Below are 56,862 nucleotides of genomic sequence, written 5' to 3' on the forward strand. Positions count from 1 at the left end.
GCAAAATCTATATTTAGATGTATTTGAACTGTATTTGATTCTATATTGTGGAAAACTCTCGACAATATTGATTCAAATGTGATCGATTTTGCCGGGGCCTGCTTCGACAGGATCGATAAAACATATAGAATACAAAGGCTTGGAGTTCCTACACGTATCTGCTCCCAAACCGCCGATGGCTTGCCGTCCGAGGGATCTGCAGGTGAGAGCCGAAGCGAATTCTGCGGAATGTGCTCGGCCGGCTATCGGCCTATTCCGAAATGGGGCCTTCCATGGGCTGAATCTTTTTCTGGAATTTTGTCCCGCTCTGGCACGCATTTTTTTATGCGCCATAGAAAAAGGCGCCTCGTGATTGCCACGGGCGCCTGGATCCGGACTTGTGTGGTTGAGCTAGAGGAATTCCGTCAGGGCTTCGCGCGACTGCAGCGTCAGGAACTCGATGGCCACGCCTTCCAGGAAGTGGCGTACGACGCGCCCGCGCATATTGCCGAGGCGAACGGCCGAGCCGATCGGCGGGCGGATGTCGATGTCGACGGCGGCGCCCGAGAGCGAAAGGTCCATCAGGCGGCAGGGATAGGCCTTGCCGTCTTCCAGTGTCAGTTCGGTCCGGGTCTGGCGTGGCGTGAGACGGTCGTGGCGCCGATCTTCCGGCAGGCCCAGTTCGTGCTTGTTGGCGATCCAGGTCAACTGGGCTGCGAGTTTTTCACGCTTGCGGACCGTGGCGTTGATCGTGATGACAAAGCCATCCTCGGTCAGCTTCACCACCGTGCCTTCGATGCGGCCGAGGTGGTCGATATAGGCAACGATGCGCTCATTCGGGCGTGGCATGCCGGCACAGGCAAAGCGCACATCTCCCGGCGACATGTCGACGACCTTGCAGACATACTCTTCATAGCTTGCGAGCATGAGCCTGCCTTGCAGGCTGACGGCAACGCGCTGGAAGGCTCGTTGCTGTCCCGGCGAGGCGATCGTGGAGCTCTGGCTTGCCTGCGGCGAGTACATCATGAGAAATCTGTTCGTTCCTTTGTTCCTCGACAGTAGTGGGTGAGCCGTTAATATTGTGTTTGCTCTCTGCCTCGCCTTTTCACGACGGAACGCAATTCGCACCCGGGTTAAGGTTAAGAACTCGTTTCATTTGTTTCATTCGAGGAAAGCTGCCATCAAGAGTGCAGCACACGCGAAGGTAAGCCTTCGGCACCACCTCCAGTCGGCGCAACGATCTGTCTCGCGCCTGCAAGGCCACTCGGTTTCCCGGGCGGCCTTTTTTTTATCGGCCAGCTGCATTACCTCATGCAGGCAGACGAAACAGGAGTGGCCCATGCAGGACGAATCGGGATCGCGGCGCGACGAGCCCCCGCAAGGCGCAATGCCAGAACCCGCTCCAGAGCGGACCTCTTCCGACAATCCCCCGATCTTCAATCTGCCGCCCGGTATCCTCGCCGCCCTCGCGCTGGTGATCGGGATCTATGTCCTGCAGGATTTCGTTTTCTCGGATCGCACCAATCAATGGGTCGCCGTCGAGTTCGGCTTCTCTCCGGTCCGTTATCTCTACCCCCTCGGCGAACAGTCACTCGCGTGGCTCTGGACGCCGGTCTCCTATTCGCTGCTGCATGGCAGTTTTGAACATCTCGCATTCAACAGCCTGTGGCTTGCGGCGTTCGGGACGCCCGTCTGCCGCAGGATCGGCGAAATGCGCTTCTTGTTGTTCTGGATCGTTTCCTCGGTCGCAGCAGCGGCTCTCCACGCCTTGGTCAATTGGGGTGAGCCATCACTGATGGTCGGCGCATCGGGCGTGATATCGGCGCTGATGGGGGCCGCGTGCCGGTTCGCCTTCGGTGATCGCCAGCGGGTCCACGCGCGTCTTTCGGGGCGGGAGCCGCCGCTCCTGAGCGTAGGACAGGCGTTATCGGATCGCACCGTGCGCGTTTTCATCATCGTCTGGCTGCTTGGCAATGTCGCAATCGCCTTCGGTCTGCCGATGATGGGGGCCGGTTCGGCGGCAATTGCCTGGGATGCCCATATCGGTGGCTTCCTGCTTGGCTTCTTCTGCCTTGCCTTCTTCGATCCCTATAGCCGCAAGCCGGCATGAGAGCCGCTTATTGCATTCCTCTTGAATAAAGGGCACCCTTTTCATCGGTAGTCCGCGAGGATTGGACTGCCGCCCCAGTGTTCTATGCGAGGAGGAACGCATGAGTGCATCTGCAAGAAGCATACTCGAGCAAAAGGGCCGCAACGTCATCACCATCAATCCGACGGTGACCCTGGGCGAGGCAGCCCACGTGCTTGAAGAACACAAGATCGGTGCGGTTGTCGTCGTCGGCATGGAAAACCGGATCGTTGGTATTTTCACCGAACGTGACGTGGTGCGCGCGATCGGATCGGAAGGCAAGGATGCCTTGGACCAGCCGGTATCGGCCTTCATGACCGCCAATGTCTATCGTTGCAGCGAGGAGACCGGTGTCAACGAACTCATGGAAATGATGTCGGCCCGTCGCTTCCGCCACGTGCCCGTCGAGGACAATGGCAAGCTCTGCGGCATCATCTCGATCGGTGACGTAGTGAAGTCGCGCATCCGCGAAATCGAGCAGGAGGCCGAGGACATCAAGGCCTATATCGCAGGCTAAGGGCCTGGAAATCAGCCAGGGCGAGGACAGCGTCAGGGCGTGGTCAGCGGAGCACGGCTTCCTGCATCCGCCGAATTTCGCTAACGCGGGACTTGGTTTCTTCGTAGCCTCGCTCGATCGCTTCCCCTGCGCGGTGAAACTCCGACAATCCGATGTCGTTAAGCCGCGGATGAAGCGCGAGGTCCGGCGGGTCGCCTGCGAGCCTCGCCCGTGAAATCCGGTCCTGGATGATGTTGAAGGCCTGGACCATGACGCCGGTCAGGCCGACCTTGTTTGGCGCCCGCGCCGTTTCGACATTTGCCTGGTCCGGGCTCGTGGCCTTGTGCTTGACCACCGCAGATCGACCAAACACGTCGTAGTGAAGATTGACCGCCATGACGAGTGGCTGCTCGTAGGAGCGGCACACCGAGACTGGTACCGGATTGACCAGCGCGCCATCGATCAGGGTTCGATTGTTGCATCGAACCGGTTCGAAAATGCCGGGAAGGGCATAGGACGCCCGCAGGGCGGTGATCAGGCTGCCGCCGTCGATCCAGACTTCATGGCCGCTATTGAGTTCCGAAGCCACCGCCACGAAGGGTTTCGGCAACTGTTCGATCGTCAATCCCTCAAGATGCTCCTGCATGCGCTTGGTGAGCCGCATGCCGCCCAGCAGTCCGCCGCCACCAATCGTCAGGTCGAGCAGCGAGGCGATGCGACGCATGGTCAGGGACCGGGCGAAGGCTTCCAACTCATCGAGCTTTCCAGCGAGATAGCAACCGCCAACCAGGGCGCCGATCGAAGTGCCGGCAATCATGCCGACTTCGATGCCCTCCTCGTCGAGGGCGCGCAAGACGCCGATATGGGCCCATCCACGCGCGGCGCCGCCACCGAGCGCCAGGGCGACCTTGGCGCGCGTCTTCGTCTCAGGCCCGCTTGGATTGCCCGGCATGGATATGCCATCCTTCGCCGTTTGGGCAACGCTCGTTGCCGAATGTGACATCATACTCCAGTTCAGCATCTCCGAACCCCATTCGCTGAACACTCCGGACCACATTAGGACATTGTCTGCTTACGAATTCGTTATGCGTAAACCGTTTCCTCAACCGCCATAGATGTCGGACGGGTCGAAATGGCGGTGATCGTCGGCGATCGTGAGCGCCGGGCGTCCACCGTCGAGTGCGGCAGAGCGAAAGAAGCAGGAGCGGCGGCCGGTGTGACAGGTGGCATCGTGGCCGGCGACCTCGACCTTCAGCCAGATTGCATCCTGATCGCAATCCACCCGGATTTCCTTGACCGATTGCAGGTTCCCCGAACTTTCGCCCTTCTTCCAGATCTTGGCTCGCGATCGGCTGTAATAGTGACCGATCCCGGTTTCCAGCGTCAGCGCAATGGCTTCGGCATTCATATGCGCCACCATCAGCAGTTCGCCATCGCGTGCATCCGTCACCACGGCCGTGACGAGGCCGTGCTCATCGAATTTCGGCGTGAAGGCGAGCCCCTCTTCCAGCTGTGCCTTGTCGGGAGAGGGCGGGTCGAAGGAGATGGATGACATCTGTATGAACTCAGCGGTTGCGGACCATGGACATGAAGCGCGCCTGTTCGGCCGCATTGTCCTTGAAGGCGCCGGTAAAGGTTGTGGTGAGGGTCGTTGACCCCGTCTTCTGGATGCCGCGCATGGCCATGCACATATGCTCGGCCTCGATGAACACCGCGACACCGCGCGGCTGCAGGCCGCCGTCGATCGCCTGGGCGATTTGTGCGGTCATGTTCTCCTGGGTCTGCAGACGTCGGGCGAAGACATCGACGACCCGGGCAATCTTGGAGAGCCCGAGGACGCGACCCTTCGGCAGATAGGCGACATGCGCCTTGCCCATCACGGGCAACATGTGGTGTTCGCAATGCGAGAAGAAGGAAATATCGCGCACCAGAACCATGTCGTCATAGCCGCCGACCTCCTCGAAGGTCCGTCCGAGAACCTCATCAATATCGGTTTCATAGCCGGCAAAAAGTTCGGAATAGGCTTTGGCGACGCGGGCCGGTGTGTCGAGCAACCCCTCCCGCTCCGGATCGTCTCCGGCCCATAGCAGAAGCGTGCGAACGGCCTGCTCGGCTTCTTCGCGCGTCGGGCGCGGCGATTCCGCAGTCAGTTTCGTGACGATGGCGTCCATGGCCTTGGTCTCCCGGTCCCGTTCGATGCGGGTCGCTGGTTTGGCTTTGCCGGATTGTAAATGCGTAATGCGGCTCATAATGCAAGTCCGTTGTCGTGGTTTGCGGCGAGAAGATCAAAGCCTGACGGGCGGCTTGCGTTTGTCCTGAGCCCGTCCCTCCGATATAAGGAGCATTGAAATCGATATAAAGGCGGTGGCTGCGACATGATGCCGGCGGCATTGCTGTAGCCAGTCCCTATATACGGGAAAGACGCCGGAGCGGATTGACCATGGACGACATCTACAACACCAAGATTCTCGAATTTGCCGGAAACATCAGCCGCATTGGAACGCTCAGCGATGCGCAGGGGGTCTCAGAGAAGCATTCGAAGCTCTGTGGCTCTCGGGTGAAGGTCTATCTGAGGGTCGACGGCGGTATTGTCACCGATTTCGCCCACGAAGTGAAGGCGTGCGCGCTGGGCCAGGCATCGTCCGGCATTATGGCGCGCCACGTTGTGGGCGCGACTGCAGAGGAACTCCGCAAGGCAAGGCTCGACATGCTCGCCATGCTGAAAGAAGACGGCGAGGGGCCGGTCGGCCGTTTCGAAGACATGCGCTTCCTGAAGCCGGTTCGGGACTACAAGGCCCGTCACGCCTCCACCATGCTGACCTTCGATGCCGTGGTCGACTGTCTCGATCAGATCGAGCAACCGGCCATGCCCGCCGAGGCGAGCTGACCATGTGCGAAGGCCCCGATTGCGGCCATGATTCGCCCGGTCGGTCGCTTAAAAGCCGGAACTGGCAAGGGCCGTTCCGCAAGACCCCGGGCCGACTGCTAGGCATGGGGCTGATCCGTTTCTATCAGCTGACACTGTCCAGCATAGTCGGCAGTTCGTGTCGCCACATGCCGACCTGTTCGGAATACGGTTACGAGGCGATTGCCCGTCATGGCCTATGGTCGGGTGGGTGGCTGACACTGTTTCGCGTCGGCCGCTGCGGACCGGGCGGCACATGGGGCCCGGATCCGGTCCCCCCGGTGCTTGATAGCCGCTTCACCTGGTATGCGCCGTGGCGTCTCTGGAAGTTCGGCCGCAAACCAGGGGCCTGAGCCCCCTTGGCAAGGAGCAAGATCCTTTACTCAGCAGCGCTTTCGTCCTAAGGAGCGCCGGTAAATCGCGGGTTCGAACCCGCCCCTTTCACCACCCGCATTCGTTGGCGGGACTGGATCAGGAGACTTAGCATGTCCGCTTCCGTATCTCTCACTTTCCCCGATGGCTCCATTCGCGAATACGCTGCCGGCACGACCGGTGCGCAGGTTGCCGAATCAATTTCCAAGTCGCTTGCCAAGAAGGCTGTCGCGATTGCGCTCGACGGCACCGTGCGCGACCTGTCTGACCCTGTCATCGAGGGCAAGATCGAGATCGTCACCCGCACCGATCCGCGCGCATTGGAGCTCATCCGTCATGATGCGGCACATGTCATGGCCGAGGCCGTGCAGGAGCTTTGGCCCGGTACCCAGGTGACCATCGGTCCGGTGATCGAGAACGGTTTTTACTACGACTTCGCCAAGGACGAGCCCTTCACGCCCGACGATCTGCCGAAGATCGAAAAGCGGATGAAGGAGATCATCCAGCGCAACAAGCCCTTCACCAAGGAAGTCTGGTCGCGCGACAAGGCGAGGGAGGTTTTTGCGTCCAAGGGCGAAAAGTACAAGGTCGAGCTGGTCGACGCGATCCCGGAAGACCAGGACCTCAAGATCTACTATCAGGGCGATTGGTTCGACCTCTGCCGTGGGCCGCATATGGCGTCCACCGGGCAGATCGGCATGGCCTTCAAGCTGATGAAGGTCGCCGGTGCCTATTGGCGCGGTGACAGCAACAATCCGATGCTGACCCGCATCTACGGCACGGCCTTTGCAGACCAGGAAGACCTGGATCGTTACCTGCACATTCTGGCCGAAGCCGAAAAGCGCGACCACCGCAAGCTCGGTCGCGAGATGGATCTCTTCCATTTCCAGGAAGAAGGCCCCGGCGTCGTCTTCTGGCACGGCAAGGGCTGGCGCATGTTCCAGACGCTGACCTCCTACATGCGCCGTCGGCTCGAGGGCGTCTATGAGGAAGTCAACGCACCGCAGGTGCTCGACAAGTCGCTCTGGGAAACGTCCGGTCACTGGGGCTGGTATCAGGAGAACATGTTTGCCGTGAAATCGGCGCATGCCTTCACCCATCCCGACGACGAGGAAGCCGATCAGAAGGTCTTCGCGCTGAAGCCGATGAACTGCCCGGGTCACGTGCAGATCTTCAAGCATGGCCTGAAGTCCTATCGCGAGCTGCCCGTCCGTCTCGCCGAATTCGGCAATGTCCACCGCTACGAAGCGTCCGGTGCGCTGCACGGCCTGATGCGTGTGCGCGGCTTCACCCAGGACGACGCGCATGTCTTCTGCACGGATGAGCAGATGGCGGCCGAATGCTTGCGAATCAACGACCTGATCCTCTCGGTCTACGAGGACTTCGGCTTCGGTGAGATCGTCGTGAAGCTCTCGACCCGTCCGGATAAGCGAGTCGGTACCGACGACCTCTGGGATCGCGCCGAAAGCGTCATGATGGACGTGTTGAAGCAGATCGAGGAACAGTCCGGCGGCCGCATCAAGACCGGCATTCTGCCGGGCGAGGGTGCCTTCTACGGGCCGAAGTTCGAATACACTTTGCGCGACGCGATCGGCCGAGAATGGCAGTGCGGCACGACACAGGTGGACTTCAACCTGCCGGAACGCTTTGGTGCCTTCTACATCGACGACAAGTCGGAAAAGAAGCAGCCCGTCATGATCCACCGCGCCATTTGCGGCTCGATGGAGCGCTTCCTTGGCATCCTGATCGAGAACTTCGCCGGCCATATGCCGCTCTGGTTCGCACCGCTTCAGGTCGTGGTTGCCACGATCACCTCGGATGCCGACGACTATGGTCGGGAGGTCGCAGAGCAGCTCCGTGATGCGGGCCTGCTGGTCGAGACCGACTTCCGCAACGAGAAGATCAACTACAAGGTTCGCGAGCACTCCGTGACCAAGGTGCCGGTCATCATTGTCTGCGGCAAGCGCGAGGCGGAGGAAAACACCGTCAACATCCGTCGTCTCGGTTCCCAGGAACAGGTTTCGATGCCGCTCGTCGAAGCCGTCGCGGTACTGGCTGGTGAAGCAACGCCGCCAGACGTCAGGCGCAAGCTGGCAAAGCGCAAGGTCTGAATGGGTAGCTGTCTGGCAGTGTGTCGCAGCACTGTCAGACAGCTGTCATCGAAACGGCATATGACGGAATGATGATTCTCCGCGCGACTGGAGCCTTCTCGTGAAGTTCAAAGAACTGTCCTATGCCAATGAGCGCGACCCCAAGCTCAAGCGCTGGTTCATCCGGTCGATCGAAGGCCTCTCCGGCCGTGACCGATTTACTCGGCTTTATGAGATCTGGCGGAACGACATTGTCGGCAAGACAGACCGCGTCTTCGGCAAGATGCTGGATCTGATCGATGTTGAACTGAAGGTGACGGGCAGCTGGCCACCCGAGAACATTCCCGATGGGCCGATCGTGATCGTTGCCAATCATCCCTTCGGCATCGGCGACGGCATCGCGGTTCTCGCACTTGCCGAGCAGCTCGGACGACCCTTCCGGGTGCTGATCAACAATGAACTTCTGAAAGTGCCGGAAATGGCACCTTATTCGCTTCCCGTGTCCTTCGAGGAGACCAAGGAAGCGCTTGCGCTCAACATGCAGACCCGCCATGAGGCACTTCGCCTTCTGAAGGAAGGTGTGACCGTGGTCATATTCCCCGCCGGGGGCGTGGCCACCGCGAAGAAGGGGTTCGGTCGCGCCGAGGACCTGCCCTGGAAGATGTTTCCGGCCAAGCTCATCCAGGCCGCCAATGCCAATGTCGTGCCTGTCTATTTCGAGGGCCAGAACGGTCGCCTCTTCCATCTCGCCAGCAGAGTCTCGCTGACGCTGCGCGTCTCGCTGCTGATCAGAGAATTCCGGCGCCTGTCCGGCTCGACGATCCAGGCGCGTGTTGGTGAAATGATTTCCTGGGAAGAGCTGAGCAGCCATGCCAACCGGAAAGACTTGCTTGCGCGGCTCTTCGGTGCGGTCTTTGACATGGCTCCTGTGGAGCGCCGGTTGTTCCGCCGCGCAGCGTAAGGTGTCAGGATTTGTTGAGCATAAGCTCGACATCCATATTGGTGCCGGCCTTCACCTCGAAGTCCTTCTGGAAAATCTTGTCCTTGTTGCGGGCCACCGCGGTATACAGGCCTTCCGCCAGCACCATGACGGGGAAGGCGCTGACGCTTTCCGCAACGATGTCACCGCCGGAGGTCAGGATGGACCAGGCGGTGTCGGCAATGGCTTCGCCACCCTCTTCTGAGACGAGCTTGAGGCCCACCTGCGAAGCGCGGTGCTGCATCGTTGCCTCCGTCAGTTCCCCGGCATCCACGGTGATGTCCGCGCGCACCACGGCATTGATAGCTCCGTATTCTGACACGACGTGATAGGTCCCGGCATTCAGCCGGACAATCGTGTTCGGCTTGACATCGGCCAGCACGAGGCCGCGCTCGCCGTCTTCGCGGACGTCGGTGGAATAGATGTCGAAGCTCAGCTGCTTGTCGGGAATATGCGTATCGGCACCCGAAATTGCATTGAGGGACATGCCGCCGGCGTCGAGCACGAGTACCTGGTCGGCTACGTCGCCTTCGGATGGGATGTTGAGCTTCTTGGTTGCCCCGGCGCGTCCGAACGACACATTCACGAAATAATCGCCCGGAGCCAGCTGAAAGGCAGCACTTCCACCTTCCGCGCTTGCCAGAAGCGGGAGCTTGCCATCGACGTCAGGAATAGGACTGAAGACGCGCCAGGACAGGCCATGTTGCATTGGCTGGCCTTCATTGGTCAGCTTGGCATCCAGCTTCACGTTGCGGCCTTGGGCGGGTGTCGCGATGGTGTCCAGCCCCGGCGCCGAGAAGGCCTTCAACTTCGGCATCTTGGTCGAGCCGTTGAGTTGCTTGAACGTTTCGAAGGCTTCCTGTGCATGAAGTGTCGATGCGGCAGCCAGGGTCATGAAGAGCCCGAGCAGCAGCCGGATGAGGCCGGATTGAGGAGACATGCGATGCACTGTGTGTTGACTTCCTTCCCAATGCCGGCAACTTCAAACCGAACCGCATGGCAATTTCAAGACCTGCCGACCCTGCCAAGGCCTATGAAGGTATCAAGAAAATGAAAAAAGACTTCAAGCTGCTCGATTATCTCGCAGTCCGCCGTTCCGTGCCCGCTTTTCAGATGTGCGAGCCGGGTCCGGACAAGGCAGAAATCGAGTCGATCCTGTCGCTGGCGGTTCGTGTTCCCGATCACGGGAAACTCGCTCCCTGGCGTTTTGTCGTTTACCGCGGCGAGGAACGCGCACGCATCAGCGAGGAGCTGCTGAAACTGGCATTGGAGAAGAATCCGCAGCTTTCCGAGGAGATGATCCAGGTCGAGCGCACGCGATTTACCCGTGCGCCGGTTGTCATTGGTGTTGTCTCAACCGCCGCCCCGCATGCGAAGATCCCCGAATGGGAGCAGGTTATGTCTGCCGGTGCCGTATGCCTCAATCTTCTGATGGCCGCCAATGCCCATGGCTATGTCTCGAACTGGCTGAGCGAGTGGTTTGCCTTCGATGAACGCGCCCATCCGCTGCTGGGCGTGCAGCATGGCGAGAAGGTCGCTGGTTTCATTCATATAGGCTCGACCGAATTCCCGATCGTCGAGCGACCGCGTCCAGCGCTTGCGGATGTCGTGTCATGGCGGGGTGGTGAGGATTGATGTTTTACGATACCGGTTCGAATGCCCATGGTATGGCGCATGACCCCTTCAAGGCGATCGTCGCGCCTCGACCCATTGGCTGGATCGGCAGCAAGGGGAGCGACGGGAGCCGCAACTTGTCGCCCTATTCCTTCTTCAATGCCGTCGGCGACCGGCCGAAAATGGTGATGTTTTCGTCGAGCGGTCGCAAGGACAGTCTGCGCAATGTCGAGGAAACCGGCGTGTTTACGGCAAGCTTCGTCAGCCGCTCGCTTCTTGGCCAGATGAGTGCCTCCTCTGCCGCCGTTCCCTACGAGACGGATGAATTCGTCCTGGCGGGCCTGACCGCAACACAGGGCCAGCTGGTCGATGCGCCCTATGTCGGAGAAGCGGTCGCAGCTCTTGAATGCCGGGTGACCAAGATCTTGACCCTGCCGGATATGGAGGGCAACGAGACCGACAGTCATGCCGTCTTCGGGCAGGTGGTCGGGATCCACATTGCCGACGCCATGATCCGCGATGGACGTTTCGATCTGGCATTCGCCGAGCCGATCATGCGGCTTGGTTACATGGACTATGCCGGGATGGGCCCCGTCTTCGAACTGAGGCGTCCGGGCCAGCCGGGCTAGGGTAAACGGCAGGGATCGATCGTGACGGGAACGACTTCGTGCCACCTCTCCGGACTGGTTAATGAACGTGGTGAACGTTTCTTAAACACTTTGAACCTAGTGTTTCATGGAGTGAATGCTTCGGGTGTACACAGGTGGCGAGTGGGTTCGACTTTGATCGTTGCAGCTTTTTTCAGATGGGTCGAGACAGCGAAGACGCAGGACCGGGCCCGTGCGGCAAACGCTCTGGCGCGGGCCTATCTCAAGTCTGAGATGGTGCCGGAAGAGCGGCAGTCCGCGCAGATGGCGATGACCTATCTGCTCGATGATCCATCGCCGCAGGTGCGCCTTGCACTGGCAGAGGTTCTAGCTCGCGAGGCGCGGGCGCCCCGCGCCCTGATGGTTTCGCTGGCCGAAGATCAACCCGAGATCGCTTCGACGGTGATTCTTCACTCACCGGTTCTCTCCGATGCCGATCTCGTCGACATTGCCGGCCGTGGAACGGTCGAGACGCGCGCGCTGATTGCGGCACGCGCCGAGGTGAGCGTTGGCGTGGCGGCGGCCCTTGCCGAAATCGGCGAAGCAGCAGAGCTGGAGGTTCTCCTTGAAAATCCCGATGCGCGCTTCACGGCTTTCACGCTCCGGCGCATTGCCGAGCGTCATGGCCATTGTGAGCGCATCCGGGCGCTCCTCCTCGAGCGGGACGACCTTAGCAGTGGCGTGCGTCAGCTGCTCGTGCAGTTCGTGACGGACGCCCTGGCGGGCTCGGGCCTCGTCATCGGCGCCATCGGCAGCCGACGTATCGAGCGCATCGTACGTGAAGCTGGTCACTGCGCGACGATTGCGCTGCTGGCCGACGTCCATGGTGAGGAATTGTCGCGCCTGACCGATCAGCTGCGGATCGCGGGTCGCCTGAGCCCGGCCTTCCTGATGCATGCTCTGTGTGCAGGCCGGACGGATTTCTTTTCCGCGGCCATCGTCGCCATATCCGGCCTGGAGGAACGTCGCGTGCGTTCGATCCTCGCCACGGGCCGCTTCCACGCGGTCCGCGCACTTCTGGAATCGGCAGGTCTCGGGCGTGATGTCAGCCCGGTTTTCGTGGAAGCAGTGATGCTCTGGCGCAGCCTGATCCAATCGGCCGATTCGTTCGACCTGGAACATATCGCCCAACGGCTGGTCTTGCGGTATCGCGGCAACCACGAACTGAATGACGCTGCGCGTGCCCTGATCGACATGGTCGAACGGCTTGCCATTGCAGAAGAGCGGCGCCTGGCGCGCGACTATGCCAGTGGATTTGCGCTGGCGGCTGCCTGATCGCTTCAGGGGACGATCTTTTTGGCCACCCAGGAATAGCTGTCAGAGACCACGTGGATGGGTTTGTCGAAGATCATCTTGATCTCGGCTGTGCCCGGCAGCACCTGCCGTACCGCATCGATTGCCCTGTCTTTCAACGTTCTGTGCTGTTCTTCCGTCGGAATTTTGGTCTGCGCCTCAACGCCTGCATCCGGAAGCGTCTGATTGGATTCGGCGATCGCTTCGGCAATTTCGGGAGGTGGCGTCTGGCAGACGGCAACGGCCGTCGGATAACTGATATTCGTATAGCGCCCCAGAATTTCCTCAGATGCTGCGTCGCACAGCTCAATCGAAACGAAGCGCTCTGTCGGCGTTTCGACGAATTCGCATTGGCTGACGCTGTCGTCGCATCCGAGGATCGTCATCATGATCAGGGCTGTTTTCATTCGCGGGGCTCCGGTGACAGCTGTCGGCAGTTGAGACGAAACAAAAGGATTCGAGCCAAAGCAAGGCATGCAGGCGCATAGCGTGCCTTTGCAGTAAGCCTCGCCGAAGGCGAGCGCCGGGTCGTCGACGCGCCCGGCAGCCGCGGGACTGCTACCCTGCCGACGACACCCGGCGGACTTCATCCGAGGGGTCGGTTGCGAGGTCCAGCTCACCCTGTGCCTCCATCGGATACAGATCGTCGGACAATTCGACCTCGCGGATCCATTCGCGCCAGATCGACACCAGCAGCGCCATCAGGACGGGGCCGATGAACAGGCCGAGAAAGCCCAGGGTCTTCACGCCGCCGATAAGACCGAAAAAGGTCGGCAGGAAGGGCAGCTTGATCGGGCCGCCGACAAGCCGTGGGCGGACCGTCTTGTCGACGATGAACAGCTCGACCGCTCCCCAGATGAAGAGGGCTACCCCAGGGATCGTGGCGCCACTCGCAACGAGATAGATCGAGACGAGCGTGAAGGAGAGTGGCGCACCGCCTGGAATGAGTGCCATGACGCCGGTGATGACACCGAGCGTCACCGGGGAGGGCACACCCGCCAGCCAGTAGGCAATGCCGAGCACGATGCCTTCCCCGATCGCGATCAGGGTCATGCCGGTGACCGTGGAACTGATCGTGGCGGGTACGACGCGCGAGATCCGCTCCCACCGGTTTGGCAGGATGCGTTCGCCGAGCAGGTCGAGTTGCCGGGAAAAACTGGCTCCGTCGCGATAGACGAAGAACAGGGCGATCAGCATGAAGAGCAGGGTCAGCAACAGATGGAAGAGCCCGTCGCCGGCGGCGATCACGGCGCGGTAGATATTGCCGATATTGGCGCCGCTGACGATCTGGATGAGCTGTCCGATCGCGCCAGGCTGGCCGACATGTTCGTTCCATTTCCCCGCCAGCCATTCACCGACGCGGGGCAGGGCCGAGATCCAGGCCGGGGGCGGCGCGCCTGTCGTATTCGCCTCGACGGCCCAGGTGATCCATTGACGGATTTCCTCGACCGCATAGGAGATCGCAATGCCGATGGGCACGATCAGGAAGGTCAGGATGAAGAGAAGCGCCAGTGTGGCGCCGAGCGTCGTGTTGCCGCCGATCCGGTCCAGCAGTCGACGGTAGAGAGGCCAGCTGGCAAAGGCGATGACCAGCGATGCCAATACCGGCACCAGGAAACCATGAAAGAAGTAGATGGCTGCAAGGCCGATCAGCACCAGCAACCAGCGCGCCACCGAGATCGGAGTAATGAGCGCGATGCGATTGGCCGTTGCCTGACCGAGCCAGCGCGGCCCTTTCGACGGGGTCTGAGTATCAGCCTGATTCACAATCTGAAGTGTCCCGTTAGAACTGCCCTGCATATGGAGCATTCCCGGTCGGGAAACAAGCGGTGCGGCGCCGGATCATCGGCGCTCACCGTCAGATGTCGAGGTTCTCGGCGAAGGCCGCGCGGTCCTGAATGAAGCGGAAACGGGCCTCCGGCTTGGTGCCCATCAGCGCGTCCACCGCATCGCGCGTACCCTCGAAGTCGACATCGTCGATGCCGACCCGAAGCAAGGTACGCTTGGCGGGATCCATCGTCGTTTCCTTGAGCTGCGCCGGCATCATTTCGCCAAGGCCTTTGAAGCGCCCGATCTCGACCTTCTTGCCCTTGAACACCGTCTCCATGAGCTCCGCGCGGTGAAGATCGTCACGGGCATAGACGGTCTTTGCACCCTGACGAATGACATAGAGCGGCGGCACGGCGAGGTAGAGATGGTTGCCGCGGATGAGCTCCGGCATTTCCTGGTAGAAGAAGGTGATCAGCAGCGAGGCGATGTGCGCGCCATCGACGTCGGCATCGGTCATCACGATAATCCGCTCGTAGCGCAGATCTTCATCGCGATACTTCGTCCGTGTGCCGCAGCCGAGTGCCTGGATGAGATCGGCAATCTGCTGATTGGCCATCAGTTTTTCCCGGCTGGCCGAGCCGACATTGAGGATCTTGCCGCGCAGCGGAAGGATCGCCTGGTTCGCGCGGTTGCGGGCCTGCTTGGCCGAGCCACCGGCCGAGTCACCCTCGACGATGAACAGTTCGGCGCCTTCGGCCGTGTTCTGCGAGCAGTCGGCAAGCTTGCCCGGCAAGCGCAGCTTGCGCACGGCGGTCTTGCGGTTGACTTCCTTCTCCTTGCGACGACGCAGCCGTTCCTCGCAACGCTCGATGACCCAGTCGAGCAGCTTGGCGGCTTCGTTCGGATTGTCGGCGAGATAGTGGTCGAAGGGGTCGCGCAGAGCGTTCTCGACGATGCGCTGCGCCTCGACGGTTGCCAGTTTGTCCTTGGTCTGGCCGACAAATTCCGGCTCTCGGATGAAAACCGACAGCATGCCGACCGCAGAGATCATCACGTCGTCGGTCGTGATCTCGCGGGCCCGCTTGTTCTGCGTCAGTTCGGCGTAGTTCTTGAGACCCTTGGTCAGCGCGATGCGCAGGCCCGCCTCATGCGTACCGCCTTCGGGCGTCGGGATCGTGTTGCAATAGGAATGCAGCGCCGGATCGCCACCATACCAGGTCACGGCCCATTCCATCGCGCCATGCCCGCCGGTCTTTTCCGTCTTGCCGGCGAAGATTTCGCGGGTGACGGTGAATTCCTTGCCGAGCGTGGCCGCCAGATAGTCCTTCAGGCCGCCGGGGAAGTGGAAGACAGCCTTTTCTGGAATGTCGCCGCCCTCGGGAACCATGCCCGGATCGCACGACCAGCGGATCTCGACACCGCCGAAGAGGTAAGCCTTCGAGCGTGCCATGCGGAAGATCCGGCCCGGATCGAACTTCGCATGGTCGCCGAAGATCTGCGGATCGGGATGGAAGCGGACACGCGTCCCCCGGCGATTGTGGACTTCACCCAGCTCTTCGAGGCCGCCCTGCGGCACGCCGCGCGAAAAAGTCTGGCGATAGAGCTTGCGATTGCGCGCCACCTCGACTTCGAGCAAGTCCGAGAGTGCATTGACGACGGATACGCCGACGCCGTGCAGACCGCCCGATGTCTCATAGGCCTTGCCGTCGAACTTGCCGCCGGCATGCAGCTTGGTCATGATCACTTCGAGGGTCGACTTGCCCGGCACCTGCGGATGCAGTTCAACCGGGATGCCGCGCCCGTTGTCCGAGACCGTCAGGAAGCCTTGCATGTCGAGATGCACGTCGATGAAGTTGGCATGGCCCGCCACCGCTTCGTCCATCGAGTTGTCGATGACTTCGGCGAACAGGTGATGCAGTGCCTTCTCGTCCGTGCCGCCGATATACATGCCCGGCCGCATCCGCACCGGCTCAAGGCCTTCGAGAACGCGGATCGACGAGGCGCCGTATTCGTCGCCGGAAGAGGTCGTCGGGGAGGCAGGCGGCGGCGGCGCAGCTGCTGCGGGTCGAGCGGTCGGGGCCCGGGTTGTGGTGGACACGGGTTCTGCCTCGACCTTCTGGGCGAGCGGCATTCCGGAAAAGAGATCGTTGTCGTCCATGGCGTCGTTCGATACTCTGTTGCTGTTCGATGCCGGACCTGAGGCACCTTCCAAAAGCCGCTGCACCTGGCCAGTCGCATCTGCGAATCAGTCGGATTGTGCCAGAAAGGCAGGGCAGGCGCGAAGGGCCAGACAGCCGGCGCATGTTGAATTCGGGCCAGCTTTGCGTGGCGCATTTCGCGAAGGCAAGCGTGAGCCGAGAGGAAACCCATCTTCCATGCAGATGTCCACAGCTCATTTCCGCACCGCGGCGATTTCCTGCGTTCTCTTTCCGTTTCTGTTTCTGGCAAGTGCCCGTGCCGAAGCCGTCGGTCCATTCAAGGATGAGCTCTTCTCGGCCCAGACCGTGATCGAAGCCGGCGATGGCGGTGACTTTACCATCATCGATTATGATGAGATGCGCGACATCAATGGCCGCGACAGCATTCCCGAACGCCGGGTGAAGGATCGCTACGTCTCGCTCAAGGTTCGTCGCTTTCAGGAGAACCAGACCCTCGATCTGGCGACCGGACCCATGCAGGTCGGGAGAATTGGCCTCGATCAGGGCCAGGCTTTCACCGTGATCTTCATCCATGGCCGGGGCGGGGACCGGCGCCTGGGGCTCAATGACATCAGCTTCGGCGGCAACTTCAACCGGCTGAAGAACCTCGCCGCTGAAAACGGCGGGACCTATTACGCTCCTTCGGTGAGAAGCTTCGACGACAAGGGTGTCGCGGACGTGGCCGCCCTTGTGGCCTATGCTTCGGCCCGATCCGGCGGCAAGCCCGTGGTGCTCGCCTGCGCCTCGATGGGCAGCTTCATCTGCTGGGGTCTTTCGCGCGATCCGGCAACTGTGGCGAAACTCTCCGGAATGGCGATCCTCGGAGGGGCACCGGATCCGGCCTTGCCCCAGAGTGCCGCGGCGAAGGCCCAGTTGCCGATCTGGTTTACCCATGGCAGCCGCGACAGCGTCTATGCCGCAGACGACCAGTTGGCGATCTATCGCAAGCTGCGCGGCGCAGGTCAGCCGGTTCGTTTCACGCTCTTTGAAAGCGGCTCGCACGGCACGCCGGTGCGCATGACGGACTGGCGCGCCTTGCTCAACTGGCTGGTCCGCTAACCTCGGTCGTCAGGGCCGGGGCTTGATCACCCGCTGGCCGTTGTCGGTGATTTTGCCGCTTGTCTGGGCAATCTCCGTCCGGATTTTACCATGCTGCCTGATTAAGCAGCCAATCTCTCACCGCAATCTTTCCTTTACCGCTCAGATTTGCTACTTCGCGGGAGCGAAATAGGGGTTTTGACGATATGACACCGGATGTTCGTCCGCTGGTTGCGGGCAATTGGAAGATGAACGGCACGCGGGCTTCGCTCGACCAGATCAAGGCGATCGCCGAAGGCGTCCAGGGCCCCCTGTCTGAGAAGGTCGATTGCCTGATCTGCCCACCGGCGACCTTGCTCTATGTTGCGACGGCGCTGTGCACCGACAGCCCGCTCCAGATCGGCGCGCAGGACTGCCACCAGAACGTATCGGGCGCGCATACCGGCGACATCGCAGCCGAAATGATCGCAGATTGCTTCGGTACCCATGTGATTGTCGGCCATTCCGAACGCCGCACCGACCATGCCGAAACCGACCATCTGGTGCGCGCCAAGGCGGAGGCTGCCTATGCCGCTGACCTGACAGCCATCATCTGCATCGGCGAGACGGCGGAGGAGCGAAAATCCGGCCAGACCCTGGATATCCTCAAGCGCCAGCTCGCCGGCTCGGTTCCCGATGGCGCAAAGGCCGAGCGCACCGTGATCGCCTACGAACCGGTCTGGGCGATCGGCACGGGGCTGACCCCGACGACGGCCGATGTCGCCGAAGCCCATGCATTTCTGCGGACCGAACTCGTCGAGCGTTTCGGCGCCGAGGGCAAATTGATGCCAATCCTCTATGGCGGATCGGTGAAGCCATCGAATGCGAGAGAACTCATGGCCGTCGAGAACGTCGATGGTGCGCTGATCGGCGGTGCAAGCTTGAAGGCCGAAGATTTCCTCGCCATATACCGGGTCTACGAGGACCTCACCGCCTGAAGGGCAAAGCCTGGAAATGCGGAGTAGGGGGTTTCATTGCCCGTTCCTCTCATGTAAAGAGCCGCCAACCTCATTGATTTTGCCCCTGTCGGGCAGGATGGACATTCCATGCAGACCGTATTGCTCGTTATTTACCTCATGGTCGTCGTCGCTCTGATCGGCGTCGTCCTCATCCAGCGGTCGGAAGGCGGCGGTCTCGGTGTCGGTGGCGGATCGGGCTTCATGTCTGCGCGCGGCACGGCGAATGCCCTGACCCGCACGACGGCTATCCTCGCGACCCTGTTCTTCATCATCTCGTTGGCGCTTGGCATTCTCGCCCGCTACGAAACCCGTCCGACCGATATCCTCGACCGGATACCGGCCGGCAGCGGCACCACTCAGGGCGGCGGCAGCGTTCTCGACCAGCTCCCGGGCGCAGCGCCGGCACAGCCCTCGACGACGGCTCCGGCAGAATCCGCACCGGCGACGCCGGCTCCGGCTGCCGACCCCAACGCCGTTCCGAACAACTGATCGGAACGGGATCCATCACTCCGGCGGGCTCCAGGGTCCGCCGGTTTTCTTTTGTCTGAATTCCGCCATGCCACACGAAAAATGTGGGACAAGCCCGATTGGGGCTGGCGGAATCGAATCTGAAACGGTATCCGGTGAAGCCCATGGCGCGATATGTATTCATCACTGGCGGCGTGGTTTCCTCTCTCGGTAAAGGAATTGCGGCCGCAGCTCTCGGGGCATTGTTGCAGGCACGGGGTTACCGCGTGCGTCTGCGCAAGCTGGACCCCTATCTCAACGTTGACCCGGGCACCATGAGCCCGACTCAGCACGGCGAAGTTTTCGTCACCGACGATGGTGCCGAGACCGACCTCGACCTTGGCCACTACGAGCGGTTTACCGGGCGCTCGGCGACCAAGACCGACAACATCACCACCGGCCGCATCTACAAGAACATCATCGACAAGGAACGACGCGGCGACTATCTCGGCGCGACCGTCCAGGTCATTCCGCATGTGACGAACGAGATCAAGGATTTCGTCATTGAGGGCAATGACGACTACGACTTCGTCATCTGCGAGATCGGCGGCACCGTCGGCGACATCGAAGCCATGCCCTTCATGGAAGCGATCCGCCAGCTTGGAAACGACCTGCCGCGCGGCACTGCCGTCTATGTCCATCTGACCTTGATGCCCTTTATTCCGGCAGCCGGCGAGCTGAAGACCAAGCCGACGCAGCATTCGGTCAAGGAACTGCAGGCGCTGGGTATCCACCCCGACATCCTGCTGGTTCGTGCCGATCGCGAGATCCCCCAGGCCGAGCGCCGCAAGCTTTCGCTGTTCTGCAACGTTCGCGAAAGCGCCGTGATCCAGGCTCTCGACGTCGCCAACATCTACGACGTGCCGATGGCCTATCACAAGGAAGGCCTCGACAACGAGGTTCTGGCCGCCTTCGGGATCGAACCGGCACCGAAGCCGCGTCTGGACGCATGGGAAGAGGTCTGTAACCGCATCCGGACGCCGGAAGGTGAAGTCACGATTGCGATCGTCGGCAAATACACTGGCCTCAAGGATGCCTACAAGTCGCTGATCGAGGCACTTTATCACGGTGGCATCGCCAACCGGGTCAAGGTCAACCTCGAATGGATCGAATCCGAGATCTTCGAAAAAGAGGATCCGTCGCCATGGCTCGAAAAGGTCAACGGTATCCTCGTGCCAGGCGGATTCGGCGAACGCGGCTCCGAGGGCAAGATCCTGGCCGCCCAGTTTGCCCGCGAGCGGAAGGTCCCCTATTTCGGTATATGCTTCGGCATGCAGATGGCGGTCGTTGAAGCCGCCCGTAATCTCGCTGGCATTGAAAATGCGTCGTCTACCGAATTCGGCAAAACGGCAGAGCCTGTTGTGGGTCTGATGACCGAGTGGATGAAGGGCAACGAGCTCGAAAAGCGCTCGGCCGTGGGAGACCTCGGCGGCACCATGCGTCTCGGCGCCTACAAGGCCTCGCTCAAGAAGGGCACGAAGATCTCCGAAATCTATGGATCGGCCGATATTTCAGAGCGCCACCGCCATCGCTACGAGGTCAATGTCGACTACAAGGACCGGCTGGAATCCTGCGGTCTGGTCTTCTCGGGCATGTCGCCGGACGGCCTCTTGCCGGAAACGGTCGAATATCCGGACCATCCTTGGTTCATCGGCGTCCAGTACCATCCGGAGCTGAAGTCCCGTCCGCTGGATCCGCACCCGCTCTTTGCAAGCTTCGTCGGCGCAGCCCTTGAGCAGAGCCGCCTCGTCTGAGACGGATAGCACCATAGCGACCACAGACCCGGCCATGTGCCGGGTCTTTCGATTCTCGGACAAGGGTGGAAGGCGCAGACCGCCTGGCCGTTCAGGGACGCAGCAACAGGACCGGGACAGTGTCACCGGCGACGACGGCCGGTGCATAGGGTGGACGCACGATAAGGCAATCGGATTGCGCGAAGATCCGCATCATCGATGAATCCTGTTTCCCGAAGCTTTCGACGGCGGGCATGTCCCCCCCGCCATCCATCAGCCGCGCCCGGACATAGTCCTGCCGCTTGTCGTTGGCAGACAGCGCGGTGTGTGACCGGGCCATTGCCATGCGCTGTCGTGGCTGTCGATGCCCCAGATGGCAAAGCAGGGGCTCCAGGAAGAGAAGCCCGCAAACGAGGCTGGAAATCGGATTGCCGGGAAGCCCAAGGACGTGCATCTCGTCCAGCCGTCCGACCATCAGCGGCTTGCCCGGCCGCATGGCGATCCGCCAGAAATCGAGCTGCATGCCGGCTGAAACCAGCGTGGGTTGAACGAGGTCGTGATCGCCGACCGAGGCGCCACCGAGCGTGACGAGCACGTCGGCACGGCACTCACGCGCCCGTTTCACCGCATTCAATAGCAGGTCTCGATCGTCAGGCACGATGCCGAGGTCGAGGATCTCAGCACCATTGTCTCGCGCGAGTGCTGCTATGCCAAATGTATTGGATCCGATGATCTGGCTCGGACCGGGGGCGCTGCCGGGCGAAACAAGCTCGTCGCCGGTAGCAAGGATCGCGATCTTCGGACGTCGAAAGACGGGAAGCCGCGCATGGTTCATGGCCGCTGCCAGCGTCAGGTGACTGAAATCGAGCTGAATACCCGCAGCGAGAGCTACGTCGCCCTCGGCAAAATCCTGACCTCTCGGACGGATGTGGCGGCCCTTCGCAACGGCAAAGGCTGTGCGGATCCGCCCGTCATCGAGTTTTTCGGCATCTTCCTGAAGAAGAATGGTGTCGGCTCCATCCGGGACGGGTGCACCGGTGAAGATGCGCACGGTCTCGCCGGGACCGACCTTGCCCGAAAATCCATGGCCAGCTGCTGACTCGCCGATGACGGTGAGCACGGATCCCACCGCGGCTGCGTCTCCCGCGCGAAGCGCGTAACCGTCCATGGCGGATGCATCAAAGGGTGGTTGGGTGAGCCGGGCGCTGAGGTCGGCCGCGAGCACGCGACCATTGGCGTCATGGAGGGCAATCTCTTCAGTCGCGTCAATCGGACGGGCTGCGGCCAGAAGCCGCGCCAGCGCGTCCTCGACCGGGAGCAGTGACATCAGCTGCGCTCCGGATGGCGGAAATCGCCCGATTTGCCGCCACTTTTCTCCATCACGCGGATGCCGCCGATTTCCATCGTCTTGTCGACGGCTTTCGCCATGTCGTAGATCGTCAGGCAGGTCACCGAGACAGCCGTCAGCGCTTCCATCTCGACGCCGGTCTTGCCGGTCAGCTTGACGGTTGCCTCGATCCTCAGTCCGGGAAGGGCCGGATCTTCGGCGATGTCGACGGTGACTTTCGACAGCATCAGCGGATGGCAGAGCGGGATGAGATTGCTGGTCTGCTTGGCAGCCATGATGCCGGCGATCCGAGCGGTGCCGATCACGTCGCCCTTCTTGGCATTCCCGGCCATGATCGTTGCAAGAGTGCCGGGATTCATCCGCACAAATCCTTCGGCGACCGCGACACGAACCGTGTCATTCTTGGCAGAAACATCCACCATATGCGCCTCACCGGAGGCGCCGATATGCGTCAGTCCGCCGGGCGCGGCCGTCATTCGGCCGCCAGGGTGCCGGTCCTGCCGGTCAGCAGCAGGCGCGTTGCAGAAGCGACGTCGTCCTTGCGCATCAGGCTTTCGCCGACGAGGAAGGTCGAAATACCGGATTTCTCCAGCCGCTGGCAATCCTCATAGGTGAAGATACCGCTTTCGCCGACCAGCAGCCGATCGTCTGGGACCATGGGCGCCAGCTCTTCGCTGACAGTGAGGCTGACCTCGAAGGTGCGCAGATTGCGGTTGTTGATGCCGACCAGCGGCGACTTGAGCTTTAGTGCCCGTTCCATCTCTTCGGCATCATGCACTTCGACCAGCACGTCCATGCCGAGTTCGAAGGCGAGGCCCTCGAGCTCAGCCGCTTCGCCGTCCGACAGCGAGGCCATGATCAGCAGGATGCAGTCGCCGCCCCAGGCGCGCGCTTCATAGACCTGATAGGCGTCGAACATGAAGTCCTTACGCAGGGCCGGCAAGCTGCAGGCCTTGCGCGCCGCCGTCAGAAACTCCGGGGCGCCCTGAAAGCTCGGCGTATCCGTGAGCACCGAGAGGCAGGCTGCGCCGCCGGCCTCATAGGCCGCAGCGAGCAATGGCGGATCAAAATCCGGACGGATCAAGCCCTTGGATGGACTTGCCTTCTTTATCTCGGCGATCAGGCCGAAGCGGCCTTCGTTCCGAGCGTGCAGAAGCGCATCATGAAAACCGCGCGGCGCGTCCTGGGCCGCGACCCGGTCCTTGAGTTCGGCGAGCGAAACGGCTGCCTTTGCCGCTGCGATTTCTTCCCGCTTGTATGTCTCTATGCGCTTCAGGATATCGGTCATGGTCTGGAGCTTAGCCCTGAGTGGCGGAATTGGAAATGGTGACCAGCGTTTCGAGTGCGCGTGCCGCACTGCCGGTATCGAGTGACTGGCTGGCGAGATGCATGCCCTCGGTCACGTCCTGTGCCTTGCCGGCGACGATGAGTGACGCGGCCGCGTTGCACAGTGCCACGTCGCGATAGGCTGTCTTGGCCCCGCCGAGCACGTCCCGAAGGGCCGCCGCATTCACCGCGCCATCGCCACCGCGGATGGCATCGAGTGACACGGTTTCGACACCGAAATCGTCTGGGGAGAGCTCGAAGCTTCGGATGTCGCCATCCTTGAGTTCCGCCACATGGCTCGGACCGGTCGTGGTGATTTCGTCGAGGCCGCTGCCATGAACGACCCAGGCACTGGTCAGCCCGAGGTCCCGCAAGGCTTCAGCACCGGGGATCAGCCATTCCGGCGAATAGACGCCGAAAAGCTGCTTCTTGACCCGTGCCGGGCTCGAAAGCGGCCCGACAATATTGAAGATGGTGCGGGCGCCCAGTTCGACACGGGCGGGTCCGACATGGCGCATGGCCGGATGATGCAGCTGTGCAAACATGAAGCCGATCCCGGCCTCCCGAATGCAGCGCGAGATCAGGTCCGGCTCGATGTCGAGTTTCACTCCGAGCTGCGAGAGCGCATCGGCGGTGCCGGATTTCGAGCTGAGCGCACGGTTGCCGTGCTTGGCGACCGGAACTCCTGAACCGGCGACGATCAGCGCTGCCAGCGTGGAGATATTGTAGGTGTTGGTGCCGTCGCCGCCGGTTCCGACGATGTCGATTGCGTCTTCAGGCGCATCCACCGGAACCATCTTCTGCCGCATGATGGAGACAGCGCCGGCGATTTCGTCGACGGTCTCGCCGCGCACGCGCAAGCCCATCAGGAAGCCGCCGACCTGCGCCATGCTGGCTTCGCCCGACATCAGGATTTCGAATGCGTCGCTTGCTTCCTGTCGCGTCAGTGGCTGGCGCGCAGCGATCTTGGCGATGAAGGGTTTCAACCCGGACATGAAACAGCTCCCCCTTGATGGTCTGCGTTTATCGAACGATGGCCTGCTGGGCCAGCGCCTGATTGAAGACCACGCCGTATTCGGCTTGCAGCTGGCTCACCATCTGGTCGAGAATGTCGTCTCCGGCAGCATTGGCCAGCTGGCCGATCTGCTGGTCCTCGCTTAGCGGGACGCCGCCGGTCGGCTGATCGCGGACCGCCGTGACCGAAAGCAGGATCTGCGTCGAGGGATCGGCGCCAGACGCTGTCGCGACCGTGCCCTGCGGGCCCGAGAAGGCGGCTGTGACGGCTGCCGGCCCAAGAACGGCATCTTCACTGCGGCGGGTAATGCCGGCCTTGCTTTCGACAGCAAGGCCAAGTTCAGACGCGATATCCTCCAACTTGCCGCCGTCGGCGATCCGCTTGCGCAGGCTCTCGGCGAGGGCGCCGAGCGCAATGCGCTGCTGTTCGGCCGTCCAGTCAGCCACGGCCTTTTCGCGCACTTCGGCAAGTTCCCGGTCACGTTCCGGCTTGATATCGGTGACATCGAACCAGATGAAGCCATTGTTGCCGAGATTGACCGGAAGAGCTTCGATACCGATGTCGGTGCGGAAGACTTCCGTCAGCAGCTTGTCACGCTCCGGAATGCCCGCAATTTCCGTTTCGCGATTGTCGAGGCCGCGGCGGTCGATGTCGGTGATGGTCGCAGTCTTGAGCCTGAGCTGGTCTGCGGCTTCCTTCAGCGTCGAACCGCCGGCGCGCAGGTCTTCGAACTGGTCGTGCACGGTGGTGATATCGGCGATCGCAGCGGCTTCGGCAAGCGCAGTGCGGATCTCTTCCTTCACCTCGTCAAGGCTCTGGGTGCGTCCATCCTTGATGTTGCTGATGCGGAGGATGACCGGTCCGAGTGCGCCGTCGACTACGGGGGTGGTGCCACCTTCGGTCGTGACGGCGAAGGCCGCTTCCGCAAGGGCCGGATCGGGCAGGCGGTCGCGGGTGAATTCGCCCAGCAGCACGTCGCCCGCAGTCTTGCCCTGATCGCTAACCAGCTGGTCGAAGCTGGTGCCGTTCTGCAGTTCCGAAAGGGCGGCATCCGCAACTTCACGATTTTCGAAGGACAGCTGCTCGATGGTGCGCGTGCCCGCGATTTCGTAGGTCGCCTTCCGGCGTTCGTAATCTTCGCGGATCTGTTCGTCGGTGATCGCAGACGTGTCCGCGATATCGGCAGGCTCGAGCTTCACATAGTTGAAGCTGCGATATTCCGGAGCCCGATAGCCCGACTTTGTCGTGTCGAACCAGGCGGCGAGCGTCGCGTCGTCGGGTGCCTTGACCGGCTCTATATTGGCATTGGTCAGCAGCAGATAATTGATGTCACGGTTCTCGTAACGATAGGACTTGATCGCATCGATGAGCACCTTGGGAGCGACGAAGCCGTCCGCAGTTGCATCGACGATCTGGCTGCGGATCGCGACCTTGGAGCGTTCCTGGATGTAGTCGTCTTCACGCAGGCCCGCACTGCGCAGGCGAGAGGAGAACAGGCCACGGTCGAAGCTGCCGGCTGCATTCTTGAAGGCCGGATCATCGGCGATCAGCTGCGCCAGTCGATCCTGCGAAAGCCCGAGATTCATGTCTACGGCGAGCTGATCGAGGGCTGCGCCGGCTGCGAGTTGCGAAAACACCTGTGCCTCGATGCCGAAGGCTCGCGCCTGCTCGGTGGTGAGCTGCATGCCGAACCGGCTGCTCATGTCCGACACCTGCCGCTGATAGGCGAAGGCAAAGTCGCTCGACGAAACCGTCTGGTCTCCGACGGCGACGACGGTATCGGACGTGTTGCTGAACAGCGATGCCGATACGCCCCAGACGCCGAAGGAGGCGACGAGCAGGACAAGCAGGATCTTGGCGAACAGGGTTTGGGAAGCTTTTCTCAAGACGACGAGCATCGGGACGCATGAACCTCATTGTAATTCTTCGTGTGGGACGAAGCAGGTTGACTTCCTTAGAACAAAGCTCTCGGGAAATGAAGGCATCCGGGTGCGAAATGCGCAGCCATCACGCGGAGTTTGACCGCTTTGGGCCCGCCGGACAGACAATCAGCCAACCGAAACGAAAAAAGGCCGGACAGAGCCGGCCTTTTTGATCGCGATGATAACGGGCGCCTCAGCGTTCTGAAAGTGCCTTGTAGTCCCGCTGCGGCTCACCGGTATAGAGCTGGCGCGGGCGACCGATGCGCTGCTGCGGATCTTCTATCATCTCGTTCCACTGCGCGATCCAGCCGACGGTGCGGGCGAGCGCAAACAGAACGGTGAACATGGTCGTCGGGAATCCGAGCGCACGCAGCGTGATGCCCGAGTAGAAGTCGACGTTCGGGTAGAGCTTCTTCTCGATGAAATAGGGATCGTTGAGCGCGATCTTCTCGAGTTCGAGCGCGACCTTCATCAGCGGATCGTCGGCATGGCCGGTGGCTTCGAGGACCTCGTACATGGTCTTCTGCATGATCTTGGCGCGCGGATCGTAGTTCTTGTAGACCCGGTGGCCGAAGCCCATGAGCCGGAACGGATCATTCTTGTCTTTGGCCTTGGCGATGTATTCGGGAATGCGGTCGACCGAACCGATTTCCATCAGCATGTTGAGGGCCGCCTCGTTGGCGCCGCCATGGGCCGGGCCCCAGAGGCAGGCGATGCCGGCCGCGATGCAGGCGAACGGATTGGCGCCCGAGGATCCTGCCAGACGCACGGTCGAGGTCGAGGCATTCTGCTCATGATCGGCATGCAGGATGAAGATGCGGTCCATGGCACGCGCCAGAACCGGATTCGCCTGGTATTCTTCGCAGGGTACGGCAAAGCACATGCGCAGGAAGTTCGACGCATAATCGAGGTCGTTCTTCGGATACACGAAAGGCTGGCCGATGTGATATTTGTAGGCCATGGCCGCAATTGTCGGCATCTTGGCGATCATGCGCAGCGAGGCGACCATCCGCTGGTGCGGATCGGTGATGTCGGTCGAGTCGTGATAGAAGGCGGACAGCGCACCGACCGTGCCGACCATGACGGCCATCGGATGGGCGTCGCGGCGATAGCCGGAGAAGAACTTGCTCATCTGCTCGTGCACCATCGTGTGATGCGTGACGCGATAATCAAAGTCCTTCTTCTGCGCTGCCGTCGGCAGTTCGCCGTAGAGAAGCAGGTAGCAGACTTCCAGGAAGTCGCCCTTTTCGGCAAGCTGCTCGATGGGATAACCGCGATGCAGAAGCGTGCCTTCGTCGCCGTCGATATAGGTGATCTTGGATTCGCAGGATGCCGTGGACGTGAAGCCCGGATCGTAGGTGAACGTGCCCGTGTGCTTGTAAAGGGCGGCGATGTCGATGACGTCAGGGCCGATCGTGCCGGCCTTGACGCTCAGGTCGACCGTCTTGTCCCCAAGTTGCAAAGAAGCGCTTTTGTCCGTCATGCTGATCCTCCGGTATTGGCGGGAAGGCGTCTCGAAAAAGCCGCCATCGGTTAAGCGTGTTGATGTTAGCTATATGATACCGAAGTTAATGCCAAGCTATCCAAAGGGCAAATTGTGCATCGCGAAATCGGCAACAATCGAACCGATCGGTTCTTGTCGTTTGTGGCTCGGATAGGCGGCAGAATCACCAGGCTCTGCAAGCTTTGATTGTTTTTCGTTTTGCCTTATCTTGGCCTTGGATGGTGTGGATCCGGCCGAGCGAGCGCAATGGTCGAAGTGGCGGAAAAACAGGGGGAAACAGACATTCGGTCCGGTCTGCTGCCGGCTCGTCGCCCTGTGCTTCATCCGCCTTCCTGGTCCACCGCGCCTCGTCGGACAGCCTCCGGTTTCCACGTTTCGATTTCTGCCGTTTCGCGTCGCGTCCGCGCCTATGTTGGCGAGCGCCTCACGCAGGAGATCAGTTACGGGCATTTCTTCCACTTTGTCCCGGTGTGCCTCGGCGCCGGCGCTGCAATCTGGTTTTCTTGGTCGAGTCCACCCTTGGCGCCGGTCCTTGCTCCGCTTGTGCTTGCTCTCCTGTTTGCGCTGTCGCGGTCGACGCGGGACACGGCGTCAACTCTGATTCTCTGGAGCGTCTGCCTTGCTGTCGTGGGCATGCTGCTTGCGGAGTGGGAGGCGAGGCGCGTTTCGACCGTCATCATCGACCAGCCGCTCGTCACCACCGTGACCGGTATCGTCGAGCGCAGGGAGCAAGGCGCGGCCGGCGAGTGGCGCTATACGCTGAGGCTGACGGGGACGGTGGAGCCTACCGTGCGGCGGCCGCCTGAAAGGGTCACTCTGCTGGCACGCAGCAAACATGCACCGGCTGCGATCGGCGACTGGCTGAGCGGGCGGGCGCGGCTCTCGCCACCGTCGGGTCCCGCCTTGCCCGGTCTGAACGACTTTGCCTTTCAAAGCTATTTCTCTGGGATCGGCGCTGTCGGTTTCTTTCTCGGTCCGCCTCAGGCGAAGCTGGCCGAAGAGGATAATGGAGCCGGGTTGGTCGCGCGCTTCGATGCGGCATTGTTCTCCCTGCGGGACCGGATCTCGAATCGCATCCGCTCAGTCATTCCAGGCGATCCTGGCGCCTTTGCCGCCTCGATCATCACGGGAGAGCGTCGCTCCATGTCGACCGCTGCGACCGAGGCGCTTCGGGTTTCGGGCCTTGCCCATATCACCGCAATCTCGGGTCTCAACATGGCCCTCGCCGCCGGCATATTTTTCGTCGGCCTGCGCGGTCTGCTCAGCCTCGTGCCGGCGCTGGCCGAGCGACATCCGATCAAGAAGATCGCGGCTGCGGGCGCGTTGATTGCCACGACCGGCTATGTGCTCATTTCCGGCTATCAGGTCTCCGCGCTGCGTGCCTATCTGATGACCGCCATCATGCTGGCTGCAGTTCTCTTCGACCGTCCGGCCGTCAGCCTGCGCAACCTGGCCCTGGCTGCAACAGCCATTCTTGTCGTACAGCCTTCGGCTGTGATGGGGCCGAGTTTCCAGATGTCCTTTGCGGCCACTGCCGGCCTGATCGCCGGCTATGCCGGCTGGCGCTCCCGGCCACGCGCCATCCTGCCGCCGATACGGTCACTCGGCCTGCGCGTTGCTGCGGGCGGCGGAAAACTCATCGGCGGTACTCTGGCGACATCCCTGATCGGCGGACTGGCCACTGCGATCTTTGCCATCACCCATTTTCACCGCCTGTCGACCCATGGACTTGAAGCCAACCTCGCCGCCATGCCGCTGATTTCGCTGGTGGTCATGCCGGCAGGCTTCATTGCCATGCTGCTCATGCCCTTCGGTCTTGACGCGCCCTTCTTCTGGATCATGGGGCAGGGGCTCGAACTGGTTCTGCATGTCGCCTACATGGTTTCCAGCTGGGGTGGAGGTTACGTCTTTCCGCGCCTTCCCGGCTGGTTCATGCTCGGAACGATCACCGGCATGCTCCTGCTGACGCTGTTTCGCAGCAGTCTCAGACATGCAGGAACCGTCCTGATCGCGGTGACGCTCGTTGCGACATGGCTCGGGCCGAGACAGGAGCCCGGTGAACTGATGATCAGCGAGGATGCGCGACTGGTGGCGCTCTGGAGCGGTGACGGCGCCGCACGGACCCTCGCCACCAATCGAACTCGGCCGCCGGCCTTCATCTTCGACCAATGGCGACCGGTGCTGGATGTCGAGACGACGATGCCGCCCCTAATGCTTACGATTGGCGAATTGCCAGCGCCACCTGACTGGCGAACCGGAGAGACCTGGAGCGCAGCGCAGCGATCGGCTGCTGCAACGCTTCTCGATCAGTTGACCAAATCTGCCAGGATGGACCGCTTCACCTGCATCAAGCAGGTCTGCGTCGCCCGGATGGACACGGGGAAACTGCTGATGACCCTCGACCGTCCCGACCTGGTCGGGGTTGGCTGCGACCTTGCCGATGTCGTCGTTCTGGCGGCTCGCACGCGATTGACCGCCTGCCGCTCGGGCGCGGCGCTTCTGTCACAAAGCAGCCTCAGGGCCACCGGCGCTGTCGAAATTTCCGGCCTTGCAGACGCGCCGCAGCACCTGGTGATCAGAACATCTTTCGAGGGGAAGCCGAGACCGTGGACGCAACACCGCCTCTACGACTGGCGCACGGCATCAGCGGCAGACGAACACACCATCCCCCAAGCATCAGAAAGCCGGATGACGGCGCAACCACTGTCACCGACAGCTGACGCTCAGTGATAGCGGCGGATGAGGCCGACCAGCTTGCCCTGGATCTTGACCCGATCCGGCGGGAAGATTCGCGTTTCATAGGCCGGATTGGCGGCCTCCAGCGCGATCGACGCGCCACGCCGGCGGAACCGCTTCAATGTTGCTTCCTCGTCGTCGACGAGCGCCACGATGATGTCCCCGGGATTGGCATTGGACGCATTGCGGATGATGACGGTATCACCGTCGAGAATCCCGGCTTCGATCATCGAATCGCCCTTCACCTCGAGGGCGTAGTGATCACCGGAGCCGATCATCTCGGCCGGCACGGTAATGTCATGCGTATTGTTCTGGATTGCAGAGATCGGTACGCCAGCCGCAATACGGCCCATGACGGGAACCGAGATAGAAGAACTCCTGTCTTCAACCGGCTGTTTGGTGAGTGCTGGCGCTGGCGGTGCCTTGCCAAGACTGCCTTCGATCACGCTCGGGGCAAAACCGCGACGGGGCTGCATGCTCGGAGAATAGGCTTCCGGCAGTTTGATAACCTCAAGGGCGCGAGCTCGATTCGGCAACCGGCGGATGAAGCCGCGTTCCTCGAGCGCCGTGATCAGTCGATGGATGCCGGATTTCGATGCGAGATCCAGCGCGTCCTTCATCTCGTCGAAGGAAGGCGGGACGCCCGATTCTTTCATCCGCTCGTGGATGAAGAGAAGCAGTTCCTGTTGCTTGCGCGTCAGCATATGCGGTGCCCCTGAGGTGAAACAAATACAGAACAGACACTATCTGTTCCATTTGTGTTCCGCAAGGGGATAAATTTTCGTGAAGAGCCGGTGAGAAAATGCGATGGCCTGATGTGCAGGTCATGAAACAGTCCGATTTTGTACCGCTGCAATGCAAAGAGCGGATACTCTCAAAGGCCAGCGGACCTTTCTCGGGGAATAAGACGAATGCTCAAGGACATTGAAAAACTCGTTTTGGGGAAGACGCAATCCGATCTCTCTTCTGCGGAAAAGAAGGTGCTGAAGCGGGCTCGGGAGCGCCGCACGGTTTCGACCAATGCCGGCGAGGATTTCCTAGCCCATGCGACCGTCGGGCAACGATTGGCAGACGGCATTGCGAGGGTGGGTGGCTCCTGGGGCTTCATCATCGCCTTCATGGTGCTTTTCGTGGCCTGGGTGGTTCTCAACACCGTGGTTCTCGCGACGCGCTCCCTCGACCCTTATCCGTTCATCTTCCTCAACCTTCTCCTGTCCATGCTGGCCGCGATCCAGGCCCCGATCATCATGATGAGCCAGAACCGTCAGGCCGAGCGCGATCGGTTCATGGCGGCAAAGGATTATGAGATCAACCTCAAGGCAGAGATCGAGGTTCTGGCCCTTCATCACAAGATCGACGAACAGGTACTGAAGGAATTGCGCGAAGCGCGGCAGCAAATCGACGCATTGCGCCAGACGCTCGAAACCCTTTCAATCCAGCCGCGCAATTCCCAAATCTGACGCAAAACTCGAGAGAAATATGTCCAATCCCATCACGTCCCCCCGCGCCATCGATCATCTCGTCCTCCCGGTCGTGGATCTCGAAACCTCCCGCGATCGGATGAGCCGCCTCGGCTTCACGGTTGCGGCCGATGCCCGCCATCCGTTTGGGACCGAGAACGCCTGCGTCTTTTTTGCAGATGATACCTATCTGGAGCCCCTGGCCGTCGGCAGCCGAGAAGACTGCCTTGAGGCTGCACGCATCGGCAATGTGTTTGTCGCACGCGATCTCGCCTTCCGCTTTCGCCGTGGCGAAGGCCTCTCGGCGATCGTCGTGAAGACGGACGATGCAACTGCAGATGATAGGCGGTATCGCGATGAGGGACAGAGCGGCGGGCCCGTTCTCGAATTTTCCCGGCAGTTCCGATTCCCTGATGGGCGATCGGCGGAGGGGGCTTTCCGGCTCGCCTTTGCGGCCGACCTGCGTTCGCCTGATTTCTTCGCCTTCGCCTGTGAACGGGTGAATCCGATACCGGCGGATCGCGGTGACTTGATCGTGCACGCCAATGGTGCCGCCGGTCTTCGGCGAATCGTCCTGGTCGAGGAAAATCCGAGTGATTTCCAGTATCTGCTGGAAATGGTGCTCGATCAGCGCGACGTCACGGCGCATTCCTTCGGCATGGCGATCGAGGCATCCAATGCCTCGGTTGACGTCCTGACCTCCGAAGGATGTTCGGCCCATTACGGTCTGGGTTCCAGGCAGCTGGAACGCGGTCTCCTGGGCGCGGCCGTGGTGGTCGCCGTCGCCGATCTCGGCGTGACAGAAGCCTGCCTCGCTGCTAATGGCGTCGGCTACCACAAAACGGGAGCGCGGCTGGTTGTCGCGCCGGAAAAGGGCCAGGGCGTCACCTTTGCCTTCGAGGAGTTGAAATGAGCATTTCTCCCAATTCGGAAGTCGTGGTCGGCGAAGGCGCCGGCAAGGCTGTCTTCTCACAAAAAACCCGCTTCGCCTTGATCGCCGGTCCCTGCCAGATGGAAAGCCGTGACCATGCCTTCATGATCGCGGGGCAACTCGTCGAGTTGTGCCGCGAACTCGGGCTCGGGCTCGTCTACAAATCCTCTTACGACAAGGCGAACCGCACCTCGCTGTCTGCCGAGCGCGGCATCGGCCTGGAAACGGCGATGGAAGTCTTTGCCGACATCAAGAAGGAATTCGGTGTGCCCGTCCTCACCGACATCCACACGGAAGAGCAGTGCGCGGCCGTCGCGCCGACTGTGGATGTCCTGCAGATCCCCGCCTTCCTCTGCCGGCAGACGGACCTGCTTGTTGCCGCCGCCAAGACCGGCCGCGCGATCAATGTGAAGAAGGGACAGTTCCTCGCCCCTTGGGACATGAAGAACGTGCTGAACAAGATCACCGGTTCCGGCAATCCGAACGTGCTGCTTTGCGAACGCGGCGCGTCCTTCGGCTACAATACGCTCGTCTCCGACATGCGCTCGCTGCCGATCATGGCGGCCATGGGCGCGCCTGTCGTTTTCGATGCCACCCATTCGGTGCAGCAGCCGGGCGGGCAGGGTGGTTCCTCCGGTGGCCAGCGTGAATTCGTCGAGACGCTGGCTCGCGCAGCCGTCGCTGTCGGCGTCGGAGGTCTCTTTATCGAGACTCACCAGGACCCGGACAATGCCCCGTCGGATGGTCCGAATATGGTGAAGATCACCGACATGCGCCGGCTCCTGGAAAAACTCATCGCCTTCGACGACCTGGCCAAGGCATCCTGACGGACTCTCGCGGCGCTTTCAGCAGTTGAACGGGAAGCGCCGCGGGTCCTTGCGGTTTAAATCGATTAGATTTCGTCCGTTCCGGCTCCTATCCGTCATTGTATTTTCCCGATCATCGGATAAGAGAGGATGACTCAAAGGCAGGTCCGGGGGCTCCGCGCCCGGTGATCGGCCGCCGAGCCTTGTCCAATTTCCGTCACCAGGGAGCGAACATGACCGCCATTACCGACATCATCGGCCGCGAAATCCTCGACAGCCGCGGCAATCCGACCGTCGAAGTCGACGTCTATCTCGAAGACGGCAGCATGGGCCGTGCGGCCGTTCCCTCGGGTGCCTCGACCGGCGCGCATGAAGCCGTCGAATTGCGTGACGGTGGCTCTCGTTACCTCGGCAAGGGCGTCGAGAAGGCGGTCGAAGCCGTCAATGGCGAGATCTATGATGCAATCGGCGGTCACGAGGCCGAAAACCAGATCCAGATCGACAATCTGATGATCGAACTCGACGGCACGCCGAACAAGGCCCGCCTCGGCGCAAACGCCATTCTTGGCGTATCGCTGGCTGTCGCCAAGGCCGCAGCCCAATCCTCCGGTCTGCCCCTCTATCGTTATATCGGCGGCCCGAACGCCCATGTCCTGCCGGTTCCGATGATGAACATCATCAACGGCGGCGCCCATGCCGACAACCCGATCGACTTCCAGGAATTCATGATCGTGCCGGTTGGCGCCGACACCATCCGTGACGCCGTGCGCATGGGTTCGGAAGTCTTCCACACGCTGAAGAAGCAGCTCGCAGCCGATGGCCACAACACCAATGTCGGCGACGAAGGTGGCTTTGCGCCGGGCCTGGCATCCGCACCCGCTGCCCTCGACTTCATCATGAAGTCGATCGAAAAGGCTGGTTACCGTCCGGGCGAGGACATGCATATCGCGCTCGATTGCGCCTCGACCGAGTTCTTCAAGGACGGCAAGTATGTGCTTGAAGGCGAAGGCCGCACGCTCGAACCGGAAGCCATGGCGGACTATCTTGCCGAACTCGCTGCCAAGTACCCGATCTTCTCGATCGAGGACGGCATGGCCGAAGACGACTGGGATGGCTGGAAGTCGCTGACCGACAAGATCGGCAAGAAGGTCCAGCTCGTCGGCGACGATCTTTTCGTCACCAACTCCGCGCGTCTGCGTGACGGCATCAAGATGGGTGTCGCCAATTCCATCCTGGTCAAGGTCAACCAGATCGGCTCGCTCTCGGAAACCCTCGACGCCGTCTCGACCGCACACCGCGCCGCCTACACGGCCGTGATGTCGCACCGTTCGGGCGAAACCGAGGATTCGACGATTGCCGATCTCGCAGTTGCCACCAACTGCGGTCAGATCAAGACCGGCTCGCTCGCACGTTCCGACCGCACCGCGAAGTACAACCAGCTGATCCGCATCGAGGAAGAGCTTGGCCCGCAGGCCGTCTACGCAGGCGCCTCGATCCTGCGCGGCTGATCCTGCCCGATCTCCCTTCGAAGCCCGTGCCGGTCATCCCGGCGCGGGCTTTTTCTTTTGCGCTGCGACAGGGTCAACCATCGGTTAAGACATGCCCGCTAATCTGAGTGCCAGTTTCGCGTTTCAGGGCAATTGTCGGCATGTGGACCAGGCATCACAAGAAAAAGAAATACGGCCGCCTTATTCTTCCCGCTGTCACAATCGCTTTCCTGTCCTATTTCGGTTACCATTCGATCCATGGCGACTATGGCTTGAGGGCGGGACAGCAGTTCGAGCGCATCCGGCTGGAGCGCGCCTCCGAGCTGGAAAGGCTTGTTGCGCAGCGCATGGTCTTGGAGAAGGAAGTGAGCCTCTTGAGTGACGGCTCGCTGGACGAGGACATCATTGACGAAAAGGCGCGCTATCAGCTCAATATGTCGCGCCCGGATGAAATCGTGATCTTCAACACCTATTTCTGATTAACTCAAATCGGGTTAATTCGAATTCTTTCATTTTTTACAGTTGCTTGCGGCGAATGAGAGCCATGCATTTATGGCATTGCCGCCGTCGGCTTTCTTCCCTATTCTGTCGTCAACTTTGCACCATAATAACCCATGGGAGGGATGCATGGCGCCTCGCAAGCCTGCGACTGCGACCGGTCGGAAGCCTTCGACCAAGCCTGCCAAGAAAGAGTTCACGCAAGGAGCGATTGTCGAGTTCGACAAGGCTCAGGAGATCCTGGCCTATCGCGAAATGCTGCTCATTCGTCGTTTTGAAGAAAAGGCCGGGCAGCTTTACGGCATGGGCTTCATCGGTGGTTTCTGTCACCTGTATATCGGCCAGGAAGCTGTCGTTGTCGGCATGCAGATGGCGCTTAAGGACGGCGATCAGGTCATCACCGGTTATCGTGACCACGGCCACATGCTGGCTTGCGGTATGAGCGCGCGTGGCGTCATGGCCGAGTTGACCGGCCGTCGCGGCGGCCTGTCGAAAGGCAAGGGCGGCTCGATGCACATGTTCTCCAAGGAGAAGAATTTTTATGGCGGCCACGGTATCGTCGGCGCCCAGGTCTCGCTTGGCACGGGTCTCGCCTTCGCCAACAAGTATCGTGGCAACGACAATGTCTCGCTCGCCTATTTCGGCGACGGCGCCGCCAACCAGGGCCAGGTCTACGAGAGCTTCAACATGGCTCGTCTGTGGAACCTGCCGGTAATCTACATCATCGAGAACAACCGATACGCCATGGGTACCTCTGTCTCGCGCGCTTCTGCCCAGACGGATTTCTCCCAGCGCGGTGTGTCCTTCAACATTCCAGGCATCCAGGTGGACGGCATGGATGTGCGTGCGGTCAAGGCTGCCGCGGATCTGGCGGTCGAGCATTGCCGTTCCGGCAAGGGCCCGATCATCCTCGAAATGCAGACATATCGCTATCGTGGCCACTCGATGTCTGACCCGGCGAAGTATCGGACCAAGGAAGAAGTGCAGAAGATGCGCTCCGAGCAGGATCCGATCGAGCAGGTCCGCGCACGTCTGCTCGAAAAGGGCTGGGCGAGCGAGGACGAGTTGAAGGCGATCGACAAGGACGTCCGCGACATCGTGGCCGACTCGGCCGATTTCGCCCAGGCCAATCCGGAGCCGGATGCATCCGAGCTCTACACCGACATCCTGCTGTAATCGGGGAGGGAACCCATGCCGATCGAAATCCTCATGCCCGCCCTGTCTCCGACCATGGAGGAGGGCACACTCTCCAAGTGGGTCAAGCAGGAAGGTGATACCGTGAAGTCCGGCGATGTGATCGCTGAAATCGAAACCGACAAGGCGACGATGGAAGTCGAGGCCGTCGACGAAGGCGTGCTCGGCAAGATCCTGATCGCTGCCGGCACTGAAAACGTCAAGGTCAATACCGCGATTGCCGTTCTGCTGCAGGACGGCGAAAGCGCCGATGCAGCCGTCGCACCGAAGAAGGAAGCCGATACACCGGCGGCCGCTTCAGAAGCGGCAGGCGGAAAGGCGCGCGAAGCGGCTGCCGAGCCGGATTCCACTGCAGATAACAAGGTCCCCGCGGCCCCGAAGATCGATGTCGCCTCCGATCCGGATATCCCGGCCGGGACCGAAATGGTCACCATGACGGTCCGCGAAGCCCTGCGCGAAGCCATGGCGGAAGAAATGCGCGCCAACCCGGATGTCTTCGTCATGGGTGAGGAAGTCGCCGAATATCAGGGCGCCTACAAGATCACGCAGGGCCTTCTGGCCGAGTTTGGTGCGAAGCGCGTCGTCGACACGCCGATCACCGAGCACGGTTTTGCCGGCGTCGGCGTTGGTGCTGCCATGGCGGGCCTCAAGCCGATCATCGAGTTCATGACCTTCAACTTCGCCATGCAGGCGATCGACCAGATCATCAACTCGGCTGCCAAGACGCTCTACATGTCCGGCGGCCAGATGGGCGCGCCGATCGTCTTCCGTGGCCCGAACGGGGCTGCCGCCCGCGTCGGCGCACAACACAGCCAGGATTATGCCGCCTGGTATAGCCAGATTCCGGGCCTCAAGGTCGTCATGCCCTATTCGGCCGCCGACGCAAAGGGCCTGCTGAAGGCCGCGATCCGCGATCCGAATCCGGTTGTCTTCCTGGAAAACGAGATCCTCTACGGTCAGTCCTTCGAAGTGCCGAAGCTCGATGACTTTGTCCTGCCGATCGGCAAGGCGCGCATCCACAAGACCGGCAAGGACGTCACCATCGTCTCCTGGAGCATCGGCATGACCTACGCCATCAAGGCGATCGCCGAGCTGGAGAAGGAAGGCATCGACGTCGAACTGATTGACCTGCGCACGATCCGTCCGATGGACCTCCCGACGATCATCGAATCGGTCAAGAAGACCGGCCGTCTCGTCACCGTCGAGGAAGGTTATCCGCAGTCGTCGGTCGGCACCGAAATCGCCACCCGCGTCATGCAGCAGGCCTTCGATTATCTCGATGCGCCGATCCTGACGATCGCTGGCAAGGACGTTCCGATGCCTTACGCGGCGAACCTCGAAAAGCTCGCTCTGCCGAATGTCGGCGAAGTGGTCCAGGCGGTGAAGACCGTCTGCTACAAATAAGGGGAGGGTAGGTCCATGCCGATCAACATCACCATGCCGGCCCTGTCTCCGACGATGGAAGAGGGCAATCTGGCCAAATGGCTGGTCAAGGAAGGCGACAAGGTCAAGTCCGGCGACGTGATCGCCGAGATCGAGACTGACAAGGCCACCATGGAAGTGGAGGCCGTCGATGAGGGCGTCGTCGCGAAGATCGTGGTTCCCGCCGGCACCGAAGCCGTCAAGGTCAATGCACTGATCGCCATTCTCGCCGAAGAAGGCGAGGATGTTGCCGCCGCTGCGGCCGCTGGTGGCGGTTCGTCCGCGCCGAAGGCCGAAGCTGCTCCGGCGCCGAAGGCAGAAGCCGCACCGGTGTCTGCAGAAACCGCAACTCCGGCGCCTGCAGCCGCGTCGGCTGCTCCGGCGGTGTCATCCGGTGAGCGCGTCTTCGCCTCGCCGCTCGCGCGTCGTCTCGCCAGGGAGGCCGGTCTCGATCTCAAGGCTGTCTCTGGTTCCGGTCCGAAGGGCCGTGTGGTCAAGAGCGACGTTGAAAAGGCCGTCAGCACCGGCGGTGCAAAGGCTGCCCCGGCTTCCGCCGCAGGTGCAGGTGCAACTGCTGCACCGGTGCTTGCCAAGGGCGCGTCGGAAGAGGCCGTTCTCAAGAACTTCGCCGAAGGCTCCTACGAGCTCGTGCCGCATGACGGCATGCGCAAGACGATCGCCAAGCGCCTGCAGGAATCCAAGCAGACCATCCCGCATTTCTACGTCTCCGTGGATTGCGAACTGGATGCCCTGATGGCGCTTCGTGCCCAGCTCAATGCGGCTGCCCCCGAAAAGGACGGCAAGCCGGCCTACAAGCTCTCGGTCAACGACATGGTGATCAAGGCGCTGGCGCTCGCACTCCGCGACGTGCCGGATGCCAATGTCTCCTGGACCGACACCAACATGGTCAAGCACAAGCATGCCGATGTCGGCGTGGCTGTCTCCATCCCCGGCGGCCTGATCACTCCGATCATTCGCAAGGCCGAGGAAAAGAGCCTGTCCACCATCTCCAACGAGATGAAGGACCTCGGCAAGCGTGCCAAGGACCGCAAGCTGAAGCCCGAAGAGTATCAGGGCGGCACGACCGCCGTGTCCAACATGGGCATGATGGGCGTGAAGAGCTTCTCGGCCGTGGTCAACCCGCCGCATGCGACGATCCTCGCGGTCGGCGCCGGCGAAGATCGGGTTGTGGTCAAGAAGGGCGAGATGAAGGTCGCGACGGTCATGACCGTGACGCTCTCGACCGACCATCGTTGCGTCGATGGTGCGCTCGGTGCCGAACTGCTCGGTGCTTTCAAGCGCTACATCGAAAATCCGATGGGCATGCTGGTCTGATCCGGGGAGCGGTGCGATGAAGACCGTTCTCGCCTATGGCGACAGCCTGACATGGGGATACGACCCGGTGAGCCTGGGTCGGCATGCCTATGAGGACCGCTGGACGAGCGTCTTGCAAAAGGCGCTCGGTCACGGGGTAAGGGTCATCGCCGAAGGCCTGAACGGGCGTACCACGGCCTATGACGACCATCTGGGTGACTGCGAGCGCAACGGCGTGAAGCTGTTGCCGACCATTCTCGCCACGCACAAGCCGATCGATCTGGTGATCATCATGCTGGGGACGAATGACCTCAAGCGTGGCATTCAGGGAACAGCGATCGGCGCGACCAGTGGCGCCAAGCGCCTGGTCAAGCAGGTGCAGAAGCATGACTGGGGTTTCGAGTTCGAAGAACCCGAGATCCTGATCGTCGCGCCGCCGCCGATCCGCGAGACGGCCAATTCGGTCTTCGGCGCCATGTTCAACCACTCGGTTGGCGAGGGCGCCATGCTGGCCGGCATGTATCGAGATGCGGCGGACGAAGCTGGATGTGCCTTTTTCGATGCGGGATCGGTCGCCGAAACCACGCCGCTCGACGGCATCCATCTGGACGCTGAAAACACCCGTGCGATCGGACGCGGTCTCGAGCCGATCGTTCGGATGATGCTTGGACTTTGAAGAAAACGCGCATCCTGCATCCTGAGGCAGGGCGCATTGATCAAAATCAAGGAGGTCTTGTGCGCTGCGTCTAACCTGAACTCATCAACCCGCTAGAGGAGATGAGATCATGTCGAACACACCGCACGAACTGGCAGTGGAATTCCCGGAACACGTCGCGCAGATGCGTCATCTGAAGGAAACGGATGGTCATTTCGCAAGATTGTTCGAGACCTATCATGAGGTGAACCGGGCCATCCACCGCGCCGAAACCGATGTCGAGCCTGCAGACGACTTCCACATCGTGGAAATGCGCAAGAAGCGGATGCAGCTCAAGGATGAAATCTACGGGATGCTGGTTCGTCACGAACCGGAGGCCGAGACACCGCCCGTCTGAGGCGCTCGCTTCCAGTCCCGAACCGGGCCTCCGCTTGAGCGGGGGCTCGCAGGAAACCGAGGAGTGGAAGCGCCCATGTCGAATGCTTACGACGTCATCATCATCGGCTCCGGCCCCGGCGGCTACATTGCCGCGATCCGCGCAGCCCAGCTTGGCATGAAAGTCGCTGTAGTCGAGCGCGAGCATCTCGCCGGCATCTGCTCCAACTGGGGCTGCATACCGACGAAGGCGCTGCTGCGCACCGCCGACGTGATGCACACGGCGACCCACGCCAAGGACTACGGTCTGACCCTGGAAGGGTCGATTAAGCCCGACATCAAGGCCATCGTTGCGCGCTCGCGCGGCATCGCCCATCGCATGAACAACGGCGTCGGCTTCCTTTTCAAGAAGAACAAGGTCGACATCATCTGGGGCGAGGCGAAGATCACCAAGCCCGGCGAGATTGTCGTCGGCAAGCCGACCAAGAAGGCAGTCGAGCCGATGGGCCCGGTACCGAAGAACACGCTGGGCGAGGGCACCTATACCGCCAAGCACATCATCGTCGCGACCGGCGCCCGTCCGCGCGCTCTTCCAGGCATCGAGCCGGACGGCAAGCTGATCTGGACCTATTTCGAGGCGATGAAGCCGGAAGAGATGCCGAAGTCCCTGCTCGTCATGGGCTCGGGCGCCATCGGTATCGAATTCGCCAGCTTCTACCGCACCATGGGCGTCGATGTGACGGTCGTCGAGATCATGAAGCAGGTTATGCCGGTCGAAGACGAGGAAATCTCGGCCTTCGCCAAGAAGATGTTCGACAAGCAGGGCATGAAAATCCTGCTGGAGGCGAAAGTCGCCAAGGTCGAAAAGGGTGCAAACTCCGTCACCGCCACCATCGAGAAGAAGGACGGCTCGGTCGAGAAGATCACCGCCGACCGGATGATTTCGGCTGTCGGCGTGCAGGCGAATATCGAAGGCATCGGTCTCGAAGCCGTCGGCGTGAAGACCGATCGCGGCTTCATCGTCATCGACGGCTACGGCAAGACCAATGTGCCGGGCATCTACGCGATCGGCGACGTCGCCGGCCCGCCGATGCTGGCTCACAAGGCCGAGCATGAGGCCGTGATCGTCGTCGAGAAGGTCGCCGGGCTGCCGAATGTGCATCCGATGGACAAGAACAAGATCCCGGGCTGCACCTATTGCAACCCGCAGGTCGCCTCCGTCGGCGTGACCGAAGCGAAAGCCAAGGCCGAGGGCCGCGAGATCCGCGTCGGCCGTTTCACCTTCGCCGCGAACGGCAAGGCGGTGGCCCTTGGCGAGGATCAGGGCATGGTCAAGACGATCTTCGACAAGAAGACAGGCGAACTGATCGGCGCCCACATGGTCGGCGCTGAAGTGACCGAACTCATCCAGGGCTTCGTCGTCGCGATGAATCTCGAGACCACTGAAGAAGACCTGATGCACACGATCTTCCCGCATCCGACGATCTCGGAGACGATGAAGGAAAGCGTGCTGGATGCGTATGGGCGGGTGCTCAACGCCTGAAGCCAGGTTGTGAAAAGGAGCCGTGCCGCCTATATGGGCGGCAGGTTCAAACGGAATATTCGAAAAGGAATGCGCCGTGGCAGGGTTTGAAGTCGGTATTCTCGCGACGATCTTCTTCGGCGGTCTCGCCGGGTGGCTTGCCGGAAAGCTCATGAACATGCGCTTCGGCGTCATCATGAACATCATCATCGGCATCATCGGCGCGGTGATCGCCGCGGCGATCTTCCGCCGTCTGGGCATCTTCGTCGCAGGCGACTGGCTGGGCTATCTGATCACCAGCTTCGTCGGTGCAAGCATTCTTCTCTTCATCGCCAAGCTCGTCCGGCGGTAAACAAAAAAGGCCGCATGCGCTGCGGCACAGGGTTCTCATCATGGTCACCATTCTCGACAGGACCAATCTCTCCGGCGCCGCCGTTGTGACTTCCGCAGACGATAAACGCGTCCGCCATCCGGAGAAGGCTCACAAGCCCGACACGGAAGTCCTGCGCAAGCCGGAGTGGATCCGCGTCAAGGCCCCGACCTCCAAGGGGTATCACGAGACCCGTGACCTCGTTCGCTCCCACAAGCTGGTCACCGTGTGCGAGGAAGCCGGCTGCCCGAACATCGGCGAGTGCTGGGACAAGAAGCACGCGACCTTCATGATCATGGGCGAGATCTGTACCCGCGCCTGCGCCTTCTGCAATGTCGCGACCGGCAAGCCGAATGCGCTTGACCTGGATGAACCCGAAAACGTCGCCAAGGCGGTCCACCAGATGGGCCTCCAGCATGTGGTGATCACCTCTGTCGACCGGGACGACTTGGCCGACGGTGGCGCGGAACACTTTGAAAAGGTGATCTGGGCGATCCGTGCCGCTTCACCGCACACGACCATCGAAATACTGACACCGGACTTCCTGAAGAAGCCTGGCGCGCTGGAGCGTGTCGTTGCAGCCAAGCCCGACGTGTTCAACCACAATATGGAAACGGTGCCTGGCAACTATCTGACCGTGCGGCCTGGTGCGCGCTACTTCCACTCCGTACGCCTGCTGCAGCGGGTCAAGGAGCTCGACCCCACGATGTTCACGAAGTCCGGTATCATGGTCGGTCTGGGCGAAGAGCGGAACGAAGTGCTTCAGTTGATGGACGACCTGCGCACGGCGGATGTCGATTTCCTGACCATTGGCCAGTATCTCCAGCCGACCCGCAAGCACCACAAGGTCGAGCGGTTCGTGACGCCGGAAGAGTTCAAGTCCTATGAAGACATCGCCTACACCAAGGGCTTCCTCATGGTTTCCTCGAGCCCGCTCACGCGGTCCTCGCACCATGCCGGTGATGACTTTGCACGGCTGAAGGCGGCGCGGGAAAAGCTTGTCGCCAGGGTTTGAAGACGTCGCCAGTCTTTCAAACGACGTGAGATGGCGCTAGATCCCCACACGCGAGGAGTGTGTGGGCATCGTTTTGTGCATTGAATCGTTGATAGATGCAGCCGCGCAATTGCGCCAGGCGCAGCGCATCATGGTCATTGGCTGCTCCGGCGGCGGCAAGTCAATCTTTTGTCGCGAGCTCGCCACTCTGCTCGATCTTCCCAACCATTCCATGGATCGCGAAGTTTTTTGGCTTCCGAATTGGGTCGAGCGCCCCAGGGTTGAGCAGCGCGCCATCATTTCCGACATCGTATCGGCAGACAGATGGCTCCTCGACGGCACCAATCCGTCGAGCTTCGACATTCGTCTTCCGCGCACCGATCTCGTTGTCTGGGTGCGGCTTCCGCGCTGGCATTGTCTGCTTGGCGTTTACCGCCGGGCGGCGAAATACGTCGGGAAGCACAGGCCCGACATGGCAGACGGCTGCGTCGAGCAATGGCCAGGTCGCGAATTCCTCGCTTACATCTGGCACTTTGAGCACCGCTTCACTCCTCGGATCATCCAGGAGATCGAGAAACATGGTCCAGACGTGCCCGTGATCACCCTGAAATCCCATGGCGAGATGGCGCACCTGCTTGATCTTGCGGGGCTTCCTCATTAAGTCGCGGATATGCCCCAGTTCGAAACCCGCCGCATCGTCAAGCACTCGCCCGACCGAATGTACGCCCTCGTCGCCGACGTCGAGCGCTATCCGGAATTCCTGCCGCTTTGCGAAGCGCTTGCAATCCGGTCGCGCCGCGAGCGTGACGGCAAGGAGTTGCTGTTGGCGGATATGACGGTGGGCTACAAGGCAATCCGCGAGACGTTCACGACACAGGTTCTGCTAACGCCCGCCGATCACGCCATCGATGTCAAATATATCGAGGGCCCGTTCCGCTATCTCGACAATCGCTGGCGCTTCGAAGAGGCGCCCGATGGAGGCTGCGCGGTGCATTTCTACATCGACTACGAGTTCAAGAACCGCATCCTCGGCGCCCTGATGGGCTCGATGTTCGACCGCGCTTTCCGGATGTTCTCGGAAGCCTTCGAGGCGCGCGCCGACAAGATCTATGCCGGTCTCTGAGCCGCCTGCGCCAGCATCTCGAGTGCCGTCCTGACCGTTGCAAGCCGCACCTGATCACGGCCGATATCGCCGTATCGCATTTCCCTGTGGTCGACGTCCCCGCGACGGCTCTTCAGCGCCAGATGCACCAGTCCGACTGGCTTCTCGGCAGATCCTCCGCCCGGTCCGGCGATACCCGTGACCGCAACGGCGACCGCCGCGCTCGAACGGATCAGCGCCCCTTGCGCCATCTGCAGCGCGGTCTCCCGCGAGACGGCTCCAAAGGTCTCCAGTGTTTTGGCAGAAACACCGATCAGTTCCGTCTTCGCCTGGTTCGTGTAGGTGATGAAGCCGCGATCGACGACCGCCGAAGATCCGGCAATCTCCGTCAGAGCCCCGGCGATCAGGCCGCCGGTGCAGGATTCGGCCGTCGCGACCATCCAGCCGAGATCCCGATAGGCCGCGATGATTGCTGCTGCCTGCTGCTCGATCTCAGCCGGATAGAGCCCCATCAGTCTGTCCCCCGGAAAACGACGGTTGCCGTAGCGATAGCCGCGATCCCCTCGCGTCGGCCGACAAAGCCGATCGTCTCATTCGTCGTCGCCTTTACCGAGCATCGGTCAAGCGCGATACCGAGGATGTCCGAGAGCGTCTCGCGCATCGCGTGACGATGCGGCCCAACCTTAGGTGCTTCGGCAATAAGCGAAATGTCTGCATTCATGATCGTGCCGCCCGCCTCGCGCACGATCTTTGCGGCATGCTCGAGGAAGATCCGCGACGGCGCGCCTTTCCACTGCATGTCCGACGGGGGGAAATGATCGCCGATATCGCCGGCGCCGCAGGTAGCAAGCAGCGCGTCCGTCAGCGCATGCAGCGCGACATCCGCATCCGAATGGCCTTTCAGCCTCTGGTCGTGGGGAATGAAGATCCCGCAGAGCGTCACACCATCGCCCGGTTCGAGCTGATGCACGTCATAGCCGTTTCCGGTCCGGACGTCGGGCAGCGCTGAGCCCTTCAGCTTCTCGTCGGCCATGGCGATATCCCTTTGCACGGTGAGTTTGATGTTGTCGATCGAGCCCTCGACCAGGTGGACCGGAAGGCCGGCCCATTCCGCGATCGACGCGTCGTCGGTAAAATCCACGGCCTGCTCCTCGGCAGCCCTTTCGTGAGCCTCGAGAATGGCTGCGTAGAGAAAGCTCTGTGGTGTCTGGGCGGCGAAAAGACCCTTGCGCGGAACTGTCATCGCAACGACCCCGGAGGCGTCGGCGCGCTTGATCGTGTCCGATACGGGCAGGGCCGGCAGCACGGCCGTCTTGCCAGCCGCAAGTTCGCGAGCGATCCGCTCCAGGAGTTCTGCGTCGACGAAGGGGCGCACCCCGTCCTGGATCATCACATGATCGATGTCATGATCCCGCAGCGCCCGCAGGCCATTCAGCACGGATGCCTGTCGCGTGGCGCCACCGGTGACGATGGTCAGTTCGTCCCGTTTTGGCAGGTCTGCAACGGCTGCTTCGATCAGTGCCCGATCGTCGGGGTGGATCACCACGGCAATCGGGCCACTTCTGGGCCAGTCGAGGAAGGTGGTGAGCGTATGCCAGATGACCGGCTTGCCGCCGATCCGCCGATACTGTTTGGGTCCTTCGACGGAGGTGCCAGCCCGTTCGCCGCGGCCCGCAGCCACCACGACGATCCCGATTGTTTCGCTGCGCCCTTGCTCCATCGCCCCGCCTGGTCCATGACACATTCTCTTCGCATCGTGCTCTATCGGCTCGGGATCGAATTTTCCAGCATTTGCACGATTTTTTATCGATGCGTGAGCTTTGCCTCTTGGCAAGCAGGAGTCGAATGTCTAAAAATAATGCAAATGCGCTCGCTGCCTGAAAGATAATCAGTTGGATATTGTTGCTTTGCAAACGCCGTTTTGCATCGGCTCAGTCCCTGTCCGGAACCGGATTGTGCTCGCGCCGATGTCCGGCGTGACGGACCTGCCATTTCGGCAACTGGCCTTTCGGTTCGGCGCCGGTCTCGTCGTTACCGAGATGGTCGCAAGCCGCGAGCTGGTTTTCAATGCCGCAGAAAGCTGGTCGCGCCTCAAGGGGGCAGGGCTTTCCCCCCACATGGTCCAGCTCGCCGGGCGCGAAGCCAGGTGGCTCGCGGAGGCCGCTGTCATCGCCGAGGCGAATGGCGCCGATATCATCGACATCAACATGGGCTGCCCCGCAAAGAAAGTGATCGGTGGTTATGCAGGGTCTGCGCTGATGCGCGACCCGGATCACGCCCTGTCGCTGATCGAGGCGACGGTGAACGCGGTCAAGATCCCGGTGACGGTCAAGATGCGGCTCGGCTGGGACGACGCGTCGATCAACGCGCCCGAGATTGCCGCTCGCGCCGAAGCAGCCGGTGTTCAGTTGATCACGGTGCACGGACGCACGCGCATGCAGTTCTATGAAGGCCGTGCGAACTGGGACGCAATCGCAGCCGTGCGCGACGCGATCCGCATTCCCCTGATTGCCAATGGTGATGTCGAAACGGTCGAGGATGCCAACGAAATCCTGCGCCGCTCAGGCGCTGACGCCGTGATGGTAGGACGCTCCTGCCAAGGCCGGCCGTGGCATGCCGGTGTGCTGGCCGGACATTCATCTCCGGAGCGACAAGCGATCCCCGGCCTCGTCGTCGAACACTACAGAATGATGTTGGAGCACTACGGCGCCGACGTCGGTGTCCGTCATGCGCGCAAGCATCTCGGCTGGTATCTCGATCGCCATTCACCGGATCTTGCGCCGCAGGCAAAGGCCGCGATCATGACGTCGAAGGACACGGACTTCGTCACCGATGCCATCGAGCATGCGCTGTCGAGCAGCCGTGACGATACCACCAGACAGGAGGCCGCATGACGGCGAACGACAAGGGCAGTGGCCTCGCCATGGCCGTGCTCAACGCCATCCAGAACCCTGTGGTGATGGTGGATGCAAACGGACACATTGCCTTCGCCAACTGGGAAGCCGAGGCCTTCTTCGGCGCGAGCGCAACCCATCTCTCCCGTTACCGCATTTCGACCTTCATTCCATTTGGCAGCCCGCTGCTGTCATTGATCGAGCAGGTGCGCGAGCGCCGTGCGCCGGTGAATGAATATCGCGTCGACCTCAGCTCTCCGCGTCTCGGGCAGGAAAAGCTCGTTGATCTCTATGTCGCCCCGGTCCTCAGTCAGCCGGGCAATGTCGTCGTGGTCTTCCAGGAGCGCTCGATGGCCGACAAGATCGACCGCCAGCTGACCCACCGTGCCGCCGCCCGCTCCGTCACCGGTCTCGCCTCCATGTTGGCGCATGAAATCAAGAATCCGCTGTCTGGCATTCGCGGTGCCGCCCAGTTGCTCGAGACAGCGGTATCCGACGAAGACCGCGCCCTGACCCGCCTGATTTGCGACGAGACCGATCGCATCGTCTCGCTGGTCGATCGAATGGAGGTCTTCTCGGATGAGCGACCGGTGGACCGCCAGTCCATCAACATCCATTCGGTGCTCGATCAGGTGAAGGCCGTCGCTAAGGCAGGCTTTGCCCGCAATATCCGCATTACCGAGAATTACGACCCATCCCTGCCGCCGGTTTTCGCCAATAGAGACCAGCTCGTCCAGGTCTTTCTCAATCTCGTGAAGAATGCGGCTGAAGCCATTGGTGAGCGGTCGGATGGTGAGCTTCAGCTGACCACCGCCTATCGCCCCGGCATTCGTCTGTCGGTCGCCGGCTCGCGTGAAAAGATATCTCTGCCCCTCGAATTCTGCGTCCACGACAACGGTCCGGGCGTGCCGTCCGATCTCCTGCCGCATCTGTTCGATCCCTTCATCACCACGAAAACGAACGGATCCGGCCTGGGACTGGCGCTCGTGGCGAAGATCATCGGCGCCCATGGCGGCATTGTCGAATGCGACAGCCAGGCGAACCGCACCACATTCCGGGTCCTGATGCCCATGTCGAAAGAGACGGCGCTCGACGAAGCCCCCCTTGCCAAATCCACGGGAACGAACTGATGACGGCCACGATCCTTGTTGCAGACGACGATGCTGCGATCCGCACGGTGCTGAACCAGGCGCTCAGCCGCGCGGGTTACGACGTCAGGATCACTTCGAACGCCGCCACGCTCTGGCGCTGGATTTCGGCGGGCGAGGGCGATCTGGTGGTGACCGACGTGATCATGCCCGACGAAAATGCCTTCGACCTCCTGCCGCGCATCAAGAAGGCGCGGCCTGACCTGCCGGTCCTGGTCATGAGCGCCCAGAATACCTTCATGACCGCAATCAAGGCCTCGGAAAAGGGCGCCTATGATTACTTGCCCAAGCCCTTCGACCTCACCGAACTGATCGCCATCATCGGCCGCGCGCTGTCGGAGCCGAAGAAGCGCCCGGCACGCCTCGACGACGACACGCAGGACGGCATGCCGCTCGTCGGCCGCTCGGCCGCCATGCAGGAAATCTACCGCGTGCTGGCCCGTCTGATGCAGACGGACCTGACGCTGATGATCACGGGCGAGTCCGGTACGGGCAAGGAACTGGTAGCCAAGGCGCTGCATGACTACGGCAAGCGGCGCAACGGGCCCTTTGTTGCGATCAATATGGCCGCCATCCCGCGTGACCTGATCGAATCCGAGCTTTTTGGCCACGAGAAGGGCGCCTTTACCGGCGCACAGACCCGCTCCACCGGTCGTTTCGAGCAGGCCGAGGGCGGCACGCTCTTCCTCGATGAAATCGGCGACATGCCGATGGATGCGCAGACTCGCCTGCTTCGCGTGCTGCAACAGGGCGAATATACGACCGTCGGCGGCCGCACGCCGATCCGCACGGATGTTCGCATCGTGGCCGCGACCAACAAGGACCTGAAACAGTCGATCAACCAAGGGCTTTTCCGCGAAGACCTCTACTACCGCCTGAACGTGGTTCCGCTGCGTCTGCCGCCGCTGCGTGATCGTGCCGAGGATATTCCGGATCTTGTGCGCCACTTCATCCAGCAAGGCGAAAAGGAAGGTCTCGACGCCAAGCGCTTTGATCACGAAGCCCTGGAAGTGATGAAGTCCTATGCCTGGCCAGGCAATGTGCGCGAACTGGAAAACGTCGTGCGACGCCTGATGGCGCTCTATCCACAAGATGTCATCGCGCGGGAAGTCGTCGAGCAGGAATTGCGCTCCGATGTGGCGGACAGCCCGATTGCCAAGGTTGGAATGCCGGCGGGGGCAATGACCATTTCCCAGGCTGTCGAAGAAAACATGCGGACCTACTTCTCCTCCTTCGGCGACGCACTGCCGCCGTCGGGCCTCTATGAGCGCGTGCTGACGGAAATGGAGTATCCGCTCATCCTTGCCGCCCTGACCGCCACCCGTGGCAACCAGATCAAGGCGGCCGATCTGCTCGGTCTCAATCGCAACACCTTGCGCAAGAAGATCCGGGAGCTCGGCGTCTCCGTTTACCGAAGCTCCCGTTCCGCTTGACACAGGTGGAACCCCCGTTGCATTTTCGCCACATTGCGTTGCTCAAAAGACACGTCGGCTTGTGACCGGATTCGCTGGTTGCCCGGCTATGGGACCTGAGAGCCTTGCAGCAACAAGCCGACTTCAGCCCTGGTGGCGGTCGGGTGAACGAGATCCGATTGCGCGGATCCGGGGGAAATGATGGCACGCGTGAGGCGAATCTCCGCAGCAGAGGTCGATACGGCACTGACACATGATCGGCGCGCATCCTTTGCGCTGCCGGGTCTGTTGCTGGCGGGCGGGGCTTTGCTCTGCGCATCCCTGACACTCCCGATCCTTCTGGGCCTGACGCGCATCGAGCCGACGTCCCGGGTGCTTGTCGCCTCGGCGGTCGTCAATTCGCTTTTCATCGTCGGACTGATGGTTCTCATCGCTCGGGAGGTGCTGCGCCTTTTCAAGGCCCGCCATCGCGGACGGGCCGCTGCCCGCCTTCATGTGCGGATCGTGACCCTCTTCTCGGTGATTGCGATCACGCCCGCGATCCTTGTCGCAATCTTCGCCTCGATCACGCTGAATGTCGGCCTGGACCGGTGGTTCTCCATCCGCACCCAGTCGATCGTCTCCTCGTCCATGAACGTCGCCCAGGCCTATATGCTGGAAAATGCCAGCTATCTGCAGGGCCAGACGATTTCCATGGCAAACGATCTGGAGCGCAACCGCGCGCTTTTCTACCTGGATCGCACCGGCTTCGTCGAACTCATGACTCGGCAGGCGCGCGGGCGTGGCATGCTCGGTGCCTTCCTCGTCCGTGAGGACGGTTCTGCCATCACACAGGCCGACATCGACACGGAAAAGCCCCTGCCGGCGATCCCGCGCGACGCGCTGGTCAGTGCCGCTGGCGGCCAGCCGACGCTGATCCCGCCGGGGATCACCAATCTCGTCGGTGCCATCATCAAGCTCGACAGCCTGTCGGGTACCTTCCTCTACACGATCCGCGCCGTCGATCCCAAGGTCATGCAGGCCATGCGCCTGATGGAAGAGAACACCGCCGAATACCAGGCCATGGAAGATGGTCGCACGACGCTGCAGATTGCCTTTGCCATTCTCTATCTGGGCTTCGCACTGATCGTTCTGCTTGCGGCGATCTGGACCGCGATCGCGGTTGCCGACCGGATCGTCCGACCGATCCGTTTGCTGATCGGGGCAGCCGACAGCATTGCCTCGGGCAATCTCAATGTGCTGGTTCCAGTCCGCGCCGCCGATGGCGATGTCGGCAGCCTGTCGCGAACGTTCAACAAGATGGTTTCCCAGATCCGTTCGCAGCGTGACGAGATCCTGGAAGCCAAGGACGAGGTCGATGACCGCCGCCGCTTCATCGAAGCGGTTCTCTCGGGCGTCACGGCCGCCGTCATCGGCGTCGAGGATGATGGCATCATCACCATAGTCAATCCGTCGGCAGAATACTTCCTGGCGTTGCCGTCGGAGCAGTTGATGGGCCAGAAGCTCGCGCTTGTGGCGCCGGAAGTTGATCGCGTCCTTGCGGAGGCGGCTGTGCGGCACCGCGGCGAGTATCGAGAGCAGATAAACATGATCCGCAGTGGCAAGGAGCGTACGCTGAACGTTCAGGTCACGCGCGAGGAAACGCGCGGTTCGGTGGATTCCTACGTCATCACCCTGGACGACATCACCGATCTCGTTGTCGCCCAGCGCTCCACGGCCTGGGCCGACGTGGCGCGCCGCATCGCCCATGAGATCAAGAATCCGCTCACTCCGATCCAGCTCTCGGCGGAGCGGCTGAAACGCCGTTACGGCAAGCAGATCGCCGAGGACGACAAGGCCATCTTCAATCAATGCACGGACACCATCGTCCGACAGGTCGAGGACATCGGTCGCATGGTCGACGAGTTCTCCGCCTTCGCCCGCATGCCGAAGCCGACGAAACAGCGCTCGGATCTGCGCGAGATCCTGACGGATGCCGTCTTCCTGCGCGAGATCGGCAGCGCCGAGGTGGAATTCCAGCGTGAGTTTGGCGACGAGCCGCTCGAAGGCAGTTTCGATGCGCGCATGCTGGCCCAGGCTGTCGGAAACATCGTCAAGAACGCCGTCGAGTCGATCGAGGCGGTGCCGCAAGAGGAACTGGAGGGGAAGGGCAAGGTCCTGATACGCTCGTCCTTCGATCGCGAGCAGGACCGTTTCATCGTCGACGTGATCGACAATGGCCGCGGTCTTCCGAACGAGAACCGGCACCGGATTCTCGAACCTTACATGACCATGCGCGAGAAGGGCACCGGCCTCGGCCTCGCCATCGTCAAGAAGATCATTGAAGAACATGGCGGACAGCTGGAGCTGCATGATGCGCCGGCCGATTTCGACCGGGGCAGGGGCGCGATGATCAGAATCATCCTGCCACGCGCGGACGGGCCCGCCATCGAGACTGAAAGCGATAAGGAAATGGTCAATGGCCTCTGATATTCTGGTAGTCGACGACGAAGAGGACATTCGCGAGATCGTCTCCGGCATTCTGAGCGACGAGGGGCACGAGACCCGCACCGCGCATGACGCCGACAGCGCCCTTGCAACCATCTCGGACCGGGTCCCGCGCCTGGTCTTTCTCGACATCTGGATGCAGGGCAGCCGCCTCGACGGCCTTGCGCTGCTCGATGAAATCAAGGCCCGCCATCCCGATCTGCCGGTCGTCATGATTTCCGGTCACGGAAACATCGAGACGGCCGTCTCGGCAATCAAGCGCGGTGCCTTCGACTTCATCGAGAAGCCCTTCAAGGCCGATCGCCTGATCCTGATCGCGGAACGTGCTCTGGAAAACTCGAAGCTGAAGCGCGAGGTCTCGGAACTGAAGCGTCGCACGGGTGACGCGATAGAACTGATCGGCACCTCGGTTGCCGTCTCTCAGTTGCGCCAGACCATTGAAAAGGTGGCTCCGACCAACAGCCGCATCATGATTTTCGGCCCCTCCGGATCTGGCAAGGAACTGGTTGCGCGCATGATCCACAAGCGGTCGTCGCGCTCGGGCGGGCCCTTCGTATCCTTGAACGCGGCCGCAATCACGCCTGACCGGATGGAAATGGCACTGTTCGGCACGGAGGGCACACCAGGCCAGCCACGGCGCATCGGGGCGCTGGAAGAAGCGCATCGCGGCATCCTCTATCTCGACGAGATCGGGGAGATGCCGCGCGAAACGCAGAACAAGATCCTGCGCGTGCTTGTCGAGCAACAGTTCGAGCGTGTCGGCGGCTCCAAACGGGTGAAGGTCGATGTCCGGATCATCTCTTCCAGCGCCTACAATCTCGAGAGCCTCATCGCCGAGGGTCGTTTCCGCGAGGACCTGTTCCATCGCCTGGCCGTCGTACCGGTCAAGGTGCCGGCGCTTGCCGAACGCCGCGAGGACATTCCGTTCCTGGTTGACATGTTCATGCGCCAGATCTCCGAGCAGGCCGGCATTCGCCAGCGCAAGATCGGCGACGACGCCATGGCGGTTCTGCAGGCCAATGACTGGCCGGGCAATATCCGCCAGCTGCGCAACAACATGGAAAGGCTGATGATCCTTGCCCAGGGCGACAGCCCGGATTCACCGATCACAGCCGAAATGCTGCCGCAGGATCTCTCGGACATGCTGCCCAAGGTCTCGGCGCGAAACGATACACACATCATGACGCTGCCGCTGCGCGAAGCACGCGAGATGTTCGAAAGGGACTATCTGATTGCCCAGATCAATCGCTTCGGGGGTAACATTTCCCGGACCGCTGAATTCGTCGGTATGGAACGCTCCGCTCTCCATCGCAAACTGAAATCGCTTGGCGTATAAGCGGGCGAAGCGTAACCGGTAGACAATCGACCCTGGGGCGGGAATCATTCCATGAAAGTCATCATCTGCGGCGCAGGCCAGGTCGGTTACGGTATCGCCGAACGCCTTTCCCAGGAGGGCAACGACGTGTCCGTGATCGACACCTCGGCCTCGCTCGTCTCGCATATCACCGAGACGCTCGATGTCAGTGGTTATGTCGGCCACGGCGCTCATCCTGACGTGCTGGCCCTTGCCGGTGCCGATCAGGCCGAAATGCTGATCGCCGTCACTCTCTATGACGAAATCAACATGACCGCCTGCCAGGTCGCCCATTCCCTCTTCAATGTGCCGACCAAGATCGCGCGCATTCGCTCGCAGAACTACCTGCTGCCGGAATATTCCGACCTGTTCAGCCGTGATAATCTGCCGATCGATGTCGCCATCTCGCCCGAGATTGAGGTTGGCAAGATGGTGCTGCGGCGCATTTCGTTTCCGGGTGCAACAGACATCGTCCGCTTCGCCGATGATCACATCGCCATGCTCGCCATTGAATGCATGGAGGATTGCCCGGTCGTCGATACGCCACTCAACCAGTTGAGCGAGCTATTTCCGGACCTGATGGCGACGGTCTGCGCGATCTGGCGCAATGGCCGCCTGAACGTGGCCCGCTCGCAGGATCATCTTCTCGTCGGCGACCTCGCCTATGTCATCTGCCAGCGCGATCATGCCCGCCGCACGCTCGGTCTCTTCGGTCACGAGGAGCAGGAGGCGGGCCGCATTGTCATCGCCGGCGGTGGAAATATCGGTTACTACGTCGCCCAGGCCATCGAGCAGATGCAGCCCAAGACGCGCCTCAAGATCATCGAGAACGATCGTGAGCGCGCACTCGCCGTCTCCGACCAGTTGAAGGACGGGATCGTGCTGCATGGATCGGCGCTCGACCAGAACATCCTGCAGCAGGCCGATATCCACGATGCCGACCTGATCGTGACGCTGACCAACAATGACCAGACGAATATACTGAGCGCCGCCATGGCCAAGCGCCTAGGTTGCAAGTCGGGCATGGCGCTGATCAACAGCCCGTCCTTCCACGATCTCGCAACGTCGATCGGCATCGACGCGCATATCAATCCGCGGGCCGTCACCATCTCCCGCGTGCTGCAACATGTCCGCAAGGGGCGCATACGCGCCGTCTATGCGGTCCAGAAGGGCAAGGCGGAGGTGATAGAGGCGGAGGCGCTCGAAACGTCGCCGCTCGTTGGCAAGCCCTTCCGGGAGCTTGATCTGCCGCCCGGTCTGCGCATCGGCGCCATCCTGCGCGACAAGACGGTCATCCGCCCCGATGGGGAAACGAGGATCAAGGCGAAGGACCGGGTGGTCCTCTTCGCTGCCGCCGAAGCCGTTCGCCATGTCGAGCAGCTCTTCCGTGTATCGATCCAGTATTTTTGAAGGTTCGCGAACCCATGCCCCGCATTGCATACGTCAACGGCCGCTATCTGCCCCATTCTGAAGCCGCCGTGCACATCGAGGACAGGGGCTATCAATTCGCCGACGGTGTCTACGAGGTCTGCGAGATCCGCCACGGCATGATCGTCGATTTGACTCGTCACCTCGATCGGCTCGACCGCTCTCTCTCGGAACTGGCGATCAGGTGGCCGATGAGCCGTCCGGCGCTCAGCCAGGTCATCCGCGAGGTCTGCCGTCGCAATCGGGTGAAGAACGGCCTTTTCTACCTCCAGGTCACCCGCGGTGTTGCACGCCGCGACCATGTCTACCCCTCAGCCGATACGCCGCCCAGCCTCGTGATCTCAGCCAAGATCACCGATCCGGCGGTCATCGCGAAGAAGAACGAGACGGGCTTGAAGGCGATCACCATGCCGGACAACCGTTGGGATCGGGTCGACATCAAGACGGTCGGTCTGCTGCCGAACGCCATGGCCCGCCAGGCGGCGAAGGACAAAGGTGCCCAGGAAGCGATTTATGTCGATGCCGGCGGGATGGTCACCGAAGGAGCGGCGACCAATGTCTGGATCGTCGACAAGGATGGCGTGCTGGTCACGCGACCTGCCGAACGCGGCATCCTGCGCGGAATTACCCGCACCGGCCTGATGGATGTAACGTCTGAGCTCGGAGTAAAGGTGCAGGAACGGGAGTTTTCGCGCGACGAGATGCTGTCGGCCCGGGAAGTCTTTCTTACAGCGGCGACCAGCATTTGTTTCCCGATCGTCGAGATTGACGGCCAGCCGATCGGAAATGGGCATCCGGGCGCCATGGCAGAGCGCATCCGTACGTCCTTTTTCGACGTTGCGGAAAAGACGGTGATTTGATACCACGTTTTTCGGCGGAGGGGCGAGGGGCCAATTCCCCAAGCTTGCCAACTATCAAACAATAATCACACCGGTCGACAAAAGACCGGCAAGAAAGAAAGAAGCGGCGCCATGGCGGAACGTTCTCAGAACCTGCAGGATCTCTTCCTCAATACCGTTCGCAAGCAGAAGATTTCGCTGACGATCTTCCTGATCAACGGCGTGAAGCTGACCGGTGTTGTAACATCCTTCGACAATTTCTGTGTTCTCCTGCGTCGCGACGGCCATTCTCAGCTGGTCTACAAGCACGCCATCTCGACCATCATGCCGGGCCAGCCCATGACGATGTTCGAGAGTGACGACGCCGCTTCCGGACAGGATTGAGATCATCACCAGCCGCGATACAAAAAACGAATCGATCATCCCGGAGGACGAAAAGCACCGGGATGACATGCGGGCGCTCGTGCTCGTGCCGGTGCTGAAGCAGGCGCGGGTCCAGCCTCTGCCGGACGGTGCGCCGCCAGCCCCGAGCCGATCCAACGATGCGCGTCTCGAAGAGGCGATCGGCCTTG

55 protein-coding genes (1 of these 55 only partly in view) are annotated in these 56,862 nt (G+C 61.3%); 38 read left to right on the forward strand and 17 right to left on the reverse strand.

Annotated features, from left to right (window positions below):
- Positions 1-390: 390 nt before the first annotated feature.
- Positions 391-1,002 (reverse strand): PilZ domain-containing protein, encoded by a 612-nt coding sequence (locus LJE98_RS11630; RefSeq protein ID WP_229575734.1) that lies wholly within the window; start codon positions 1,000-1,002, stop codon positions 391-393.
- Positions 1,003-1,318: 316 nt separating this feature from the next.
- On the opposite strand from LJE98_RS11630, the gene LJE98_RS11635 reads away from it, so the two are divergent.
- Together LJE98_RS11635 and LJE98_RS11640 are read left to right on the forward strand one after the other, a co-directional pair.
- Positions 1,319-2,089, forward strand: a complete 771-nt coding sequence (locus LJE98_RS11635; RefSeq protein WP_229575391.1) for a rhomboid family intramembrane serine protease — start codon at positions 1,319-1,321, stop codon at positions 2,087-2,089.
- A 100-nt stretch (positions 2,090-2,189) separates the two neighbouring features.
- Positions 2,190-2,624 carry a CBS domain-containing protein gene (locus LJE98_RS11640; protein WP_229575392.1) on the forward strand — a complete coding sequence of 145 codons (435 nt, stop codon included), beginning with the start codon at positions 2,190-2,192 and terminating at the stop codon, positions 2,622-2,624.
- A 43-nt stretch (positions 2,625-2,667) separates the two neighbouring features.
- Here the strand turns inward: LJE98_RS11640 and LJE98_RS11645 are convergent, their stop codons facing one another.
- The 3 genes from LJE98_RS11645 to folE all read right to left on the reverse strand — a co-directional run bounded on the left by LJE98_RS11645 (position 2,668) and on the right by folE (position 4,774).
- The gene (locus tag LJE98_RS11645; RefSeq protein WP_229575393.1) at positions 2,668-3,624 is read right to left on the reverse strand and encodes a patatin-like phospholipase family protein; all 957 of its coding nucleotides are present in this window, start codon (positions 3,622-3,624) and stop codon (positions 2,668-2,670) included.
- Positions 3,625-3,705: 81 nt separating this feature from the next.
- Positions 3,706-4,158, reverse strand: a complete 453-nt coding sequence (gene hisI, locus LJE98_RS11650) for a phosphoribosyl-AMP cyclohydrolase (protein WP_229575394.1) — start codon at positions 4,156-4,158, stop codon at positions 3,706-3,708.
- A gap of 10 nt (positions 4,159-4,168) precedes the next feature.
- Positions 4,169-4,774 carry a GTP cyclohydrolase I FolE gene (folE, locus tag LJE98_RS11655; protein ID WP_229575735.1) on the reverse strand — a complete coding sequence of 202 codons (606 nt, stop codon included), beginning with the start codon at positions 4,772-4,774 and terminating at the stop codon, positions 4,169-4,171.
- Positions 4,775-5,043: 269 nt separating this feature from the next.
- On the opposite strand from folE, the gene LJE98_RS11660 reads away from it, so the two are divergent.
- The 4 genes from LJE98_RS11660 to LJE98_RS11675 all read left to right on the forward strand — a co-directional run bounded on the left by LJE98_RS11660 (position 5,044) and on the right by LJE98_RS11675 (position 8,931).
- Positions 5,044-5,490: an iron-sulfur cluster assembly scaffold protein gene (locus tag LJE98_RS11660; RefSeq protein ID WP_229575395.1), complete on the forward strand. Its 447-nt coding sequence runs from the start codon at positions 5,044-5,046 to the stop codon at positions 5,488-5,490.
- A gap of 2 nt (positions 5,491-5,492) precedes the next feature.
- Positions 5,493-5,861 (forward strand): membrane protein insertion efficiency factor YidD, encoded by a 369-nt coding sequence (yidD, locus tag LJE98_RS11665; RefSeq protein WP_229575396.1) that lies wholly within the window; start codon positions 5,493-5,495, stop codon positions 5,859-5,861.
- Between the two features lie 132 nt (positions 5,862-5,993).
- On the forward strand, positions 5,994-7,991 hold the full coding sequence (gene thrS / locus LJE98_RS11670; protein WP_229575397.1) for a threonine--tRNA ligase: 1,998 nt from the start codon (positions 5,994-5,996) through the stop codon (positions 7,989-7,991).
- Positions 7,992-8,091: 100 nt separating this feature from the next.
- Positions 8,092-8,931 (forward strand): lysophospholipid acyltransferase family protein, encoded by an 840-nt coding sequence (locus LJE98_RS11675; protein ID WP_229575398.1) that lies wholly within the window; start codon positions 8,092-8,094, stop codon positions 8,929-8,931.
- Positions 8,932-8,935: 4 nt separating this feature from the next.
- Here LJE98_RS11675 and LJE98_RS11680 read toward each other — a convergent pair whose 3' ends face one another.
- Positions 8,936-9,844: a hypothetical protein gene (locus LJE98_RS11680; protein ID WP_229575736.1), complete on the reverse strand. Its 909-nt coding sequence runs from the start codon at positions 9,842-9,844 to the stop codon at positions 8,936-8,938.
- Between the two features lie 155 nt (positions 9,845-9,999).
- On the opposite strand from LJE98_RS11680, the gene LJE98_RS11685 reads away from it, so the two are divergent.
- The 3 genes from LJE98_RS11685 to LJE98_RS11695 all read left to right on the forward strand — a co-directional run bounded on the left by LJE98_RS11685 (position 10,000) and on the right by LJE98_RS11695 (position 12,485).
- Positions 10,000-10,584: a nitroreductase family protein gene (locus LJE98_RS11685; RefSeq protein ID WP_229575399.1), complete on the forward strand. Its 585-nt coding sequence runs from the start codon at positions 10,000-10,002 to the stop codon at positions 10,582-10,584.
- A complete protein-coding gene (locus tag LJE98_RS11690; RefSeq protein ID WP_229575400.1) occupies positions 10,584-11,192 on the forward strand; it encodes a flavin reductase family protein in 609 nt (202 codons plus the stop codon). The genes LJE98_RS11685 and LJE98_RS11690 overlap by 1 nt, the downstream gene beginning before the upstream one ends.
- 153 nt (positions 11,193-11,345) lie before the next feature.
- On the forward strand, positions 11,346-12,485 hold the full coding sequence (locus LJE98_RS11695) for a DUF2336 domain-containing protein (protein ID WP_229575737.1): 1,140 nt from the start codon (positions 11,346-11,348) through the stop codon (positions 12,483-12,485).
- A 5-nt stretch (positions 12,486-12,490) separates the two neighbouring features.
- Here LJE98_RS11695 and LJE98_RS11700 read toward each other — a convergent pair whose 3' ends face one another.
- From LJE98_RS11700 to parE, 3 genes are all read right to left on the reverse strand, one after another.
- Positions 12,491-12,892 (reverse strand): hypothetical protein, encoded by a 402-nt coding sequence (locus tag LJE98_RS11700; protein WP_229575401.1) that lies wholly within the window; start codon positions 12,890-12,892, stop codon positions 12,491-12,493.
- Between the two features lie 169 nt (positions 12,893-13,061).
- The gene (locus LJE98_RS11705) at positions 13,062-14,303 is read right to left on the reverse strand and encodes an AI-2E family transporter (RefSeq protein ID WP_267499027.1); all 1,242 of its coding nucleotides are present in this window, start codon (positions 14,301-14,303) and stop codon (positions 13,062-13,064) included.
- A gap of 58 nt (positions 14,304-14,361) precedes the next feature.
- Positions 14,362-16,431, reverse strand: coding sequence for a DNA topoisomerase IV subunit B (gene parE, locus LJE98_RS11710; RefSeq protein ID WP_229575402.1), 2,070 nt, complete (start codon positions 16,429-16,431; stop codon positions 14,362-14,364).
- 217 nt (positions 16,432-16,648) lie between these two features.
- Here parE and LJE98_RS11715 point away from each other — a divergent pair, with 217 nt between their 5' ends.
- The 4 genes from LJE98_RS11715 (at position 16,649) to LJE98_RS11730 (ending at position 20,768) form a co-directional block, all read left to right on the forward strand.
- The gene (locus tag LJE98_RS11715) at positions 16,649-17,530 is read left to right on the forward strand and encodes an alpha/beta fold hydrolase (RefSeq protein WP_420710144.1); all 882 of its coding nucleotides are present in this window, start codon (positions 16,649-16,651) and stop codon (positions 17,528-17,530) included.
- A gap of 185 nt (positions 17,531-17,715) precedes the next feature.
- Positions 17,716-18,486 (forward strand): triose-phosphate isomerase, encoded by a 771-nt coding sequence (tpiA, locus tag LJE98_RS11720; RefSeq protein WP_229575403.1) that lies wholly within the window; start codon positions 17,716-17,718, stop codon positions 18,484-18,486.
- Positions 18,487-18,594: 108 nt separating this feature from the next.
- A complete protein-coding gene (gene secG / locus LJE98_RS11725; protein ID WP_229575404.1) occupies positions 18,595-18,996 on the forward strand; it encodes a preprotein translocase subunit SecG in 402 nt (133 codons plus the stop codon).
- A gap of 134 nt (positions 18,997-19,130) precedes the next feature.
- Positions 19,131-20,768, forward strand: coding sequence for a CTP synthase (locus LJE98_RS11730; protein ID WP_280640733.1), 1,638 nt, complete (start codon positions 19,131-19,133; stop codon positions 20,766-20,768).
- Positions 20,769-20,859: 91 nt separating this feature from the next.
- Here LJE98_RS11730 and glp read toward each other — a convergent pair whose 3' ends face one another.
- The 6 genes from glp to gltA form a co-directional block, all read right to left on the reverse strand.
- Positions 20,860-22,074 carry a gephyrin-like molybdotransferase Glp gene (gene glp / locus LJE98_RS11735; protein WP_229575406.1) on the reverse strand — a complete coding sequence of 405 codons (1,215 nt, stop codon included), beginning with the start codon at positions 22,072-22,074 and terminating at the stop codon, positions 20,860-20,862.
- Positions 22,074-22,571 (reverse strand): cyclic pyranopterin monophosphate synthase MoaC, encoded by a 498-nt coding sequence (gene moaC, locus LJE98_RS11740; RefSeq protein WP_229575407.1) that lies wholly within the window; start codon positions 22,569-22,571, stop codon positions 22,074-22,076. Before moaC ends, glp begins: the two co-directional genes overlap by 1 nt.
- Positions 22,568-23,383 (reverse strand): indole-3-glycerol phosphate synthase TrpC, encoded by an 816-nt coding sequence (trpC, locus tag LJE98_RS11745; RefSeq protein WP_229575408.1) that lies wholly within the window; start codon positions 23,381-23,383, stop codon positions 22,568-22,570. The genes moaC and trpC overlap by 4 nt, the downstream gene beginning before the upstream one ends.
- A gap of 10 nt (positions 23,384-23,393) precedes the next feature.
- Complete coding sequence (gene trpD / locus LJE98_RS11750) at positions 23,394-24,416, reverse strand: anthranilate phosphoribosyltransferase (RefSeq protein WP_229575409.1); 1,023 nt, start codon at positions 24,414-24,416, stop codon at positions 23,394-23,396.
- A gap of 28 nt (positions 24,417-24,444) precedes the next feature.
- Entirely contained in the window at positions 24,445-26,334 is a 1,890-nt protein-coding gene (locus tag LJE98_RS11755; RefSeq protein ID WP_229575410.1) for a peptidylprolyl isomerase, read from the reverse strand.
- A gap of 217 nt (positions 26,335-26,551) precedes the next feature.
- Positions 26,552-27,841, reverse strand: a complete 1,290-nt coding sequence (gene gltA / locus LJE98_RS11760; RefSeq protein ID WP_229575411.1) for a citrate synthase — start codon at positions 27,839-27,841, stop codon at positions 26,552-26,554.
- Positions 27,842-28,381: 540 nt separating this feature from the next.
- Between gltA and LJE98_RS11765 the strand changes: the two genes are divergently transcribed.
- On the forward strand, positions 28,382-30,592 hold the full coding sequence (locus LJE98_RS11765; protein ID WP_229575412.1) for a ComEC/Rec2 family competence protein: 2,211 nt from the start codon (positions 28,382-28,384) through the stop codon (positions 30,590-30,592).
- Here LJE98_RS11765 and lexA read toward each other — a convergent pair.
- Entirely contained in the window at positions 30,586-31,302 is a 717-nt protein-coding gene (gene lexA / locus LJE98_RS11770) for a transcriptional repressor LexA (protein WP_229575413.1), read from the reverse strand. The two genes, LJE98_RS11765 and lexA, sit on opposite strands and share 7 nt — an antisense overlap.
- 207 nt (positions 31,303-31,509) lie before the next feature.
- Here lexA and LJE98_RS11775 point away from each other — a divergent pair, with 207 nt between their 5' ends.
- The 15 genes from LJE98_RS11775 (at position 31,510) to LJE98_RS11845 (ending at position 44,749) form a co-directional block, all read left to right on the forward strand.
- Positions 31,510-32,058, forward strand: a complete 549-nt coding sequence (locus LJE98_RS11775; protein ID WP_229575414.1) for a DUF1003 domain-containing protein — start codon at positions 31,510-31,512, stop codon at positions 32,056-32,058.
- Positions 32,059-32,077: 19 nt separating this feature from the next.
- Entirely contained in the window at positions 32,078-32,971 is an 894-nt protein-coding gene (locus tag LJE98_RS11780) for a VOC family protein (RefSeq protein WP_229575415.1), read from the forward strand.
- Positions 32,968-33,816: a 3-deoxy-8-phosphooctulonate synthase gene (gene kdsA / locus LJE98_RS11785; RefSeq protein WP_229575416.1), complete on the forward strand. Its 849-nt coding sequence runs from the start codon at positions 32,968-32,970 to the stop codon at positions 33,814-33,816. Before LJE98_RS11780 ends, kdsA begins: the two co-directional genes overlap by 4 nt.
- Positions 33,817-34,028: 212 nt before the next feature.
- A complete protein-coding gene (eno, locus tag LJE98_RS11790; protein WP_229575417.1) occupies positions 34,029-35,303 on the forward strand; it encodes a phosphopyruvate hydratase in 1,275 nt (424 codons plus the stop codon).
- 140 nt (positions 35,304-35,443) lie between these two features.
- The gene (locus LJE98_RS11795) at positions 35,444-35,761 is read left to right on the forward strand and encodes an FtsB family cell division protein (protein WP_229575418.1); all 318 of its coding nucleotides are present in this window, start codon (positions 35,444-35,446) and stop codon (positions 35,759-35,761) included.
- Between the two features lie 148 nt (positions 35,762-35,909).
- Positions 35,910-36,956, forward strand: coding sequence for a pyruvate dehydrogenase (acetyl-transferring) E1 component subunit alpha (gene pdhA, locus LJE98_RS11800; RefSeq protein WP_229575419.1), 1,047 nt, complete (start codon positions 35,910-35,912; stop codon positions 36,954-36,956).
- A 15-nt stretch (positions 36,957-36,971) separates the two neighbouring features.
- A complete protein-coding gene (locus tag LJE98_RS11805; protein ID WP_229575420.1) occupies positions 36,972-38,378 on the forward strand; it encodes a pyruvate dehydrogenase complex E1 component subunit beta in 1,407 nt (468 codons plus the stop codon).
- A gap of 15 nt (positions 38,379-38,393) precedes the next feature.
- Positions 38,394-39,731, forward strand: coding sequence for a pyruvate dehydrogenase complex dihydrolipoamide acetyltransferase (locus tag LJE98_RS11810; protein WP_229575421.1), 1,338 nt, complete (start codon positions 38,394-38,396; stop codon positions 39,729-39,731).
- 16 nt (positions 39,732-39,747) lie between these two features.
- Positions 39,748-40,386, forward strand: coding sequence for an SGNH/GDSL hydrolase family protein (locus tag LJE98_RS11815; RefSeq protein ID WP_229575422.1), 639 nt, complete (start codon positions 39,748-39,750; stop codon positions 40,384-40,386).
- 109 nt (positions 40,387-40,495) lie between these two features.
- Positions 40,496-40,762, forward strand: a complete 267-nt coding sequence (locus LJE98_RS11820; protein ID WP_229575423.1) for a YdcH family protein — start codon at positions 40,496-40,498, stop codon at positions 40,760-40,762.
- Between the two features lie 75 nt (positions 40,763-40,837).
- Entirely contained in the window at positions 40,838-42,283 is a 1,446-nt protein-coding gene (gene lpdA, locus LJE98_RS11825; protein WP_229575424.1) for a dihydrolipoyl dehydrogenase, read from the forward strand.
- A gap of 76 nt (positions 42,284-42,359) precedes the next feature.
- Positions 42,360-42,614, forward strand: coding sequence for a GlsB/YeaQ/YmgE family stress response membrane protein (locus LJE98_RS11830; protein WP_229575425.1), 255 nt, complete (start codon positions 42,360-42,362; stop codon positions 42,612-42,614).
- Positions 42,615-42,654: 40 nt separating this feature from the next.
- A complete protein-coding gene (gene lipA, locus LJE98_RS11835) occupies positions 42,655-43,647 on the forward strand; it encodes a lipoyl synthase (protein ID WP_229575426.1) in 993 nt (330 codons plus the stop codon).
- A gap of 130 nt (positions 43,648-43,777) precedes the next feature.
- Positions 43,778-44,287 carry an AAA family ATPase gene (locus LJE98_RS11840; RefSeq protein WP_229575427.1) on the forward strand — a complete coding sequence of 170 codons (510 nt, stop codon included), beginning with the start codon at positions 43,778-43,780 and terminating at the stop codon, positions 44,285-44,287.
- 9 nt (positions 44,288-44,296) lie between these two features.
- Positions 44,297-44,749, forward strand: coding sequence for a type II toxin-antitoxin system RatA family toxin (locus tag LJE98_RS11845; protein WP_229575428.1), 453 nt, complete (start codon positions 44,297-44,299; stop codon positions 44,747-44,749).
- On the opposite strand, the gene LJE98_RS11850 is transcribed toward LJE98_RS11845, so the two are convergent.
- The gene (locus LJE98_RS11850) at positions 44,734-45,240 is read right to left on the reverse strand and encodes a CinA family protein (protein WP_229575429.1); all 507 of its coding nucleotides are present in this window, start codon (positions 45,238-45,240) and stop codon (positions 44,734-44,736) included. The two genes, LJE98_RS11845 and LJE98_RS11850, sit on opposite strands and share 16 nt — an antisense overlap.
- Positions 45,240-46,448, reverse strand: a complete 1,209-nt coding sequence (locus tag LJE98_RS11855; protein ID WP_229575430.1) for a bifunctional 2-C-methyl-D-erythritol 4-phosphate cytidylyltransferase/2-C-methyl-D-erythritol 2,4-cyclodiphosphate synthase — start codon at positions 46,446-46,448, stop codon at positions 45,240-45,242. Before LJE98_RS11855 ends, LJE98_RS11850 begins: the two co-directional genes overlap by 1 nt.
- Positions 46,449-46,605: 157 nt before the next feature.
- Between LJE98_RS11855 and dusB the strand changes: the two genes are divergently transcribed.
- The 9 genes from dusB to hflX form a co-directional block, all read left to right on the forward strand.
- Positions 46,606-47,622, forward strand: coding sequence for a tRNA dihydrouridine synthase DusB (gene dusB / locus LJE98_RS11860; protein WP_267499039.1), 1,017 nt, complete (start codon positions 46,606-46,608; stop codon positions 47,620-47,622).
- Positions 47,619-48,752, forward strand: a complete 1,134-nt coding sequence (locus tag LJE98_RS11865; RefSeq protein ID WP_229575431.1) for a two-component system sensor histidine kinase NtrB — start codon at positions 47,619-47,621, stop codon at positions 48,750-48,752. The genes dusB and LJE98_RS11865 overlap by 4 nt, the downstream gene beginning before the upstream one ends.
- A complete protein-coding gene (gene ntrC, locus LJE98_RS11870; RefSeq protein WP_229575432.1) occupies positions 48,752-50,203 on the forward strand; it encodes a nitrogen regulation protein NR(I) in 1,452 nt (483 codons plus the stop codon). Before LJE98_RS11865 ends, ntrC begins: the two co-directional genes overlap by 1 nt.
- 180 nt (positions 50,204-50,383) lie before the next feature.
- Complete coding sequence (locus LJE98_RS11875; RefSeq protein WP_229575741.1) at positions 50,384-52,651, forward strand: sensor histidine kinase NtrY-like; 2,268 nt, start codon at positions 50,384-50,386, stop codon at positions 52,649-52,651.
- Positions 52,641-54,005: a sigma-54-dependent transcriptional regulator gene (locus tag LJE98_RS11880; protein ID WP_229575433.1), complete on the forward strand. Its 1,365-nt coding sequence runs from the start codon at positions 52,641-52,643 to the stop codon at positions 54,003-54,005. Before LJE98_RS11875 ends, LJE98_RS11880 begins: the two co-directional genes overlap by 11 nt.
- 51 nt (positions 54,006-54,056) lie before the next feature.
- Positions 54,057-55,433 carry a Trk system potassium transporter TrkA gene (gene trkA, locus LJE98_RS11885; protein WP_229575434.1) on the forward strand — a complete coding sequence of 459 codons (1,377 nt, stop codon included), beginning with the start codon at positions 54,057-54,059 and terminating at the stop codon, positions 55,431-55,433.
- Positions 55,434-55,447: 14 nt separating this feature from the next.
- Entirely contained in the window at positions 55,448-56,311 is an 864-nt protein-coding gene (locus LJE98_RS11890) for a D-amino-acid transaminase (protein WP_229575435.1), read from the forward strand.
- A 111-nt stretch (positions 56,312-56,422) separates the two neighbouring features.
- Complete coding sequence (gene hfq / locus LJE98_RS11895) at positions 56,423-56,674, forward strand: RNA chaperone Hfq (RefSeq protein ID WP_229575436.1); 252 nt, start codon at positions 56,423-56,425, stop codon at positions 56,672-56,674.
- On the forward strand, positions 56,670-56,862 hold the start of the coding sequence (gene hflX / locus LJE98_RS11900) for a GTPase HflX (RefSeq protein ID WP_229575742.1). It continues 1,214 nt past the right edge of the window; only the first 193 of its 1,407 coding nucleotides appear in the window; the start codon lies at positions 56,670-56,672; the stop codon falls past the right edge of the window. The genes hfq and hflX overlap by 5 nt, the downstream gene beginning before the upstream one ends.

Source organism: Rhizobium sp. 'Codium 1' (assembly GCF_020889605.1).
In the GTDB taxonomy this organism is placed as follows: Bacteria; Pseudomonadota; Alphaproteobacteria; order Rhizobiales; family Rhizobiaceae; genus Allorhizobium; species Allorhizobium algae.

Excerpts from the sequence above, each read along its gene's own strand:
- moaC (WP_229575407.1), bottom strand. The coding sequence starts at position 22,571 with ATGACGGCCGCGCCCGGCGGACTGACGCATATCGGCGCCTCCGGTGAG.
- LJE98_RS11875 (WP_229575741.1), top strand. The coding sequence starts at position 50,384 with ATGGCACGCGTGAGGCGAATCTCCGCAGCAGAGGTCGATACGGCACTG.
- ntrC (WP_229575432.1), top strand. The coding sequence starts at position 48,752 with ATGACGGCCACGATCCTTGTTGCAGACGACGATGCTGCGATCCGCACG.
- lexA (WP_229575413.1), bottom strand. The coding sequence starts at position 31,302 with ATGCTGACGCGCAAGCAACAGGAACTGCTTCTCTTCATCCACGAGCGG.
- LJE98_RS11715 (WP_420710144.1), top strand. The coding sequence starts at position 16,649 with ATGCAGATGTCCACAGCTCATTTCCGCACCGCGGCGATTTCCTGCGTT.
- LJE98_RS11635 (WP_229575391.1), top strand. The coding sequence starts at position 1,319 with ATGCAGGACGAATCGGGATCGCGGCGCGACGAGCCCCCGCAAGGCGCA.
- LJE98_RS11680 (WP_229575736.1), bottom strand. The coding sequence starts at position 9,844 with ATGACCCTGGCTGCCGCATCGACACTTCATGCACAGGAAGCCTTCGAA.
- yidD (WP_229575396.1), top strand. The coding sequence starts at position 5,493 with ATGTGCGAAGGCCCCGATTGCGGCCATGATTCGCCCGGTCGGTCGCTT.
- LJE98_RS11630 (WP_229575734.1), bottom strand. The coding sequence starts at position 1,002 with ATGTACTCGCCGCAGGCAAGCCAGAGCTCCACGATCGCCTCGCCGGGA.
- LJE98_RS11780 (WP_229575415.1), top strand. The coding sequence starts at position 32,078 with ATGTCCAATCCCATCACGTCCCCCCGCGCCATCGATCATCTCGTCCTC.
- LJE98_RS11855 (WP_229575430.1), bottom strand. The coding sequence starts at position 46,448 with ATGGAGCAAGGGCGCAGCGAAACAATCGGGATCGTCGTGGTGGCTGCG.
- gltA (WP_229575411.1), bottom strand. The coding sequence starts at position 27,841 with ATGACGGACAAAAGCGCTTCTTTGCAACTTGGGGACAAGACGGTCGAC.
- LJE98_RS11810 (WP_229575421.1), top strand. The coding sequence starts at position 38,394 with ATGCCGATCAACATCACCATGCCGGCCCTGTCTCCGACGATGGAAGAG.
- kdsA (WP_229575416.1), top strand. The coding sequence starts at position 32,968 with ATGAGCATTTCTCCCAATTCGGAAGTCGTGGTCGGCGAAGGCGCCGGC.
- LJE98_RS11840 (WP_229575427.1), top strand. The coding sequence starts at position 43,778 with ATGGTCATTGGCTGCTCCGGCGGCGGCAAGTCAATCTTTTGTCGCGAG.
- LJE98_RS11815 (WP_229575422.1), top strand. The coding sequence starts at position 39,748 with ATGAAGACCGTTCTCGCCTATGGCGACAGCCTGACATGGGGATACGAC.
- trpD (WP_229575409.1), bottom strand. The coding sequence starts at position 24,416 with ATGTCCGGGTTGAAACCCTTCATCGCCAAGATCGCTGCGCGCCAGCCA.
- LJE98_RS11685 (WP_229575399.1), top strand. The coding sequence starts at position 10,000 with ATGAAAAAAGACTTCAAGCTGCTCGATTATCTCGCAGTCCGCCGTTCC.
- secG (WP_229575404.1), top strand. The coding sequence starts at position 18,595 with ATGCAGACCGTATTGCTCGTTATTTACCTCATGGTCGTCGTCGCTCTG.
- LJE98_RS11850 (WP_229575429.1), bottom strand. The coding sequence starts at position 45,240 with ATGGGGCTCTATCCGGCTGAGATCGAGCAGCAGGCAGCAGCAATCATC.
- folE (WP_229575735.1), bottom strand. The coding sequence starts at position 4,774 with ATGGACGCCATCGTCACGAAACTGACTGCGGAATCGCCGCGCCCGACG.
- LJE98_RS11865 (WP_229575431.1), top strand. The coding sequence starts at position 47,619 with ATGACGGCGAACGACAAGGGCAGTGGCCTCGCCATGGCCGTGCTCAAC.
- LJE98_RS11645 (WP_229575393.1), bottom strand. The coding sequence starts at position 3,624 with ATGCTGAACTGGAGTATGATGTCACATTCGGCAACGAGCGTTGCCCAA.
- thrS (WP_229575397.1), top strand. The coding sequence starts at position 5,994 with ATGTCCGCTTCCGTATCTCTCACTTTCCCCGATGGCTCCATTCGCGAA.
- trkA (WP_229575434.1), top strand. The coding sequence starts at position 54,057 with ATGAAAGTCATCATCTGCGGCGCAGGCCAGGTCGGTTACGGTATCGCC.
- LJE98_RS11890 (WP_229575435.1), top strand. The coding sequence starts at position 55,448 with ATGCCCCGCATTGCATACGTCAACGGCCGCTATCTGCCCCATTCTGAA.
- trpC (WP_229575408.1), bottom strand. The coding sequence starts at position 23,383 with ATGACCGATATCCTGAAGCGCATAGAGACATACAAGCGGGAAGAAATC.
- glp (WP_229575406.1), bottom strand. The coding sequence starts at position 22,074 with ATGTCACTGCTCCCGGTCGAGGACGCGCTGGCGCGGCTTCTGGCCGCA.
- pdhA (WP_229575419.1), top strand. The coding sequence starts at position 35,910 with ATGGCGCCTCGCAAGCCTGCGACTGCGACCGGTCGGAAGCCTTCGACC.
- LJE98_RS11690 (WP_229575400.1), top strand. The coding sequence starts at position 10,584 with ATGTTTTACGATACCGGTTCGAATGCCCATGGTATGGCGCATGACCCC.
- hisI (WP_229575394.1), bottom strand. The coding sequence starts at position 4,158 with ATGTCATCCATCTCCTTCGACCCGCCCTCTCCCGACAAGGCACAGCTG.
- LJE98_RS11705 (WP_267499027.1), bottom strand. The coding sequence starts at position 14,303 with ATGCAGGGCAGTTCTAACGGGACACTTCAGATTGTGAATCAGGCTGAT.
- eno (WP_229575417.1), top strand. The coding sequence starts at position 34,029 with ATGACCGCCATTACCGACATCATCGGCCGCGAAATCCTCGACAGCCGC.
- LJE98_RS11640 (WP_229575392.1), top strand. The coding sequence starts at position 2,190 with ATGAGTGCATCTGCAAGAAGCATACTCGAGCAAAAGGGCCGCAACGTC.
- LJE98_RS11805 (WP_229575420.1), top strand. The coding sequence starts at position 36,972 with ATGCCGATCGAAATCCTCATGCCCGCCCTGTCTCCGACCATGGAGGAG.
- hfq (WP_229575436.1), top strand. The coding sequence starts at position 56,423 with ATGGCGGAACGTTCTCAGAACCTGCAGGATCTCTTCCTCAATACCGTT.
- tpiA (WP_229575403.1), top strand. The coding sequence starts at position 17,716 with ATGACACCGGATGTTCGTCCGCTGGTTGCGGGCAATTGGAAGATGAAC.
- parE (WP_229575402.1), bottom strand. The coding sequence starts at position 16,431 with ATGGACGACAACGATCTCTTTTCCGGAATGCCGCTCGCCCAGAAGGTC.
- LJE98_RS11820 (WP_229575423.1), top strand. The coding sequence starts at position 40,496 with ATGTCGAACACACCGCACGAACTGGCAGTGGAATTCCCGGAACACGTC.
- LJE98_RS11660 (WP_229575395.1), top strand. The coding sequence starts at position 5,044 with ATGGACGACATCTACAACACCAAGATTCTCGAATTTGCCGGAAACATC.
- LJE98_RS11795 (WP_229575418.1), top strand. The coding sequence starts at position 35,444 with ATGTGGACCAGGCATCACAAGAAAAAGAAATACGGCCGCCTTATTCTT.
- LJE98_RS11700 (WP_229575401.1), bottom strand. The coding sequence starts at position 12,892 with ATGATGACGATCCTCGGATGCGACGACAGCGTCAGCCAATGCGAATTC.
- LJE98_RS11845 (WP_229575428.1), top strand. The coding sequence starts at position 44,297 with ATGCCCCAGTTCGAAACCCGCCGCATCGTCAAGCACTCGCCCGACCGA.
- LJE98_RS11755 (WP_229575410.1), bottom strand. The coding sequence starts at position 26,334 with ATGCTCGTCGTCTTGAGAAAAGCTTCCCAAACCCTGTTCGCCAAGATC.
- LJE98_RS11775 (WP_229575414.1), top strand. The coding sequence starts at position 31,510 with ATGCTCAAGGACATTGAAAAACTCGTTTTGGGGAAGACGCAATCCGAT.
- lpdA (WP_229575424.1), top strand. The coding sequence starts at position 40,838 with ATGTCGAATGCTTACGACGTCATCATCATCGGCTCCGGCCCCGGCGGC.
- lipA (WP_229575426.1), top strand. The coding sequence starts at position 42,655 with ATGGTCACCATTCTCGACAGGACCAATCTCTCCGGCGCCGCCGTTGTG.
- LJE98_RS11880 (WP_229575433.1), top strand. The coding sequence starts at position 52,641 with ATGGCCTCTGATATTCTGGTAGTCGACGACGAAGAGGACATTCGCGAG.